Genomic DNA, 55,642 nt, shown 5'->3' with positions numbered 1-55,642 from the left:
ATACCGCGATATAGAGCCTTTTCAGGCGCTTGATCAACGAGACGAAATGGCTCATTCGAGAAGGATGGCCGATCCGCGCGACGATTTCTCGAATCTTGAAGGACCCGCGCGGGCCGTTGCTGAGGCGTCGCGCCGGCCACGAAGCCTGGTCTACCTGACGTTGGGACTGAGTGTCGTCCTGTCATGGCTGGTCCTGCTGTCGATGTCGCGACGCGCAGCGGAGATTCAGGGCGGAGGTCCGGGAAGCAACCTGCTTGAAGCACTTCCGGCGCTCGAGCTGCCTGGCTTTCTGGAGACATTCTTCGTTCTGTGCTTGTCTCCGAGCGCGCCCGGAGGCGCCGCCGGCGAATTCTTCGCCTTGCTGGCGATGTGGGTTCTGATGTCGGTGGCGATGATGCTTCCATCGGCGGCGCCGATGATCCGCACCTACTGCGAGATCGGGGATACCGCTGCCGCCAAGGGGGAGGCAGCCGTCTCGCCGCTCGTTCTTGTTGCCGGCTACCTCGCCGTCTGGTCGGGCGTCGCGCTCATCTTTGCCACCGTGACCGCGATCCTGCGAGCACTTGGCCACGACCTTGGAGCGCCCCTGGGCTCCGTCGCTGCGGCAGTGATTCTGGGCCTCGCAGGGCTTTACCAGTTCAGCGGCCTGAAGGACGCCTGCCTCGAAAAATGCCGCAACCCGTTCACGATCCTGTTCGCCCGCTGGAGCGTCAGGCCGATTCGCATCTTCGTGCTCGGCATGGAGCAGGGCGTCTGGTGCGTGGGCTGTTGCTGGGCGCTGATGCTGGTGATGTTCGCCGTCGGCACCATGAACCTGTTCTGGATGGTGCTGATCGGCATCTTCTCGCTTGTTGAAAAGCAGGAGGCCGGAAGGGTATTCACAAGGCTCGCTGGCGGAATATTGCTTGTATGGGCGGCGGCGCTCCTTGTAGCGTCTCTTTCATAGGGAGGTTGCGATGGCCGTTAAGAGCTGGGCGCTGAAAGGCGAACTTGTATTGTCGTGCAATTGCACGGTCTTTTGCCCCTGCGTGCTGTCGCTCGGCCAGCATCCGCCGACCGAGGGGTACTGCCAGACCTGGGCGGGTTTTCGCATCGATGCGGGCCATTTCGACGATGTGGATCTCTCCGGCCTCAACCTCGGTCTCGTGATGGAAATTCCGGGCTACATGAGTCGCGGCAACTGGACTGCCGGGCTGTTCCTCGACGACCGCGCCTCGATCTATGCCCAGAAGGGGATCGAGAAGATCTTTTCGGGCAAGGCCGGCGGCACCACGGGCCTTCTTTCGATCCTCGTCGGCAAGTTCCTCGGCGTGCAGCGCGCCAAGATCAGCTACGAGGTCCGTGACAAAACCCGCATTTTCCAGATACCGGGCATCATCGACGGCGCCGTGACGCCGATTCCGGGCAAGAGCCCGGATGGCGACACCGTCATCACCAATTCGCAATACTGGATCGCGCCCGAAATCATCGTGGCAAAGTCCGACAAGAGCAGGATGCGCGCCTTCGGCCGCAACTGGAACTTCGCCGGCCGATCGGCCGAAATCTGCAAGCTGGATTGGCGCGGACCGTGACAGAAGACGATATCCCATTGAAAAAGAAAATCGCCGACCGCATTCCGCGCCCGAAGAAGAAGGTGACGTGGCCGCAGGCCCGCGCCTTTTCGGTTCATCTGCTGACGGCGTCGGGATCGTTCCTCGCCTTTCTGTCGCTGGTTTCGGCGGCGGAGAAGCAGTGGACGGCGATGTTTCTGTGGCTGGGCCTCGCGCTGTTCGTCGATGGCATCGACGGCCCGATTGCGCGCAAGCTCGACGTCAAGGAAGTGCTGCCGAACTGGTCGGGCGAGGTGCTCGACAACATCATCGATTATGTCACCTACGTGCTGATCCCGGCCTTCGCGCTCTACCAGAGCGGGTTCATGGGCGAAAAGCTGTCGTTCCTGTCGGCGGCGATCATCGTGGTATCGAGCGCGATCTATTACGCTGACACCGGCATGAAGACGAAGGAGAACTTCTTCAAGGGGTTCCCGGTGGTCTGGAACATGATCGTGTTCACGCTCTTCGTCATCGCGCCGGGCGAGTGGGTGTCGTTCGCCGTGGTCGTCATTGCCGCAATGCTCTCGTTCGTGCCGATGAACTTCCTGCACCCGGTGCGCGTGAAGCGGCTGCGCTCGCTCAATCTCGGCATTTTCCTCGCATGGTGCCTGTTCGGCATCGTCGCGCTGGTGCAGGACATGGACGCATCGCGCCCGATCCAGATCGGTATTGGCCTCACCGGCATCTATCTGTTCTGCATCGGCGGGGTGATGCAGCTGTTGCCGAAGCTTGGACTTAAAAAGGGGGACTAAAATGGTCGCTGCAATCCGCATTCATGAAAACGGCGGTCCGGAGGTCCTGCGCTACGAGCAGATCGACGTTCGCGCGCCCGGCGCCAGCGAGGTTCTGATCCGTCATACAGCCATCGGCCTGAATTTCATCGATACCTATTACCGCTCGGGCCTTTATCCGTCGCCGACCGGCTTCCCGCTAATCCTCGGCGGCGAGGCTGCAGGTGTGGTCCTTGCGGTAGGCGAGGGCGTCGAGGGGCTGAAGGAGGGCGATCGCGTCGCCTACGTCACGCCGCTGGGTGCCTATTGCGAGCAGCGGGTCATCGAAGCGCGGCATCTGGTCAAAATCCCCGAAGGAATCGCCGACGAAACCACGGCGGCAATGATGCTGAAGGGCATGACGGCCGAATATCTCCTGCGCCGAACGTACGCGGTGAAGCCGGGTGATGCCGTGCTGGTGCATGCGGCAGCAGGCGGTGTCGGCCTGATCCTCGGCCAGTGGCTGAGCTCGCTCGGCGTCACGCTGATCGGCACGGCGGGTTCCGACGAGAAGGTCGCGCTCGCCAAGGCCAACGGCTATCAGCACGTTATCAATTACCGCAAGGATGACTTCGTCGCGGCGGTGAAGGACATTACCGGCGGCAAGAAGTGCGACGTCGTCTACGACTCCGTTGGCAAGGACACCTTTGAAGGCTCGCTCGACTGCCTCAAGGTGCGGGGCATGTTTGTCAGCTTCGGCCAGTCGTCAGGACCGATCCCGCCCATCAGCATCAATCTGCTGGCGCAGAAAGGCTCGCTCTACGCAACGCGGCCGTCGTTGTTCGCCTACATCGCAACCCGTCCGGAACTGGAGGAGTCCGCCAACGCGCTGTTCGACGTGGTGAAAGAAGGGACCGTGAAGGTCGCGGTCAACCAGCGCTACGCGCTCAAGGATGCCGCGCAGGCGCATATCGATCTTGAGAGCCGGAAGACGACCGGTACCACCGTCCTGATTCCCTGACGGAAAGCCCAAACCTCAGGCGAGACGCAATTATGCCCCGATCTCGCCTGATTTGCTTAAGGTACTGCTAAGACTTTTGCCGCAGTTTGTGCGGGACCGCGTCCGGCACCGGACGAGATCGCGTTGTCTGTTTGTATTGCGTCTTTCGCGCGAGAGGTTTGGGGAAGTTGGGCATGGCGGTTTACCCCTCACGGGCAGCCTGCAGGCGGCTGGGCGCGCTTCTTGGTGTCGTATCGGCAATTACCCTTGCCTCATGTGCTGCCAAAGTCGCGGAAGCTCCCAAGAAGCCCAAGCGCAGCAAGGAGTACTTCGCCGAGTCAGTCTACGGCGTGAAGGCCAGCCCGCGTGTTACCAACCTTGCCAGCAACCTGCCTCGCGGCGGGGGCAGGGACCAAGTTGGCAAACCCTACCAGGTCAAGGGCAAGTGGTATCACCCGAAGGAAGATCCGAACTACAAGAAGTCGGGCCTCGCTTCCTGGTACGGCGACGCCTTCCATGGCCGCCTCACCGCCAACGGCGAAATCTACGACATGACGCATCTCACGGCTGCGCATCCCACCATGCCGCTGCCTAGCTATGCGCGGGTTACCAATAAGGAAAACGGGAACTCCGTCATTGTCCGCGTTAATGATCGTGGGCCTTATGAACACAACCGGCTGATCGATGTCTCTCGCCGGGCTGCCGAGATGCTTGGCTACGCCCACCGTGGCGTCGCCAGGGTTGAGGTTGAGTATCTTGGCCGTGCGCCGCTGCACGGCAAGGACGACGAGTTCCTGATGGCGTCTTTCCGGCCAGGCAACGGCAAGAAGCCGATGGATCCGTCCGATGGCCTGCCGACTGGCGTGATGATCGCCATGAACGGCCCCACGCCGACGCAGCGCCCGGTGATGGCTTCAGCGAGCCCGTTTGGCAGCTTTGGCGGGCATTCGCCGGCTCCCGCACCGATTGCTGCGCAGGCGGCCCAAGTCGCGAGCGTCGATGTTGTCCTGCCTGAATTCGGCCCGATCGTGCCGTGGCGCCCGGATGTCCGCGTGGCCGCTGCTCCCGCAAAGCCGCTCGCTTATGCCGGCCATCACAGCGAGCAGCAGCCAGCTGACGATGCCCTGGCACGGCTTGCAGGCGACCCTGCGGCAATGGCCAAGGTCGTTGAGGCGCTGAACCAGCGATATTCCACCGCTCTCCGGTAAGGAATATTAGCCCGGCTTGATTGCGGTCATGCCGGGCTGCTAGCTTCAGTCCGTCGCGTAGGGAGCGGACTGGGCATGCGATCCATCTTTCATTTCTGGCTTCTTCGCTACGTTGTTGCGGCGCTGCTGGTGCTCGCCACGGGGCTGAGCGCAAGCGCCCAGGACATGTTCGAGACGAAGGCCAAGCAGGCCTTCATGATCGACGCGGAGACGGGCACCGTCCTCTATTCCAAGGACCCGGATACGCCGTTTCCGCCAGCGTCTCTTGCGAAGCTGATGACCATGGAGGTGGTGTTCAACGCCATCCGCAAGGGCCAGCTGTCGCTGGACGAGGAGTTTTATGTTTCGGAGAACGCCTGGAGGACGGGCGGCGCGCCGTCGCGAACCTCGACCATGTTCGCCGCCCTCGGCTCATCGATCCGGCTCGAGGACCTGATCCAGGGCGTGATCGTGCAGTCGGCCAATGACGGCTGCATCATCATCGCCGAGGGCATGGCAGGATCGGAGGAGAACTTTGCGCAGCTGATGAACGATCGCGCAAAGGAGATCGGCCTCACCAAGTCGGTGTTCAAAAACTCCACCGGGCTTCCAGCTGAGGGACAGGTCGTCACCGCGCGGGACCTCGTGAAGCTCGCGCACCATCTGTGGAAGGAATATCCGGAGTTCTATAAGTACTACTCGCAGCCTGAGTTCACCTGGAACAAGATCACCCAGCGCAACCGCAACCCGCTACTCGGCATGAACATCGGCGCCGACGGGCTCAAGACCGGCTTCACCGAAGAATCCGGCTACGCGATCGTCGGTTCGGTAAACCGCGATGACCGCCGCACCTTCGTTGCACTGAGCGGTATGGAAAGCGACAAGCAGCGCGCCGAGGAGGCGCGGCGCATCCTCGACTGGGGCATGCGCGCGTTCCAGAAGATCACGCTGTTCCAGCCCGACGAGCACGTCGGCGAAGCCAAGGTTTATGGCGGCGACAAGTCGGGCGTTGCGCTGAAGGGCGAGGGGCCCTTGTCGATCTTCGTGCCGACCTTCAATCGCGACCGGCTGATCGCCCGCATCGTCTATGAAGGTCCGGTCATTGCGCCGGTGGAGGAGGGGACCCGCATCGGATCGCTGAAAGTCTGGATCGGCGATACGCTTAGTCAGGAAACGCCACTCTACGCGGCCGAGAGCGTTGGCGTCGGCAAGCTGCACCAGCGCTTCTTCGATGCGATCGAGGAACTGGCGATCGGGTGGCTGCGCTGAACCGCGAGTGGATAAACGCGCGCCGCTGGCCTATGTGGAAGGCGTCATCGGAATCGGGCGCACTGAAAGGCTGACGTGGCGCGTGGGATCTTCATAACCTTCGAAGGCGGCGAGGGCGCCGGCAAGTCGACGCAGATCGGCATGCTGGCCGATGCTTTGCGCGAGGCCGGTCGCGAGGTGCTGGTCACACGCGAACCCGGTGGCTCGCCCGGTGCGGAGGCTGTCCGGCACGTGTTGCTGTCAGGTGCCGCGGAGCCGTTCGGGCCGGCGATGGAGGCGGTGTTGTTTGCCGCGGCGCGGTTGGACCACGTCGAGCAGGTCATTCGCCCCGCCGTCGAGGCGGGAAAGGTTGTCCTGTGCGACCGCTTCATGGATTCGAGTCGCGTCTACCAGGGCGTGACGGGTAACCTCAGCCCGGACTTCATGCGCTCTCTGGAGGAAGCGGCGATCAACGGCATGGTGCCGGATCTGACGCTGATCCTCGATCTTCCGGCAGAGGAGGGGATGCGCCGCGCCAATGCCCGCCGTGGCGACGGTGGCGCTGATCGTTTCGAGAAGGAGACGATGGATGTCCATCGCCGCCGACGCGACGCCTTCCTCGAAATCGCGCGCGCGGAGCCCGAGCGCTGCCGGGTGATCGACGCCAGCCAGGAGATGAACCTCGTCTCGGCCGACATCATCAATGAGGTTGCGCGGCTGTTTGAAACTCAGGCCACTGCGGGTGAGGGGGCTACGGCATGAGCTTCGTTCGCCTCGCCCCTGAACAGTTCGACACCATCGACGGCATTGCTGAGCCGGCGGAAAATCCCCTGCTCGTCGGGCACGAGGATGCGATTGCGCATGTCGCGGCCGCCTATCAGTCCGGGAAGATGCACCACGCCCTGCTACTTTCCGGCCCGCCCGGCGTCGGCAAGGCGACCTTCGCGTTTCATCTCGCGCAGCATCTCCTCGCGAATCCGGTTCCGGAGCTGGCACCGGCGACCTTTTCGGGCCGTGATCCGCAGTCCGCGCTGTTCAGGCAGATTGCCCAGGGCTCGCACCCGTCGGTGCTGCACCTGACGCGGCCGGTGAACGAGCGCACCAAGGGTTTCAAGTCAGTCGTTACGGTCGATGAGATCCGCAAGATCGGCCGTTTCCTGTCGATGACCTCACACGACGGCGGCTGGCGCGTGGTGATCGTCGATCCGGCCGACGACATGAACACCAACGCGGCCAATGCGCTCCTCAAAAATCTGGAGGAGCCACCGGCGCGCACGTTGTTCGTGCTGATCGCCCACTCGGCCGGGGGCCTGCTGCCGACGATCCGGTCGCGCTGCCAGCTCATCAAGTTCAAGCCGCTCAATGAGGCGCAGCTGTTCCAGGTGCTGCAGTCGCTCGGTGCACCGCTGCCGGACGATCCGCAGTCGCGCGCGGCGCTGGCACAAAGGGCAGGGGGCAGCGTGCGCGAGGCGCTGCTGCTGACCCAGTATGGCGGCCTCGATATCGCCGACGCGGTGGTCGAGGTCATGCAGGAACGCACCTACCCCGTCGCAAAGGCGTGGCGGATCGCCGAAGTCGTCGCCGGCAAGGACAACAGCGTCCAGTTCGCAATCTTCAACCAGAATGCGCTCGACATGATCGCCAGCTGGGCGAGGAACGCTGCCGCTCAGGGGCAGGCGGGTGCAGCGGCATTTTTCGCTGATCTCTGGCGTCAGGCGGGCCAGCAGGTTATTGAGACCGAGACCTACAATCTCGACAAGAAGCAGCACGTCAACGGGCTGCTTTCGCGTATGTGGCAAGCGCTCCACGCATAAGATCGCGCATAGCAATCGCAGCGACGATGCGCTATCCACGCCCCATAAAACGGATCCGGACCATTTCATGTCGACCGAACGCTATTACATCACCACGGCCATCTCGTACCCGAACGGCAAGCCGCATATCGGCCACGCCTACGAACTGATCGCGACCGATGCGCTGGCGCGCTTTCAACGTCTCGATGGCAAGGATGTGTACTTCCTGACCGGCACCGACGAGCACGGCATCAAGATGTTCCAGACCGCTCGCAAGGAAGGCATCACGCCGCGCGAGCTGGCTGACCGGAACTCGGCTGAATTTCAGCGGATGGCAAAGGCGCTGAATGCGTCGAACGACGACTTCATCCGCACCTCCGAAGAGCGCCACTACCGCGCCTCGCAGGCGATCTGGAAGGCGATGGCCGCCAATGGCGACATCTACAAGGACAGCTACGCCGGCTGGTACTCTGTCCGCGATGAGGCGTACTACGCCGAGGAAGAGACGGAAGTCCGCGAGGACGGCGTGCGCTATGGCCCGCAGGGAACGCCGGTCGAGTGGGTCGAGGAGGAGAGCTATTTCTTCCGCCTGTCGAACTACCAGGACCGCCTGCTCAAGTACTACGACGAGAACCCGCACTTCATCGGCCCGAACGAGCGCCGTAACGAGATCGTCAGCTTCGTGAAGTCGGGCTTAAAGGACCTTTCGGTTTCGCGCACGACCTTCGACTGGGGCATTCCGGTTCCGGGCGACGAGAAGCACGTGATGTATGTGTGGGTCGATGCCCTCACCAACTATCTCACCGGCATCGGCTATCCGGACGAGTCGTCGCCGCTCTACGGCTACTGGCCGGCTGACGTCCATGTCATCGGCAAGGACATCACCCGTTTCCATGCCGTCTACTGGCCGGCGTTCCTGATGTCCGCCGGCATCCCGCTGCCGAAGCGCGTGTTCGGCCACGGCTTCGTGTTCAACCGCGGCGAGAAGATGTCGAAGTCGGTCGGCAACGTGATCGACCCGTTCGCGCTGATCGAGCACTACGGTCTCGATCAGGTCCGCTACTTCCTGCTGCGCGAGGTTCCGTTCGGTCAGGACGGCAACTACAGCCACGAGGCGATCGTCAACCGCACCAATGCGGACCTTGCTAACGATCTTGGCAACCTGGCGCAGCGATCGCTGTCGATGATCGCCAAGAACTGCGGCGGCAAAGTTCCGGCCAAGGGTGAACTTCAAGACGCCGACAAGGCGATCCTGCAGATGGCGCTCGACGCGCTGGAGACCGGCCGCAAGGCGATGAAGGATCAGGCGATCCACCACGCGCTGGCTGCCGTGTTCGCGGTCGTCGCCGAGGCCAACCGCTATTTTGCGGGGCAGGAGCCCTGGGCGCTGCGCAAGACCGACCCTGCCCGCATGGAGACGGTGCTCTGGACGACGGCCGAAACCGTCCGTCGCGTCGCGATCCTCTGCCAGCCCTACATGCCCGAGTCAGCCTCCAAGCTGCTCGACCTGCTGGCCATCGCGCCTGACGCACGCAAGTTCGCCAATGTCAGCGAGGCTTCCGAGCTGCAGCCGGGCCAGGAACTTCCGGCGCCGCAGGGTGTTTTCCCGCGCTATGTGGAGCCGACCGCCGCGGCGCAGGAATAATCATGCTCGTAGACAGTCACTGCCACCTGGACTTCCCGGATTTTGCAGAGGAGCGCGACGACATCATCGCGCGCGCCAAGGCGGCCGGTGTCGAGCGTATGGTCACGATTTCAACGCGCGTGCGCCGCTTCCCGGAGATCCTCGCCATCGCTGAGGCCTATCCGGAAGTCTATTGCTCGGTCGGCACGCATCCGCATCAGGCCGCCGAGGAGCTGGACGTAACCGTTGACGAGCTGGTCGCGCACGCGAAGCACCCTAAGGTGGTCGCAATCGGCGAGGCGGGTCTCGACTATTTCTATGACTACGGGCCGCGCGAAGCGCAGGCTCAAGGGCTGCGGACGCATATCGCTGCTGCCCGCATCACGCAGCTGCCGCTGGTCATCCATGCGCGCGATGCCGACGAGGACATGGCGGCGATCCTGACCGAAGAGATGGGGAAGGGCGCCTTCCCATTCGTCCTGCACTGCTTCTCGTCGGGTCGTCGGCTTGCCGAAGTCGGCCTCGAGCTCGGCGGCTACATCTCGTTCTCGGGTATTCTTACCTTCAAGAAGTCGGAGGAAATCCGCGCGATCGCTGGTGATGTGCCACGCGACCGGATGCTGGTCGAGACCGACGCGCCTTACCTTGCGCCGCCGCCGCATCGCGGCAAGCGCAACGAGCCGGCCTTTGTTAAGCACACCGCCAAAGTGCTGGCCGAGACGGTCGGTGTGAGCGAAGACGAGATCGCGGCGATCACGACCGAGAATTTCTTCCGACTTTTTAATAAGATGCCGAGACCGGCCTGACATGGGCGACATACTGCGTTTCACCATCGTGGGATGCGGCTCGTCGCCTGGCGTTCCGCGCCCCAACGGCGATTGGGGCAACTGCGACCCGACCGACCCGAAGAACCGCCGCCGCCGGCCGGCGGCGCTGGTCGAGCGCATCAAGCCCGACGGACGCATCACCCGCATTGCGATCGACACTGGCCCGGATTTTCGCGAACAGATGATCTCGGCGCGGGCGACGCATCTCGACGCCGTCGTCTACACGCACGGCCATGCCGATCACATCCACGGGATCGACGATGTGCGCAGCTATTTCCTCGAAAGCCGCAAGCGCGTCGACGTCTATGCCGATAAAGCGACGCTTGAACGGCTGCGTGAAGGCTTCAGATATTGCTTCGAAACTCCGGCGGGCAGCAGCTATCCGCCGATTGTCGAGCCGCATCTGATCGAGCACGACGAGCCGTTCGAGATTGACGGGCCGGGCGGTCCCATTCCGTTTCTGCCGCTGCCGCAGATCCACGGTGATATCATGTCGCTCGGCTTCCGGATCCACGATCTGGCGTATTGCTCAGACGTCAGCGACTATCCGCACGATACAGTCGCGAGGCTCGAAAATCTCGATCTGCTGGTGATCGACGCGCTGCAGTACCGGCCGCATCCAAGCCATTTCTCGCTTGGCGAGGCACTGGAGTGGATCGAGCGGCTGAAACCGCGCCAGGCCGTGCTGACGCACATGCATGTGCCGCTGGACTACGCGACTGTCCGCGCCGAGACGCCGGAGAACGTCGAACCAGCGTTCGACGGCATGGTGTTCGAGTTTCCGATCGACTGAGCAGGCTGCCGAAGAGACGGGGATCCTGGAAACGCATCGAACCCGTGAATTCCAGCATTGCGACGCATCAGGACATACTGGTGGTTCCATAATCATGCTTATGCGACTTTCGGGTTGGGGTCTCCCACGCTGCTGATGGACATTCAGTCGCGCCTCTTCTACGACAAAAATCCTCCCGACCAGCGATCAGCCCGAGCAGAACGATGCAGCCTTCCAAAGACATTTCCCGCCTGATCGAAATCATGGCCGCGCTGCGCGATCCCGTCAGCGGCTGCCCGTGGGACATCGAGCAGAATTTTCCGAGCATCGCGCCTTACACCATCGAGGAAGCCTACGAAGTCGCCGACGCGATCGAGCGCGGTGACATGGACGAGCTGCGTGACGAGCTCGGCGATCTGCTGCTGCAGGTCGTCTACCATTCACGGATGGCCGAAGAGATCGGCGAGTTCGCGTTTGGTGACGTCGTCGAGGCGGTGACGCGAAAGATGATCCGCCGCCATCCGCACGTCTTCGGCGACGAGGACGCGCGCCGCAAGGGCCTGCCCAAGGGCATGTGGGAGCAGATCAAGGCCGAGGAGAAGTCCGAGAAGCAGGCAGCACGAGCCGCACGCGGCCTTCCGCCGAAGGAAGAGCAGGCGGGTTATCTTGACAGCGTTCCGCTGACCCAGCCTGCCCTCACCCGCGCCCTCAAGCTGCAGCAGAAGGCTTCGCGCGTCGGGTTCGACTGGGGTGCTGCGGAGCCGATCCTCGATAAGATCGAGGAAGAAATTGCCGAGCTGCGCGCCGCGATGGCCGAAGGCCGGCCAGACCTCGTCGCTGGCGAGCTGGGCGACGTGCTGTTCGCGGTCGTCAATCTCGGCCGCCATCTGGAGGTTGATGCGGAAGATTCGCTGCGCAAGACCAACGATAAGTTCCGCGACCGCTTCCACTATATCGAGCGCGCGCTCAAGGCGCAGGGCCGTAGCCTCGATGAAGCGTCACTGGATGAGATGGAAGAGCTTTGGCAGCAGGCAAAGGCTGCCGAGTAACCGTCAGTCGAGTGCTGGCCCGTACTTCGTCGCCAGCTCCTCGCGGATCGAGGCAGTGGCTCGTAGCGTCAATTCGATGCTGCCGTCTTCGAGGTTATCGCGGTTGAGCACCGTGCTGTTGCGGTAGATCCAATCCACATCGCCGGCCCGATGCGGTGCGAGTGTCAGACGCACCGTCTGCAGGGAACCCGCAATCCGCTCCTCGATGAGGGTGGCGAGGTGGTTCAGCCCCTCGCCCGTGATTGCGGAAATCGCAACCGGCGGCCGTTCTTTCTTCTCGAGCATTGCCGCACGCACAGACTCGTCCACAAGGTCAACCTTGTTCCAGACCTCCAGCACGCGCTTTTCGTCCTTGGCGTCGACGCCGAGGCTGCGCAGGATGTTTTCGACGTCCTCGGCTTGCGCCTTAGTGTCGGGATCAGAAATGTCGCGCAGATGGATGACGAGATCGGCTTCCACGACTTCTTCAAGGGTCGCGCGGAAGGCAGCGACGAGGTGTGTCGGGAGGTCGGAAATGAAGCCGACCGTGTCGGACAGGATGACGATGGTACCGTGGGGCAGGCGCAGGCGACGCAGCGTCGGGTCGAGCGTCGCGAACAGCATGTCCTCGGCAAGCACCCCTGCCCCGGTCAGCCGGTTGAACAGCGTCGACTTGCCGGCGTTCGTGTAGCCGACGATCGCCACGATTGGATAAGGCACCTTGCGGCGCTTGGCGCGGTGCAGGTCGCGCGTGCGCCTCACCGTTTCGAGCTCGCGCTTCAGCTTGACGATCTTTTCCTGAAGAATACGCCGGTCGGCCTCGATCTGGGTTTCACCCGGACCGCCGAGGAAGCCGGCACCGCCGCGCTGTCGCTCAAGGTGGGTCCAGCTGCGAACCAGTCGGCCGCGCTGGTATTCGAGGTGTGCGAGATCGACCTGCAGCCTACCTTCACGGGTGCGGGCGCGCCGACCGAAGATCTCGAGGATGATGCCGGTCCGGTCGAGGACCTTGGCGTTCAGCTCTTTCTCGAGGTTGCGCTGCTGTACAGGCGTTAGCGGATGGTCGACGAAAACGAGTTCGACCTCCTGCTCCTTCACCATCCCCGCAAGCTCTTCGATCTTGCCGCTGCCCAGCAAGGTCGCTGGGCGGGGATCATTGACGGTGACGATCTCGGAATGGATCGTGTCGAGGTCGATGGCTCCGGCAAGGCCAACGGCTTCCTCCAGCCGCGCCTGCGGCGAGCGCTGGGTGCGTGGGCGTGCGCCATCCTCGGCGGCAGCGCGCGGCTGTCGCGTGAGGACGGGAACAACAATCAGTGCACGTGCGGTAGTGTGACCAGGGGGCATCATCTCACTCGCCGCACCGCTGCGGCGTTTCGAGCCCCCTGCCCGATTACCGGTCGAGCCGGTGTGCGCCAATCAGGCTTCCTTGTCGTCGTTCTCGAACATCTGGACCGGCTGGCTCGGCATGATGGTCGAAATCGCATGCTTGTAGACAAGCTGCGAATGCCCGTCACGGCGGAGCAGAACGCAGAAGTTGTCAAAGGAAGTCACGACGCCAGTCAGCTTGACGCCATTGACCAAGAAGATCGTGAGTGGATTCTTGCTCTTACGAACAGAATTCAGGAATACATCCTGCAGATTTTGCGTCCGTTCCGCCATTTTTCTTATCTTTCGCAGATCCCCAAAAGTGCCGGATAGTAGCGCCTATCTGAGCGCGGACTGTCAAGCACACAAACAAAAAGCTAACAAGTGCGGAAGGTTGCCAGTACGCCCGACAACCGTCCCATAGGCGGTTATCAGGCCTGCGTCTTCTCTGCAACGTCGAAAAACGCTGCGCGCAGGGAAAGCGCCGTTTCGCCCGGATGACCGTTGGCAACAGGCTTGTCGTCGATCGCGACCACTGGCATCACGAGGGTCGTGGCAGCGGTGATGAAGGCTTCCTTCGCCTTCAGCGCCTCCTCGACGTTAAACGCCCTCTCCTCGACCTTTAAGCCCAACTTGGCGGCAACATCCATGACGGTCGTGCGGGTAACGCCGCGCAGGATGCCGTGCTCGGCCGGACGGGTGACCAGCGTGCCATCGGAGGTTACGATCCAGGCGTTGGTCGAGGCGCCTTCCGTCACCTTGCCGTCGGCATCGATAAGCCAGGCCTCGGTTGCGCCAGCCTCGCGCGCCTTCTGCTTGGCAAGCACGTTCGGCAGCAGCCCGACGGACTTGATATCGACACGCTCCCAGCGGTTGTCGGGCAGCGTAATGACCTTGACGCCGGCCTGGGCCTTCTCTGCCGAAGCGTGCGGGTCGATGCGCTTGGCGGTCACGACTATGGCGGGCGCGGTGTTTGCGGCGGGGAAGTAATGGTCGCGCGGGGCGACTCCGCGGGTCACCTGCAAGTAGACCATGCCGTTCTCGACGTGGTTGCGGCGGATCACCTCGGCCATCACTATCTCAAGCGCCTTGCGGGTCATCGGCCAGGAAATCCGCAGTTCGCGTAACGAGCGGTCGAGCCGGTCCAGATGCCGCGTCATGTCCACGATGAAGCCGCGGGCGACTTCACAGACTTCGTAGACACCGTCGGCGAACTGATAGCCTCGATCCTCGATGTGAACATTGGCGTCGGCGTGGGGGAGGTAGCGTCCGTTGACATAGGCGATGCGAGGCATGGCTCTCTCGGTTGCGGTTGGGGGGACTAAAATGACTCAGTTGGCGGATGTCTATCAGACGCCCAGCGACCGAAGCTTGCGGTGCAAGGCAGACCGTTCCATCCCGATGAACTCGGCCGTACGCGAAATGTTGCCGCCGAAGCGGTTGATCTGCGCCAGCAGATACTCCTTCTCGAACAGCTCACGCGCCTCGCGCAGCGGCAGCGCCATGATGTGCTGATCGGACTGGTTGGGCGCCCTCGGCATCACGTCGCCGATCTCCTGCGGGAGCAGGTCAGCGGTGATGGGGGAGTCGACATCGTCGCCTCGCGCCAGGATCATCAGGCGCTCGATGTTATTCTTGAGCTGGCGTACGTTGCCCGGCCAGTTGTGAGCCTGCAGGACGGCGAGCGCATCGTCGCCAATGCGTCGAATCCGGATGCCCGCCTGCGCCGCAACCTGACGCATGAAATGGTCGACAAGGAACGGAATGTCCTCGCGCCGCTCGGAAAGCGCCGGCACACGGACCGGCACCACCGCCAGGCGGTGATAGAGGTCCTCGCGGAAACGACCTTGTGCGATCAGTTGCTCGATGTTCTGCGCCGTTGATGAGATGATGCGGACGTCCACCTTCACGCGGGTATTTCCACCGACGCGCTCAAACTGCTGGTCGACCAGCACCCGCAGGATCTTGGCCTGCGTCTCACGCGGCATATCGGCGACCTCGTCGAGGTAGAGAATGCCCTTGTGGGCCTCTTCCAGTGCGCCGACCTTGCGTGGTTCGCCGTTCTTCGGCTCGGTGCCGAACAGCTCGACCTCCATGCGCTCCGGCGTGATCGATGCGGCGCTGACCACGACGAACGGGCCGTTCTTGCGGTTGGAAAGGGCATGGATGGCGCGCGCGGCCATTTCCTTGCCGGAACCTGACGGGCCGATCATCATCACGCGGCTGTTGGTCGGCGCGACGCGTTCGATGGTCTGGCGCAGTTGCGTCATGGCAGCTGACATGCCGATCAGATCGAAGGTCTCTCCACTCCTCTTCTTGAGGTCGGACAGTTCGCGCCGCAGCTTCGAGGTTTCGAGCGCGCGTTCGGCAACGAGGATCAGCCGGTCGGTCTTGAACGGCTTCTCGATGAAGTCGTAGGCGCCGCGACGAATAGCCGAAACGGCGGTTTCGATGGTACCGTGACCCGAGATCATCACCACCGGCAGCTGGGGATGCTGCTTCTTGATCTCGTCCAGCAGGGCAAGTCCGTCGAGACGCGAGCCCTGCAGCCAGATGTCCAGAAACACCAGACGAGGAACACGATTCGCGATCGCTGCCAGCGCGCTGTCGGCGTCATGCGCCGTGCGCGTCTCATGGCCTTCGTCGCTCAGGATGCCGGCAACCAGCTCACGAATGTCTTCTTCGTCGTCGACGATGAGGATGTCAGACGCCATTTTCAACCTTCCCAGTCTTGGTTCCGCCCGTATCGCCCTGTCCTGCCGATGGCAGGACAACGCGGATCATGGCCCCCCGGCCGCCATGGAAGTCAGCCGGCGCGTCGTGGAGTTCGAGCCGGCCCCCGTGGTCTTCGATAATCTTGCGCACGATCGCGAGCCCGAGACCGGTGCCCTTTTCGCGCGTGGTCATGTAGGGCTCGAGCAGGCGCTGCCTGTTCTCGCGCGGCAGCCCCTTGCCGTTGTCGATGACGTCGATGACGGTCTCCTGGCCATGGCGCTCGGCGCGCACGAGGATCGTGCCCCTCTCGTTGGTATCCCGCTCCGCCGCCTCGATCGCCTCGGCCGCGTTCTTGATGAGGTTTCCAAAGGCCTGGCTCAGCAGGCGCGGATCGCAAGTGACCGGCAATGGCTCATCGCCAAAGGCGCGGTCGAACTCGATGTCAGCCTTGCTGACCTCGACAAGGAACGACGCCTCGCGCAGCGGCACGCGCAGGTCCATCAGCTGCATTTCGGGCTTCGGCATGCGCGCAAACGACGAGAACTCGTCGACCATGCGGCCGATGTCGCCGACCTGGCGGATGATGGTCTCAGTGCACTGGTCGAAAACTTCCTTGTCCTCAACGATCACCTTGCCGAAGCGCCTGCGGATGCGCTCCGCCGACAGCTGGATCGGTGTCAGCGGATTCTTGATCTCGTGGGCGATGCGGCGGGCGACGTCCGCCCAGGCGGACGAACGCTGCGCGGAGACGAGGTCCGTAATGTCGTCGACGGTGACGACATAGGAATTGTGACCGCCGCTCGCGGTGACCTCCTCGGTCGTAACCTGAATGTCGAAGGTGCGCTCGGCCCCTCCCCGGTAGAACGTTGCCTGGTCGCGATAAACGGAGCGTCCTGAGTCGCGACCTGCTTCGAAGACGGCGCCGACATGTGGCAGCATTTCGGAGAGCTTGCGGCCAACCGCATTTTCCGGGCGCAGCGTCAGAATCTTGGCAGCTGAGCGGTTGACGATCGTGATGATGCCCTCATGGTCGACGCCGATGACACCGGCCGACACACCGGAAAGCACGGCTTCTGAAAAGCGGCGGCGTTCGTCGATCAGGTCTTTCGCGGCGATGAGCTCGTTTCGCTGCGACTTGAGCTCGAGGATCATGTTGTTGAACGTTTCGGCAAGCGAAGCGACGTCACCGTCAGTCTGGCGTACCGGCACCGTGACGTCCAGATTGCCGGTCGCAACGTTGTCCGCCGCGCTGATGAGCTGGCGGATCGGGCGGACAAGCCGGTCCGCAACGGCGATGCCAGTCCAGATCGCGGACAGGACGATGATGAGCGTGACACCGAGATAGATCAGCGCGAAGGCAACCTGGGTCGAAAACCGGTTGCTCTCAAGCTTCCGGTATTCGTCCGTGTTCGCGCGCACGATCTGGCGCGCCCGGATCACCTCCGGGTCAACCTCGCGGATCGTGTAGAGAAAGAGGTCGTCGAATTCCCTGAGCTTGATGATCGCGCCGACGATGTTGCGCTGCGCAGGCGGAATCAGGACTGGCAATCCGTCCGAAGCGGTCTGGACGGCCTCGATCGGCGGCTGCGGGATCGGGAACTCCGCGCTCGTCTCAGCCTGCATCACGAACGAGCCGTCGGCGCGGATGAGGGCGGCATGGGCAAGCGCCCTGCCCTGCGCCTGCCGGCTGAGAAACGTGCGGAAGCCGACGCGGTCGAGCGTGTAGAGCGTGCGGTTCGCGTCGAGGTCGCCTGCCATCGACAGGGTCGTGCCCTGAAGGTTGCGGGCGTTTTCGATGACGTATGCCTCGGCGATCGACAGTGACGAGCTGATGATCACTTTGGTTCGGATTTCGAACCAGCGGTCGAGGCCGATGTCGAGCGTGACCGACGCCACCACGGCAACCACCAGCGCCGGTATCGCCGCCACCAGCGAAAACATGGCAACGATGCGCACATGCAATCTGGAGGCTGCCTTGCCGCGGCGCCGGGCCATGAAGATGCGATGAATTTCACGAGAGATCAGCGCAACCAGCGCCAGCACGAAGGCAGCGTTGACGGCGATGAGGGTAAGTGTGGTCGTCTCGTCGGGTGTGATTGGCGTCAGGCCGGCCAGCACCACAAAGGATATGCCGGCGGTGATAAGCGCACCGACGATGGTGATGATACCAGGCAGCGCAAGCAGACGCCTGCCGTCCGCCGCCGTAGCGGTCGGCGTCATCGGCATCTCAATCGATGGCGTCTGCACCGTCATCCGGAAACCTGTCCTCACGCGTGACATCTATGCAACGCATTGTGGCGAATGTGCAACAAGCGCAAGCGTGAGGTCGCGATTTCCAGCGACTAAATGGCTATTTCGAGGCGCGGTAGACGTTCACACCGAGTTCGCGGATCTTCTTTCTCAGGGTGTTGCGGTTCAATCCGAGCAATTCCGCCGCCTTGATCTGATTCCCGCGCGTCGCGGTCATCGCCGCCAGAACCAGCGGATACTCGACCTCCGCAAGGACGCGGTCGTATAGGCCAGGTGGCGGCAACTCCCCACCAAAGCTCGCGAAATAACGCTGCAGATAGTGCTCGACCGCGTGCGAAATCGTGATGTCGTCCGGCAGCATCGTGCCAGTTGCGGCACTCTCGGTCTTCGGCTCGATCGTCTGCAGTTCCTGCTCGATGATCTCGGCGGTGATCTCGTCCTGCGGGTAAAGCGCTGCCAGGCGGCGGACGAGATTTTCGAGCTCGCGAACGTTACCCGGCCACGAATAGCGCTTCATCAGCTCGATGCCGGCAGGGGCGATTCGCTTCGCCTGCAGGCCCTCGCTCTCCACCTGCTTGAAGAAATGGCGAACGAGATCCGGCACGTCCTCGGTGCGCTCGCGCAGCGGCGGAAGGCGCAGCGGCACGACGTTCAGGCGATAGAAAAGGTCCTCGCGGAACAGGCCCTGGTTGATGAGGGTGCGCAGGTCCTTGTTGGTCGCGGCAACGATACGCACGTCGGTACGGATGGGCGTGCGGCCGCCGACGGTGGTGTACTCGCCCTGCTGCAGCACGCGCAGGAGGCGCGTCTGGGCTTCCATCGGCATGTCGCCGATCTCATCGAGGAACAGCGTGCCGCCCTCTGCCTGCTCGAATCGGCCGGCCGACCTGCTCTGCGCGCCGGTGAAAGCGCCTTTCTCATGGCCGAAGAGTTCCGACTCGATGAGGTCACGCGGGATCGCGGCCATGTTGATCGCCACGAACGGCCCGTTGCGGCGGCGGCCATATTCATGCAGTGCGCGCGCCACCAGCTCCTTGCCGGTGCCCGACTCGCCGGTGATCATGACCGTCAGGTCGGTCTGCATCATGCGGGCGAGCATGCGGTAGATGTCCTGCATTGCGCTCGACCGGCCGATCAGCGGCATCGATTCCAGCGCTTCGTCCGCGTTCTTGTCGACCTTATTGCGGCGCGGCTCGGAGAGCGCGCGCTGGACGATGTTGAGAAGCTCGGTCAGATCGAACGGCTTCGGCAAGTACTCGTAGGCGCCCGCCTCCGAGGCACGGATTGCGGTCATGAACGTGTTCTGCGCGCTCATGACGATCACCGGCAGTTCCGGACGCGCCTTCTTGATGCGCGGCAGCATGTCGAACGCGTTCTCGTCCGGCATGACGACGTCGGTGATGACGATGTCGCCATCTCCCGCGCCAACCCAGCGCCACAAGGTCGATGCATTTGATGTGACGCGCACCTCATGGCCGACACGCGAGAGTGCCTGGCTCAATACGGTGCGGATCGCAGCATCATCGTCTGCAACAAGGATTTGCCCGCGCACGCTCATTCTGCAGTCCCTTCACCCGTCTTTTCTTCTGGCTCCCTCGGCTCCCTCCAAGCCGGCATAAGGATGCGAAATGTCGTTCCCCTCGGCGACGAGTCGCATTCAATGACACCGCCGTGCTCGCCGACGATCTTCGCCACCAGCGCGAGCCCAAGGCCGGAGCCGTTCGGCTTGGTGGTGATGAAAGGATCGAACAGGATCGGCAGCAGGTCCTCGGGCACCCCTCGCCCGTTGTCGTGGACGCAAAATTCGAGCGGCAGCGACACCCTGTCGGCCGTTCCCGGCACCGAAAGCCGGATGCCCGGCCGGAAGGCCGTCGAGAGTGTGATCTCGCCGTTTGGCTCGTTGCCAATCGCTTCCGCCGCGTTCTTCACCAGGTTCAGGAACACCTGGATCAGCTGGTCGCGATTGCCGTAGACGGGCGGCAGCGACGGGTCATAGTCCTCGATGATGCGGATGCGGCTGGCAAAGCCATTCAGCGCCAGCGCCTTCACGTGGTCGAGTACGACGTGGATGTTGACCGGGAAGCGCTCGATCGGACGCTCGTCCGAGAAGACTTCCATGCGGTCGACCAGCGACACGATACGGTCGGTCTCGTCCTGAATCAGACGCGCCAGCGGGCGGTCCTCGTCGCCGACGACGCTTTCAAGCAGTTGTGCCGCGCCGCGAATGCCGGAAAGCGGGTTCTTGATCTCGTGTGCCAGCATGGCGGCGAGGCCGGTTACCGAGCGGGCGGCGCCGCGATGCGTCATCTGGCGGTCGATCTTGTCCGCCATCGAGCGTTCCTGGAACATGACGACGACATGCCCCTCGAGCTCCGGAACGGGAGCGACATAGAGGTCGACGACGCGGTCTGATCCAAGACGCGGAGATGAGATGTCGACGCGGTATTCGTTTACTGGTGCACGGCGCTGGCGGACCTGATCTACCAGTGCCAGCAGCGGGCTGCCGAACGGCACGTAGCGCTCCAGCCCATCGCGAGCCAGCAGCGTGGCGCTCGCACGGAAAAAGTCCTCGGCGTCGGCATTGGCAAACACGATGAACCCCTTCGGATCCACCATGATGACCGGCCTGCGGATCGTGTTGAGGACGATCGCGGCGGCATCGCCGCTCATGTCTGGTCGCTTGTTCACGCTGCACTCCTGAGCGGCTCGTCCGCAAACGCCTGTCTGAGGCCATCGATGACGATCGCTGGTTCCGTCGATGTCATGATCTGCTGCCGAAGTTCCGGCGACACGCCGGATGCATGCCGTTCGAGGTACCAGCCAAGATGCTTTCGGGCATGGCGCAGGCCCTGCCCCTCACCGTAAAACATCAGCATGTCGGCGTAATGATCGGAAATATAATCAAAAAGCTGACGCGGCGTGCGGGGTACGGAGAGGTTCTGCTCGTCATACGCTGCCGAGGCAACCTCGCCTGCGAGCCATGGCCGGCCGTAATGCTCTCTGCCGATCATCACCGCGTCGGCGCCGGAGCGTTCGAGCATGTCGAGAGCGTCGTCGTGACTGGAAATATCGCCATTGGCGACGACCGGTACGCTGACGTTCTCCTTGATCCGGCGGATGGCGTCACGGTCGGCCCTGCCCTTGTAGAACTGGCAGCGGGTGCGGCCGTGAACGGTAATCATGGCGACGCCGGCGCTTTCGGCCCGCGCAGCGATCGCCGGCGCATTAATTGAATCTTCGTCCCAGCCGAGGCGCATCTTCACCGTTACCGGCACATCGACTGCCTTCACCACGGCTTCGATCAGTGTCAGGGCATGATCAGGCTCGCGCATCAGCGCCGAGCCACAATAGCCGCCCGTCACCTTCTTGGCGGGACAGCCCATGTTGATATCGATGATGTCCGCGCCCTCGGCCGCTGCTATTCGAGCGCCCTCGGCCATCCACTCGGCATCACGGCCCGCAAGCTGCACCATGTGAATGGCGACGTCCGGACGCCTGATTCGCAGCTCGGAGTTCCGGCGGCCCTTGGCGAGCTCCGCACTGGCTACCATTTCGGATACGACAAGACCGGCCCCGTGCGCGATCGCCCGGCGGCGGAAGGGCTCGTCCGTCACGCCTGACATCGGGGCGAGTATGACCCTGTTGGGAATTTCCAGCCCGCCGATCTTCAATGGTTCAGCCAGAAGGCTTCTACAGCTCATGCACAAAAACCATGCAGTAAGAGTTGATGCACATTCCATAGACATGAACGCGTTGCGCTGCAATCCGGAAATTGAAGCCGCAATGATTTTCTGAAGGCTGGTCATTCACCGCCGCTCCAACTATGGGTTCGGTGGTCCACTGGGGGAATGCAGAAGACCATGAGCAACCGCAGAATCGGTGCAGTACTCGTGGCCGCAGGACGCGGCGAACGAGCGGGGCAGTCAGTCGAAGGACCCAAGCAATATCGCAAGGTTGGCGGCGAACCGGTCATTCGCCGGGCGCTGCGCGCCTTCAGGAAACATCCGCTGATCTCGGAAATTTCTGTCGCGATTCACGCGGAGGATTTCGAGCTGTTCCGGCAAGCGGTTGGCGATCTGGCTGAGGGTGTCACCGTGGTGCCCGGCGGGCCTACCCGGCAAGCCTCGACGCGGTTGGCGCTCCTCGCCTTGCAGGACAAGAACCTGAACGGTGTGCTCATTCATGATGCAGTACGCCCGTTCGTGGACGCCGCACTGATCGATCGCGTCTGCGCTGATCTTTCGGTCGGGGCCCTGCCCGCTGTTCCGGTATCCGACACTATCAAAAAGGCCGACAAGGACGGGATCGTCGTCACGACCGTTCCCCGCGCCGACCTTTATGCCGCCCAGACGCCGCAGGGATTTCCCTTCGGAAAGATTCTTGAAGCGCATGAGGAGGCCTTCCGGCAGGGCCGCGAAGATTTTACGGACGATGCGGCGATCGCCGAATGGGCCGGCATTCCGGTTCGGATCGTCGAAGGCTCCCCCGACAATGTTAAGCTGACCTGGGCAAAGGACATCGAAATGGCGAATGCGCGGCTCTCCCAATCCTTTCCGGACGTGCGGACCGGCAATGGCTACGACGTCCACTCGTTCGGCGAGGGAGATCATGTCACGCTGTGCGGCGTCGCTATCCCCTACCACAGGGCGCTCTCGGGCCATTCGGATGCGGACGTCGGCCTGCACGCCCTCACCGACGCGCTGCTCGCCACCTGCGGTGCCGGTGATATCGGCACCCACTTCCCGCCGTCCGACATGCGGTGGAAGGGTGCCGCATCACGCATCTTCGTCGAGGAGGCGGTACGGATCGTGCGCGAGCGTGGCGGGCGCATCGCCAATGCCGACATCACCCTGATCGCCGAAGCCCCGAAGGTCGGACCGCATCGCGAAGCGATGACGGCGACCCTTTCCCACATGCTCAAAATTTCGCCGGATCGAGTGTCGATCAAGGCAACCACCAATGAGCGGATGGGGTTTGTAGGCCGCGAAGAAGGAATCGCAGCCATCGCGACCGCCACGGTCGTCTATCCAGGGGAACTGCCGGAATGACAGAGATCGTTGAACGCACCCGCCTCCTGCTCGAAATCTGCAAGAAGCGCGGGATTCTCGTTGCCACAGCCGAATCCTGCACCGGCGGGATGATCGTGTCGCTGATGACCGACCTGCCTGGCTCGTCCTCTATGGTTGATCGCGGCTTCGTCACTTATTCGAACGAAGCCAAGATGGACATGCTGGGCGTCTCGTCGGCCACGCTGGAGAAGTATGGCGCGGTGTCGGAACAGACAGCGCTGGAAATGGCTGCGGGGGCGCTAGAGCGCTCGCGCGCGGGACTGACGCTGTCGGTGACCGGCATTGCCGGTCCGGATGGTGGCAGCGCGGAGAAGCCAGTCGGGCTTGTGTGGTTCGGCGTCGCGCTGAAGGGACAGGCTCCAAGGGCGGAGCATCGTATTTTTAAGAACCGCGGCCGCGACTATGTCCGGCATCAGGCGGCATATCACGCAATCGAGCTGGCGCTCGACGCGCTGAAGGAAGATGGGACCGCTTAGGCGCGGCCCCAGCTCATTTTAGTCGAGATCGACGTCGAGGATCGCCATCGAGAAATTGTAGGAGAGATCGCCGTCGTCATCGTCCTTGAACACGATGCCGAGAAACTCTTCGCCGATGTAAACCTCGCAGGAATCGTTCTTGCGCGGGCGTGCCTTCACCTGAAGCTGCGGGTTCTGGAACGTGCGCTTGAAATAGGCATCAAGCTTCTTGATCTCTTCGGGCTTCAAAACCTGTACTCCGATGACTTTGGCTTAGGCGGCGCTTCTGGCACGCTGAGCACAAGCATGTAAAGCCCGAGGGGCCTCTTTCAAGACAGGGTTGGGGATACGCCGCGTCAGCTTCTCGTGATGAGCTGGTCCATCGCCCGGGCCGGCTCGTCGCACCCCGTTTCGCCGACGATGCGGGCGGGAACGCCGGCTACCGTCTTGTTGTTCGGGATCGAGTTCAGCAGCACGGAACCGGCCGCAATCTTCGAGCAATGGCCCACTTCGATGTTGCCGAGAATCTTCGCTCCGGCTCCGATCAGCACGCCGTGGCGGATCTTCGGATGCCGGTCGCCAGCAGTCTTGCCGGTGCCGCCGAGCGTCACGCCGTGGAGGATCGACACATCATCCTCGATGACTGCCGTCTCGCCGACGACGATGCCGGTGGCATGGTCGATGAAGATGCCCTTGCCCATCCTGGCGGCTGGGTGGATGTCGGTCTGGAACACCGCCGAGGAGCGGCTCTGCAGGTAGAGCGCGAAATCCTTGCGGCCGCGGCTCCAGAGCCAGTGGGCGAGGCGATGCGTCTGGATCGCGTGGAAGCCCTTGAAGTACAGAACCGGCATCAGGAACCGGTCGCATGCGGGATCGCGGTCGTAATAGGCTTGGATGTCCACCCGCACGATGGAACCCCATTCGGGGTTCTCGGCGAACATCGCCTCATAGGTCTGGCGGATGAGGTCGGCCGGAAAATCGGAATGGTCGAGCCGTTCGGACACGCGATGAATGACCGCGGATTCGAGGCTGGTCTGGTTGAGTATTGTCGAGTAGAGAAAAGCCGCAAGTAACGGATCGCGGTCAACGGCTTCGCTCGCTTCGGCGCGTACCGCATCCCAGATCGGATCCATCGGCTTCACAGTCTCGGACCGGATTGCTCGGGTGCTGCTCATCGTGGCTTTCCTCGTCGATCGCCCTATTGCGGACGCAGGGCCAACCATAAACCCAACAGGCTGTCAACTAAACCTAATTCTTCTGAACGTCCGTTCAATGGAAACTGACATGCGCGTGATGGTGATATCGTGAAATCCGGGTTCTTGAATGTGGCGCGTGACAGCGCCGTCGTCACCATCACGATTAACCGGCCGGATCGCAAGAATGCGATGAACCAGGCGATGTGGCGGGAGATGGCGGATCTCTATACCCACCTCGCCCGCGACGAGGATGTTCGGGTGGTCGTATTGACCGGCAGTGGCAAAGATTTTTGCGCTGGCGCCGACATCAACGAGTTCGACACCGTGCGCAAGGATGCGGCGAGCGCGCGGGCCTATGAGGCAGAAAATTCCCGAACCTTTGCCGCCATTCGCAACTGCCCCCTGCCGACGATCGCCGCGATCCGCGGCATCTGCTTCGGCGGCGGTTTTGGTCTTGCGGCGTCCTGCGACATTCGCATTGCCGATACTTCGGCACTGTTCAGCGTTCCGGCCGCACGCCTTGGACTTGCCTACCCGGCGGATGCGATGGCCGATATCGTTAATTCGGTCGGGCCCCAGCTGGCAAAATACCTAGTCTACTCGGCGGCGCGCCTCGATGCGCAGAACGCGCTGTCAGCGGGGTTCCTGATGGAACTGGTACCAGAGGATCTCGATGCGCATGTGCAGCATCTCGCGGCCGAGATTGCGGCGAACGCACCGCTCACTATCCGCGCTACCAAGGCGTCGATCCGCGCCTGTCTGACGGGCAAAGAAGACGAGCTGGCGCAGGCGGTGGCGCTTGGTGACGCGACATTCGAGAGCGAAGACTATGCGGAAGGCCGCGCTGCGTTCCGCGAGAAGCGGCGGCCCGTATTTCGCGGCCGCTAAGCGGAGTGGAGTCCGCTCAGGCGGCCTCGTCCTCGCGCAGGAAATCGAGAACTGCGTTGCAGAACACGTCGTTCTTGTCGCCGGCGATCATGTGTCCTGCCCCGCTAATGTCGACATAGGTCGCAGCGGGTGCCAGCGAAACGAATTCTCGGGCATGCTCTTCCTGGACGAGCTCGGACTGCATTCCGCGCACGAGAAGCGTCGGCACGCGCAGCTCGGGCAGCCGCGCGGTCAGTTCTTCCATTGTCGCCGCAGCACCGGCATTGATGTTCGAAGGGCTGGTGATGAAGGCCGGATCCCAGTGCCAGCGATAACGGCCATCTTCGCAAAGGCGCAGGTTCTTGCGCAGGCCATCAAGCGAGCGCGGGCGCTTGCGATGCGGCATGTAGGCTGAAATCGCGTCCGCCGCTTCTTCGAGCGAGGCGAAGCCCTCGTCGAGACGTGCGCCCATGAAACCCTGCACTTTGCTCACGCCCTGCGGGTCCATGCGTGGCGTCACGTCCACCAGGATCAGCGAATGGATCAGCGGCCCTTGGCCGGTCTCCGCCAGAAGGGCGGACAGTCCGCCAAGCGAAGCGCCGACGGCTGATGGACGAGCATGAAATTTGTCGATGACCTGCTGGAAGATGGCGGCTGCGTCTGCGCCGTACGCTCTGAAGGTATAGTTACCGCTCGCCGCCCATTCGCTATCGCCGTGGCCACGGAGATCGACCGTAATCGCCCGCATGCCGGCTTCGGCGATGCGGCGCGCAGTGGCGTCCCAGGCGCGACGCGTCTGGCCGCCACCATGCAGGAGCACGACCGGATGGCCGCGTCCATCCCAGAGGTCCGCCTGCAGGCGGTTGCCTTCAGCGCCAGCAAATTCGAGCGAAACCGGCTTCATGTGATCGGATGTTCCTTGAGGAATTCGATCACCCGCGCCTTAAAGGTGCGGTCGCCGACTGCAAGCATGTGGTCCCTGCCCTCGATGTCGAATGCTTCACCGTTCGGCAGCAGTGCCGCGAGACGTTGGGCGGAACCGGCAATGTCGTCCTTGGTCCCGACGCCAACCAGCACCGGTGCGGTGATGGTCGTCATCTGCGCTTCCGAAACCAGTTCGCGCGAGGTAGCGATGCAGGCCGCAAGCGCCTGACGGTCGCTGCGGGTCTGATCGGCAAAGGTGCGGAACATTTTTCCGCGCGGATGGGAGATCGCCTCCGGATCGGGCGCAACCAGCGCATCAGCAATTGGATCCCAGTCGCCGACACCGTCGACCATACCGTAGCCGAGGCCACCAAGGATCAACGTCGCGATTTTTTCGGGATGCTCCAGCGCAAGGAATGCCGAAATGCGCGCGCCCATCGAGTAGCCGAAGACGTGAGCTTTCTCGATGCCGAGATGATCGAGGAGCGCGGCCGCGTCGGTCGCCATCTCGCTCGGCGTGTAGGCGGCGGGGTTGTAGCTCTTGGTCGAGCGGCCATGACCGCGGTTGTCGAGCGCGATGACGCGATAGCCGGCTTCGGTCAGGGTCTTCACCCAGCCAGGCGAGATCCAGTTGACGAGATAGCTGGACGCGAAGCCATGGATCAGGAGGACCGGTTCGCCTTCACCGCCATTCGCCGGCGACTGCTCAATGAACGCGATCTCGAAACCGTCGTTATGAAACGTCTGCATCAGAAACTGTCAGCCCCGTCTGGACCCGGTCAGAGCCAGACCGCCTAGTCCGCAACCACATCAATTCGCGGATGGCGCAAGCGCACGCCATCGACGATGCCCGCCTTCTGCGCTGTCCCGGCCTTCAGTTCAAGAACAAATCGGGTCGGAGCGTTCGGCGTGATGGATGCAGTCGAAAAGGGTTCGCCCGGAAGGACGGCGATCACCTTGCCGTCCTCACCGATGAAGACGAGATCAAGCGGCATCGGCGTGTTCTTCATCCAGAAGGCAACCCGACGGGTCTGTTGGAACTCGAACAGCATGCCGTGATCGTCCGGCATCTCGGTGCGGAACATCAGGCCGGCGGCGCGCTCGTGGTCCTCGTCGGCAACCTCGATAGTGAACGACTTTTCGCCGCTGGCGGTCTCAGCAACCAGAGGTGCCGGATCGATCTCCAGGATCATCGGATTGCCGGTCGCGGCAGGCGCCTGTGCGAGCACGGAAACAGGAGCCGCGGTCGCGACGAGGGAAATGGCCAGCAGGGCGGCGGTCCAAGATGGTCGATGCATATCAGGTTCCCCTGCCGACTGATGAATCAGTGAGCGATCGGCAAGGTACCTATGTCAGGGTGAATTTCGGCAGCCATAAGGCCTTTATCACCGTGGCCGTAGCGCACGAGCACCACCTGGCCGGGGCGCAGTTCGGTCAAGCCGTAGCGCCGGAGCGTCTCCATGTGGATGAAGATGTCTTCCGTGCCCTCGCCGCGCGTGAGGAAGCCAAAGCCCTTGGTGCGGTTGAACCACTTCACCAGCGCGCGCTCGAGCCCGCTTTCCGGTACCACGGTGACATGCGTGCGCTGCATCGGCTGCTCGGCCGGATGGACAGCGCAGGAGTTGTCCATCGATATGACCTTGAATGCCTGGAAGCCGCGTTCACCCTTGCGGATGAGACAGACGATACGGGCACCTTCCAGGGCGGTCTGGAAACCGTCCTTGCGGAGGCAAGTGACGTGCAGGAGAACGTCACCGATGGTTGCGTCATCGGGGACGATGAACCCGTAACCTTTGGCGACGTCGAACCACTTGATGTTACCAGAAACCTCGATGAGATCGACATCGCTGGTTTCGTCCGCAACATCGTTGCTGGTCGCGTATCGCCCCTCAAAAGAGGCCCTATCCCCCATACCGACGTACCTCTCGTTCGATCGGCCTACTGATTCTTAACGGAAGGATAACACTGGGGGTCGTCGCTATAGCAATAGCCGCTGCGTAATTTTCAACACATCGTGGCAGAAGTTCTGGCAGCAACCAGAGCGCGCGTACTATTGGCCGCCCTCGGGACGTTTAAAGCACAAGTTTCGCGCAAGTTTCGGCCTAACGCCGGGCGCGCTTCGCGTCGTCGATCAGCATGTTGGCGATCTGCATGCGCAGGGCCGCGCGCTCGCGGAATTCCTCTGGAACGCGGTCCGGATGGTAGCGCTTGGCGAACATGCGACGCGCGCGGTCGAGGTCTTCCGGCTTCTTCGCGGACGCAATGCCCAGTTCGCGGGCAATCGACTGCGGGTCGAGGAAGAACAAGTCCTCGAGTGCCGGCTGGAGATGCGGCGGCGTCTCCTCCTTGAGGGGTTCGCGAACCTTGCCAGCGTTGGAACCATATTCCTGCATCGCTCGCTCGGGGAACAGCGAGATGTTTTCCGCCTGCAGTCGCTCGATCTGCTCCAGCATGTCAATGCGGAGAGACGGCGCCGCAATCTTCTCACGTGGCTGCGGCTCCACGGCTTCGGATGCAGCGATCAGGTCATCCAGCAGCGATGCAAAATCGAGCTTCGCGTCCTCGGCCACAGGGGCCTCCCCAGTTTCGCGTTTTGATTTGACGCTAACGTCAAGTGGTTAAAAAGGTTCTGAATTATGCTCCATACTCACGGATCGTGCAGTTCCTTCAAGGCGTTCTCCCCAGTTATCGTAACCAGAATGTAAAAGGAGAAACGGATGCTTCGTTCCGCACTGGCCTGCCTTGCAGTCATGGGCTGCGCCACCTCCTCTCTGGCAGAGGAGGCTTATCTCGACGACCATTCCAATCCGGCTGCGCTGGTGCGCTCGCTCTACAACGCGATCAATCGCGGCGAGTATGCACGCGCGTTCAGCTATTTCGCCGAGCCGCCGGCAGCTGATCTTGAGAGCTATGCCGCCGGCTTCGCTGACACCCGCCACGTGCGGCTGAAGACCGGCGAGGTCTTCGAGGAAGGCGCGATGGGGAGCGCCTATTTCGAATTGCCGGTCGCCATCGAGGCGACGAAGGCCGACGGCACGCGCCAGACTTTCGCCGGCTGCTACTTTCTCAAGCGCGGTGGCGTCATTTCCGAGGAAACGTTCTCACCGCTCATCATCGAACGCGGCAAGCTACGGCCAAGCAAGCTGCCGCTGGATCGGGCGGTCCCTGCCGACTGCGAAGAGTGGACGTGACCTAGCGGCTCGCTGAAGCCATCCAGTTCAGCGTGTGGCGCCAGTCAACCATCCGGATTGGTGTGCCATGGCTTCCGGTCTCGAAGCGGACGAAGCGTGCGGGATAGTTCGGGTCCCTGGCGAGAATGCTGCGGAAGAAGGCTTCCTGCTTTTCCACCGGGAAGACCTTGTCCGCACCGCCATGCCCGAAATAGACCGGGACGCGGGCCTGGAACGCCGGGCTCCTGAGGAACGAATTGTCCCAATGGGAGCCAAGGAGGAGCAAGCCTCCGAGCTTCGGCACTACCCTCTTGTCGGCCGCCAACGCCCAGCAGATTCGGCCGCCCATCGAGCCGCACGCCACGAACACCTTTGCGCGCGGTGACGCCCCCGCATAGGTCGAGATGAGATGGCTGACCTGGCTCGCGCCCGCGGCTTCGAAGTTGGAGAAATCGACGGTGAGATAAAGCCCACCATTTCGGGCGGCGAGGTTCTTAATGCGGTTGAAGTTGCCGCCAAAGGTGAAGTCGTTCATCCCCTGCAGGCGGCTTCCACCCTGCCCGTGCACGTAGACGACGATGAATTTCGCACCTTCCCGTTCGCCGACGGCGACATGCGGGATACGGCCTACATCGGTCACGAGATTGAGATCCTGCTGGACCCGTCGTGGCGCGAGGTCGACGTAACGTGAATACACTCGCTTTTCTGGGATCTCGTCGCGCTGGTTGATGTCCCGCTCCGAGCGGTAGTCGACGGAGAGATAGGCGCCGCCGTCGCCCGTCTCCAACGCCTTCGGATAGGTGAAGAGGTCATCCTTGTAGGGTCCGAGCAGTTCCGCGCTGGCGGTTCTAACGGCGGCAGGCGCAAGCAGGATGGCGAGCAGCATGAGGATTGTGCTCGCCGCCGCTCTCATCCTTCGAGTACGCCTCCGGCGAGCGCCATCGCCTCCGGCGTATCGACATCGAGACTCGCGGCCTCGCCTATCTCAACCTCGATCACCGGCAAGTCGCTGCCTTCGACGAGGTGACGGGCGCCGGTGTCGCCTTCGAGCTTCGCGACAGCCGGGAACAGCGACCGCGGCAGGATGACCGGATTGCCGCGCTTGCCGGCGTGCGTTGCCGGGACAATCGACCTGCCACCGGCCTTCACGAATGCATCGACCAGCCGGTCGAGGTCTGTTGTCGAAACGCGCGGCATGTCGGCAAGGACGATCATCGCGCCGGCAATGTCAGGCGGCAGGGCGCCGATGCCCGCCTTGAGGGACGAAGCCAGGCCGGTGGTATAGTGGTCGTTGACGACAATGCGCACCGGTGCGTCTCCGAGCGCAACTGTTACGCGGTCCGCCTGATGCCCCGCAACCAGCACTAAGGTGCGAACCTTCGCCGCCGCAACGCAGTCCGCGATATGGCGGACGAGGGGAACGCCGTCGAACAGCGCAAGCAGCTTGTTGGGACCGCCCATGCGCTCGCCCTTGCCGGCTGCGAGGATTACGGCTGCAACCGACAGGCTGCGCGCCGGCTTCGGCTCGCGCGGCTGCGGCCGCGATTCGATCTCCATCAGGAGGCCCCCTACCCCCATTCCGGAGATCTCGCGATCACTGACGGGTAGGCCCGCCATCAGGCGGTCCAGGACCCAGTCGAAACCGTTCAACTTTGGGCTGCGGGCGCATCCCGGCGCCCCGATCACTGGCCTGCTCGCGATTTCGCCAAGGACGAGCAGATTGCCGGGATCGACCGGCATTCCCACGCGCTCGACGCGCCCTTCCCGGCGGATCGCTGCAGGAATGACGTCGTCGGCATCCGCCACCGCGGAGGCGCCGAAGATCAGCACCATGTCATGGCGGGCGGCCAGCGCCTTAGCTGCCTCCGCCACGGTAGGTGTCTCGTGGGAGACCCGGATTTCCTCCGCGAGGATGCTGCCTGAGCGCGCCAGACGATCGGCGGTACGCTCGGCAGTCCTGTCGAGGACGCTCTTCTTGATCGACGGCAGCACCGTCTGCACCAGCCCAACCCGTCTGGGCTGGAACGGATGCAGCTTTATCGGGAGATCGCGGGATGCAAGAGTGATTGCCTGGCGAACGAGCGGCTCTGCGACCGCAAACGGGATGATCTTGACCGTGGCCACCATCTGACCTGCCTCGACCGTCGAAAAGTCCGGCAAAGTCGCCAGCGTGATCGCCGGATCGATCCGGTTCAGTGCGTCGACGACGCCGCGATCCACCGTAAAGACGCCGCTGACAACGGCGTGAAGATTAACGCGTCCCGTCGAGGCGGGGCGCGCCTCGATGCCCTGGCTGACCAGTGCAGCCGCAATCAGCTCGGCGGCCTTGTTCTCATCGAGATCGTCTGGCGCCTTGGAGGCCACGACGACTTCGGTCATGCCTGCCGACTGCAGCTGCCGAACATCATCGGCCGAGAGGATGCGGCCCTTGCGCCAGGTCTGCGCCCCGACGGTGATCGAATGCGCCAGAATCGCGCCTTCTACTTCGCCGACCGGGACCGCTCCGAACTTCATTCGGCGAGCTCCATCTGAACGGGAGCGAGGCCACGCGTGCGCAGCGCCTTGATGATGTCGCCTAAGATGGCGACAGCGATCTCCGCTGGCGACGCTGCCGCAATGTCCAGACCGATGGGCGCATGGATGCGGCTAATCTGCGCGTCGTTGAGGCCAGCCTCACGCAAGCGTTCCACCCGCTTGGCGTGCGTCTTGCGGCTGCCGAGCGCGCCTACGTAGAAGCAGCCGGTTTCAAGCGCGGCCTGCAGCGGCAGGTCATCGACCTTCGGATCGTGCGTAACCGCCGCCACGGCGGCGAAGGTGTCGAGCGGCCGGCGCTTCAGGTAGTCCTCGGGCCACTCCGGATAAAGCGCGACATTCGGGAAGCGCTCTTCGCTCGCAAACGCAGTGCGCGGGTCAACGATCTCGACGTCGAAACCGGCGATCTTAGCCATCGGTGCCAGCGCCTGACTGATGTGGACCGCGCCAATCACGACGATGCGCGGCGGTGGCAGATGCGCGTTGAGGAACCACGATTGGTCGTTGACGTCGATGGTGCCGGATTTCCCGGTCCGGAACGCCGCTTCTACGGCATCGCGAAACTCGCTGGCGATTGGCTCGCCCTCGCGGATGAGCTGACTGCTGCCGTCAGCAAGATCGGTGAGCACGATCACGGCGCGACGACCACGGCGCTCCGCATTGATTGCCTTGAGAATGGATGCGTCCACGTCAGTTCAACCGCTCGACAAAAACACGGATACGTCCACCGCAGGACAGGCCAACCCGCCAGGCGGTTTCGTCGGCAACGCCGAATTCGAGCATGCGTGGCTGGCCACTGTCGATGACGTCGAGGGCCTCGGTGACCACAGCGCCTTCGACGCAGCCCCCTGAGACGGAGCCCAGAAAATTGCCTTCAGCGTCGATGACGAGCTGGCTGCCAACCGGCCGTGGTGCAGAGCCCCAGGTCTCGATCACAGTGGCGAGTGCGACAGAACGGCCTTCGCCCAGCCACTCCTCGGCAGCGTCCAACGGGTCCCGTGTCTCATCTTTCGCGGTATGCATGATGTTCCTCCCAGAACACTATGATCCGGCTCAGGCCGCCGTGCCAACCCCCATCCAGCGCCGTGGATGGACCGAGCGCGATTTCGTTGCTGACAGCGACGCCACCAGGCCGCCGAGCGACTTCAGCGAGTGGACCGGCCGGAACTCGTCGACATGCGGCAGCATGGCCCGAACGCCCTTCGCGCGCGGCTCAAAACCGTCGAAACGCAGCAGCGGGTTGAGCCAAATGAGGCGCCGGCACGACTTCGACAGCCGCTCGATTTCCGCGGAAAGCAGCTCGGTGTCGTCGCGCTCGAGTCCGTCGGTGATGAGGAGCACGACTGCCCCCTGCCCCAAGACGCGCCGCGACCAGCGCAGGTTGAACTCGCGCAGCGTCTCGCCGATCCGGGTGCCGCCGGACCAGTCCTTCACGGCCGCCGCGCAGTCGGTCAGCGCATCGTCCGGATCGCGATGGCGCATCTGGCGCGTCAGGTTGGTGAGCCGCGTGCCAAAGACGAAGGTATGGACGTGGCCGCGCTGCGCCTGCAGCGCGTGCAGGAAATGCAGGAATGTGCGGGTGTACTGGCTCATCGAGCCTGAAATGTCGGCAAGAACGACCAGCGGCGGATGCACCTTCCGCACCGACCTGAATTTCGGGAGGATCAGCTGGCCGCCGGTTCGCATCGAGGCGCGCATGGTAGCGCGCGGGTCGGTGCGGCTGCCGCGCGGATCAGCCCGCCATCGCCGCGTGCTGACAAAATCCTCGGGCAGCTGCAGCTTTGCGATAGCCTGCCGCGCCTCGGCGAGTTCGGCCGCGCTCATCTGCGCAAAATCCTTTTCGCGCAGCACCTCGCTGGTCGAGGTGGTGAAGCGGGCATCGACCTCGATCTCCGGGACTTCCTGAGCCGCCTGCTTCTGGCGATGGCCCTCGAACATGGCATCGCCCACGCGCGTCTCGGCAGCGCGGTTCTTGCGCGTCTCCTGACGCGGCGGCGCGACCGGCGAGAACATGGCGATCATCTTCTCGATCAGTTCGCGCGACTTCCAGAAGAGCTTGAATGCCTCGTCGAAGGTGGGGTGGTCCTCGCGCCGCTTCACAAGGACAGCGTGCAGCGTCCAGTAAAAGTCGTCTCGTGAGCCGATGCCAGCGGCGAGCACCGCGTCGAGCGCATCCTTGACCGAGGCAGGACCGACCCGCATGCCAGCCTTGCGAAGCGCGCGGGCAAAATAGACGATGTTGTCCGCGAGACGGCCGTGGGGATCCGCGCTCGCTGGAAGGGTTTCCTGCATGTCACTCGGCTGCAGCAAGCTCGGCCTTCACCTCGTCCAGAATCCGGCGCCCCTCGCCCTGGCTGATGCGGGCGATGTCGTCCTGGTACTTCAGCAGCACGCCGATCGTGTCTGAGACCGTCTCCGGATCGAGTGCCACCTTGTCGAGTTCGGTAAGCGCGCCGGCCCAGTCAATCGTTTCGGCGACGCCCGGCACCTTAAACAGGTCGATCTGGCGCAGCTTCTGGATGAAGCGCACGACCTCCGCGGAGAGCCGCGCATTGGCCTGCGGGACCTTGCGCTCGACGATCTGCAGCTCGCGCTCCGCATCCGGATAATCGACCCAGTGGTAGAGGCAACGGCGCTTGAGCGCGTCATGAATTTCGCGCGTGCGGTTGGTGGTTATGATGACCAGCGGCGGCTCTTCCGCCTTTATCGTCCCGAGTTCCGGGACCGTTACCTGCCAGTCGGACAGTATTTCGAGCAGGAACGCCTCAAAGGCCTCATCGGTTCGGTCGAGCTCGTCGATGAGAAGAACCGGTGCTTCTCCCGGCTTGCCGCTGAGAGCTTCCAGGATCGGCCGCCGGATCAGGTATTTTTCCGAGAAGACGTTGCGCTCCATGGCGGCGCGGTCAGTCTCGCCCGTCGCCTCGTCCATGCGGATCTCGATCATCTGCGCGGCGTAGTTCCACTCGTAGACCGCGGTCGAGACGTCGAGGCCTTCGTAACACTGCAGGCGGATCAGCCGGCGGTTGAGGGAGCTAGCGAGGACCTTCGCGATCTCGGTCTTTCCGACGCCGGCCTCGCCCTCGAGGAACAGCGGCCGCTGCATGCGCAGGCTGAGAAACAGCACGGTCGCAAGGGCACGATCGGCGACATAGTCGGCACCCGCCAGCAGCGCCATCGTTTCGTCAATTGAAGTCGGAAGCGACTGCGACTGGGAGCTGACCATCAAACCTTGATCCTTACAGCTTCTTGTATTCCCGATGATGGTAGATGAGCGGCTCGAGGCTATCGCCTATTCTGATGCCTGTCACCTTTCCGAACAGGATGCGATGGGTAGCAAAATCCTTGGTCTCGACAACGTGACAGTCAAAGCTCGCTTCTGTGCCAAGCAGAACCGGTGCTCCGGTCGAGATCGTTTCCCACTCGCCGAGCTTGAAGCGCTCTTCCTGTGGCAGACGGGTGAGGCCGGAGAAGGCATCGGCAATAGGCTGCTGGGCTGCGGAAAGGGTGTTCAGCGCAAAGACGCCATTGTTCGCGAAAAGGTCGTTGTCCGGCTTGGTGCGATTGAGGCAGACGAGGACAGTTGGGGGATCGTCGGACACTGAGCAGGCGGCAATTGCGGTGGTGCCGCGTCTTCCGAAGGGGCCGTCGGTCGTCACCACATGTACGGCCCCAGCAAAGCGGCTCATGGCCTCACGGTAAAGGCGCGGTTCAACAGCATTCTTCAAAAGCACGAGCGCGATCCGGATTGTTAGCTTTCGTCACGATATAGTGGCTGGTGCGATTGCCACCAAGCACGGATCGTCTAATCGGTTGCGAAGAATAGTGCCAGCCTTTACCACATCGCTCCAGGGGTGGAGTCCGCATCACGTGTCGCGTCCAGTCAGTCTTATCGCAGCGGCAGCTGCGCTGGTTTTCTCAGGTCAGGCAGCTCTTGCTGCCGATGCACCCATCGGCCTCATGGCGCCGCTGAGCGGCAACTTCGAAATTCTTGGCAAGCAGATGCAAGAGGGTGCGGCTGCGGCGGCGCAGGCCAAAGGCGTCGAACTCGCCATTGCCGATGACCGCTGCGATGCCGAGGGCGGCGCTTCTGCTGCGCGCGAACTGATTGCCAGGGATGTCGCTTTGGTCGTTGGTGGCCTTTGCTCCGAGGCGATGGATGCCGCACTTCCACTTCTCACCGAGGCAAGCATCCCCGTCATCAGCACCGGCGTGCGCGCTGACCGCTTCACAGACCTGCGCGAACGCGAAGGCTGGCTTTTCTGGCGCGTCGCACCGCGCGACGATGCGGAACGCTCTGCCGCAGCCGACATCCTAGTCCCACTCTGGCGCAATGACCTTTTTGCCATCGTCGACGACGGCACGATCTATGGCCGCGAGCTCGCCGAGACGTTGCGTCTTGCCGCCGAAGTCGCCGGCCTCAAGCCCGCCTTCGTCGATACCTTCCGGCCGCAATCGGAGAACCAGTTCGCGCTGATCGGAAGGCTGACGCGCGCTGGCGCCACAAACGTGTTCGTCGGCGGCGACCGCGACGACATTGGCATCATCGCCCGCGATGCGGCCGAAGCGAAGGCTGAGCTCACAATCGCCGGTGGCGAAATGCTCCGTGCTCCTTCAGGCATTCCGCTTCGGGCTGGCGTGCTGATGGTGGGCATGCCAGAAGGTTCCCCCGAGTTAGAAGGCTATGCATTTCCCGCCCATGCGGCCGTCGAAATCGCCGCCGCGGCGCTGACGCAAGCTGGCGACGACATGGCATCCATCCAGGAGCTTCTGTCCAGGAGCGAGTTCCAGACTGTGATGGGGCCCGTGAAGTTCGACGCGAAGGGAGACCTCAGCCGCAATCCCTACCGGCTGCACCGTTTCGACGGCGAAAAGTTCGTTATTGTCGAGGACCAGCGGTGACCCTTCGTCCCGGACCGCGCAATCTCATCACGGACGTGGCCGGCCTCCGCGTCGGCAACGCACAGGATCACCGGCTCAAGAGCGGCGTAACCGCGATCATCCCGGACAAGCCATCCGTGGCGGCGGTGCAGGTGCTTGGCGGCGCCCCCGGAACCCGCGAAACGGATGCGATGGAACCGCACAATTCCGTGCAGGAGTTCCATGGGCTGGTACTGTCGGGTGGCTCGGCATTTGGCCTCGATGCCGCATCTGGCGTGCAAGCAGCCCTTCGCGAGCAAGGCATCGGCTTCGACGTGTCAGGTCATCGCGTGCCGGTCGTGCCTGCGGCGATTCTGTTCGACCTCGCCAACGGCGGTGACAAGGCCTGGGGCCGGTTTCCGCCCTATCGGGAGCTCGGATACGAAGCGGCGAACGCCGCTAGCGTTGAGTTTGAACTGGGCACGGTCGGTGCAGGCACCGGCGCGTTGACCGCCGGCCTTAAGGGCGGCCTCGGTTCCGCGTCGACGGTGCTGCCGAATGGGATAACGGTTGGCGCACTCGTTGCCGCCAACCCTCTCGGGTCGGTCACCATGGGACGAAGCAGGCATTTCTGGGCGGCACCCTTTGAAGTTGGCGACGAGTTCGGCGGTCTTGGCCTGCCCTCGCCGCTGCCGGCCGACACTGCTGAAATCCGCTTCAAGTACCACGCGTTCAATGCCGCAACGACGATCGCGGTGATTGCGACTGATGCGGTGCTGACGAAGGCCGAGGCAAAACGGCTGGCGGTGGCGGCCCATGATGGCTTTACCCGTGCGATCTGGCCGGCGCACACGCCCGGGGACGGCGATCTTGTGTTCGGCATGGCAACCGGCACGAGCGGGATCGTGCCCGATCATCACGCATCGATGGACCTTGCCGCCGTCGCCGCCTCAACAATGGCGCGTGCGATCGCCCGCGCGGTCTATTTCGCCACTCCGGCCGAGGGCGACGTTTTCCCAAGCTGGACGGCGCAGTTCGGCTAGGACTTGCCCCGCACAGGCTCTGGCGGCATCCTGACGCTATGGAAAGGAGCCGACCATGAAGCTGCATCCCGGCCTGACCTCCCTCGCCCTCTCCTGCCTTTTCGCGATCCCGGCAATCGCCGGCGACGTCGCCGAGCTCAACATTCTTGGCTTCAGCGAGGACGGAAAACTCTTCGCCTTCGAGGAATTCGGGGTACAGGACGGCTCCGGATTTCCTTACGCCAACCGCTATTACATCGACGTCGAGACCGACAAGTTCGTGCCGGGTTCGCCCATCCGCGTGAGGCTTGATGATGAGGCGGCATCCGTCGAGCAGGCGCGTACTCAGGCACACGAGAAAGGTGAGACCATCATCGCCGAAGCTGAGCTTGCCGCGAACCGCGGCACCCTCGTCGGCTTCAATCCGCCGACTGAGCTTTCCGCCGATCCGCACCGGATCACCGTCAATCCTCGTCCTGTCTTCCCGCCAATAGGCGTTCCGCTGGAATTCCGCATCGAGGAAATCAACGTCCCGCAACCGGACCTTTGCCGGGAGCTTGCTGAAGCAAAAGGTTACCGCCTCACCCGCGTCAGCCTGACGCCCGGCCAGGAAACCGCGCTTCTGCACCAGGACGTGACCATCCCGACGAGCCGCGGTTGTGCGCTGGGCTATCAGTTTGGGGCGGTGCAGACCTTCTTCCCGGAATCCGGCCCGCCCGTCTACGCAGTTCTGATCGCAGTACGCTCGTTCGGTTTCGAAGGTCCCGACTTCAGGTGGATCGCGGTTCCGGGGCGATTCTAATCCACAAGCGGCAGGATCGCGTTGAGGATTTGGACCGCGTCTGCTAGGGAGCGCGCATTCTTCCCGGAACAATCAGGACGAGCCTCATGATCCCGCGCTATTCGCGACCCGAAATGGTTTCCATCTGGTCGCAGGAGACGAAATTCCGGATTTGGTTCGAGATCGAGGCGCATGCCTGCGATGCACTGGCCGAACTCGGAGTGATCCCGAAGGAAGCTGCGAAGACGATCTGGGAGCGCGGCGGCAGTGCCACGTTCGACGTCGCCCGCATCGACGAGATCGAACGCGAGACGAAGCACGACGTCATCGCCTTCCTGACCCACCTTGCCGAATTCGTCGGGCCGGACTCCCGCTTCATCCATCAGGGCATGACCTCGTCGGACGTTCTCGACACCTGCCTTTCGGTGCAGCTGACCCGCGCCTCCGACATCCTGCTTGCCGACCTCGACGCCCTGCTCGCCGCGCTCAAGAAGCGCGCCTTCGAGCACAAGGACACCGTCACCATCGGCCGCAGCCACGGGATCCACGCCGAGCCGACCACCTTCGGCGTCAAGCTGGCCCTCGCCTACGCAGAGTTCGAGCGCTGCCGCGAACGCCTCGTCCATGCACGTGAGGAAATCGCCACCTGCGCGATTTCTGGCGCCGTTGGCACCTTCGCCAACATCGACCCGCGCGTCGAAGAGCATGTCGCCGCCAAGCTCGGCCTGAAGCCGGAGCCGGTGTCGACGCAGGTCATCCCGCGCGACCGCCACGCCATGTTCTTCGCGACGCTTGGCGTCATCGCCTCCTCAGTTGAGCGCCTCGCCACGGAAATCCGCCACCTGCAGCGCACCGAAGTGCTCGAGGCGGAAGAGTATTTCTCGCCGGGCCAGAAGGGCTCGTCGGCAATGCCGCACAAGCGCAACCCGGTCCTGACCGAGAACCTGACCGGTCTTGCCCGCCTCGTTCGCGGCATGGTCACCCCGGCGCTTGAGAACGTGGCACTCTGGCACGAGCGCGACATTTCGCACTCGTCGGTCGAGCGCATGATCGGCCCGGATGCCACCGTCACGCTGGACTTCGCGCTTGCGCGTCTCACCGGCGTCATCGAGAAGCTGGTGGTCTACCCGCAGAACATGCTCGCCAACATGAACAAGTTCCGCGGTCTGATCCACTCGCAGCGCGTCCTGCTGGCGCTCACCCAGGCTGGTGTCTCACGCGAGGATGCGTACCGCCTCGTGCAGCGTAATGCGATGAAGGTCTGGGAGCAGGGCAAGGATTTCCTTGAGGAACTGCTTGCCGATGCCGACGTGCGTGCGGCCCTTTCGGAAGAGACAATCCGTGAGAAATTCGACCTTGGCTACCACACCAAGCACGTCGACACGATTTTCAAGCGGGTGTTCGGAGAGGCGTGATCTTCACGCTTTAACCGGAACAACTCGAATTTCGGTACCCCAGGGGTCGCTGGCGACATGTTCGTCCGCGGCCCCTTTTGACAGGAGTTCCACGAAGCTCAGGCCGGTCCGGTCCTTTTCGCGCGTGCCAGCCCCGCGGCCCTGCCACGTATTGGCGCCGATGTGGTGGTGATAGCCGCCCGAAGACAGGAACACCGCCTGCCCGCCATAGTGCAGCATCGTGTCGAAGCCCTGCGCCTGTCGCCACCATTCTTCGGCAGTCATCACATCGCCTACGCGCAGGTGGACGTGCCCCACAACGGTGCCCACGGGAGCGTCCGTCCAGTCCGAGTCGTTCGTTGACAGTGTGTCGAGCAGCGCCTGAATGTTGAGCGGATCGGTACCCATGTGGACGCTCGGGCCATTGAAGGTCCAGGCTTCCCGCGGGCGGTCCGTGTAGATCTCGATGCCGTTGCCTTCCGGGTCGGTCAGGTAGATCGCCTCGCTGACATCATGGTCGGCGGCGCCATCGACACGGATGCGCTGTTCGATCGCGAAGTTGATCCAGCGCGCAAGGTCGGTGCGGTGGGGCAGCAGAAATGCCGTGTGAAAGAGTCCGGCTGATCGTGGATCATCCTGCTTCAGTGAGGTCGAGCCTTCGATCTCCAGGAGGGGCCGCTCCTCCGTGCCAAGCAGCACCCTCCCGCGCTCGCGACTCAGGACCTTCAGGCCGAGAATGGAGACGTAGTAGTCGGCGAGGCGCTGCGCATTGCGTGCCTTGAGGCCGACGCGGCCAATGCTGACCGGCGTGGTTGCGGCGAAGGGGAGCTGTTCCATGCGAATCTCCGTCGGGGAGGCGAACTTTGTCGGCGAAAAATGGTCAGCATGTGTCCGCGCACAAGCCCGTTCCGAATGAAAGCTTGTTCACCGGAGCAAAGAGGTTGCATCGCCTGCCCCGCCTCGCTACATCGCGCCCCATGAAGGTCAAAGACGCAGACATCCTCATCATCCCCGGCTATACCAATTCCGGTCCGGACCATTGGCAGACACGCTGGGAAAATAAGCTCTCGACTGCCCGTCGTGTCGAGCAGGCCGAATGGTCTAAGCCAGTTCGCGAGGACTGGGTGGCGAATGTCGTGCAGGCGATCGAGGAAGCGGTAAGACCCGTGGTGCTGGTCGCCCACTCGCTTGGTATCCCGACGGCCATTCATGCCGCTCGGGTGGCAACGAAGCCGGTCGCAGGCGCGTTTTTCGTCGCTCCGCCTGACGTCTCGAATCCGGCGATTCGGCCAAAACACCTGATGACCTTCGGCCCCTACCCGCGCGATCCGCTGCCGTTTCCGTCGATGACGGTGGCAAGCCGCAACGACCCCTTCTGTGCCTTCGAGGTTGCCGAGGACATTGCCGGTGCGTGGGGATCGAAATTCATCGATGCGGGCGAATCCGGCCACATCAACGCGGAATCCGGACATGGCCCATGGCCGGAAGGTTCAATGACCTTCGCGGCCTTCCTGTCGAAGCTCTAAGCTCGAAAATTATTCAGGCGATCGTCTTGCGGGCTGCTTCCAGCAGGGAAGCGGCCCCGAGCGACATGTAGCGCTGCTCGTTGCCGAGCGCGAGGAAGCGGTAGCCGAAGGAAACGTAGCGCCCGGTCAGCGCCGGATCGACGATATAGATCGCTGCATGCTTGCCGGCTGCTCGGGTACGGCGGCCGATATCGGCAATCGCGTTCATCATGTCATCGAGGCCGGGATTGACCGTCCCGCCATTGGTCCAGGCGATCGAGAAATCCGAAGGGCCGACAAAGATGCCGTCGATGCCCGGGACCGCCAGGATGTCATCGAGGATCGCGAGTGCCTCGCGGGTCTCCACCATGGCGAAGGCGAGCGTGTCGTTGTTGGCGGAAGCCAGCCACTCGCCGCCATTGTTGCGGCCGCGGCGCGCCATGGCAAAGCTCGCGCCCCAGGAGCGCTGGCCCACCGGCGGGTACTTCATAGCGGCTGCGAAAGCGCGCGCGTCGTCGATAGAGTTGATCATCGGTGCGATGACCGCGTCGGCGCCGAAATCCAGCGCGCGGCTCGCCATCTCAAAGCGTCCGACCGGCACGCGCACGACCACCGGCTTTCCAGCCGCGATGACCGGCGCGATGCCGCGCAGGACGCTGTCCTCGTGGTGGCCGCCATGCTGCATGTCGAGCGTCACGGCGTCGACTGGCGTCGCCGCGAGCGCGTCGATCGTCAAGGCATCGGGAATACCCGACCAGGCCGTGAAAACGGTCTCGTCGGCATTCAGGCGGTCCGCGAGGCTCTTCACGTTATGCGTTCCGGACGGACTCGATGGCCTGGGCCATCAGCTCTTCCATCGTGCGACGGATCTGGTGATCCGACTGCTCGACGCCGGCCGCATCGAAGTCGGCGCGGATCTTGCGGAAGACGTCATCGTCACCAATTTCCTGGAAATCGGCCATGATCACTTCCTTGGCGTACGCCTCGGCCGCCTCGCCGGTCTTGCCCAGCTTCTCTGCCGCCCAGAGCCCGAGGAGCTTGTTGCGGCGAGCGACTGCCTTGAACTTCAGTTCCTCGTCATGGGCGAACTTCTTCTCGAAGGCGTCCTTGCGTTCATCCATGCTTGCCATGCCCGTATCCTCTTTCACCGGCAAACCGCGCCGGCAGCAAATCTGTAGAGCCGTCCACAAACCAAATGCCCGGCATCTGGTCAATATCCGGCTTGCATCGCTCCAGCCGTTGTCCCATGTGAAGACAGCAAGAGGAAGGCGACAATCTGCGCTCATGGTTATTGAATCTCCCTGCATCCTCGTCTGCGTGATCGACCAGAAGACAGGCTTATGCTTCGGATGCGGGCGCACGTCGGCCGAAATTGCCGATTGGATCACCATGACGCCAGAGCGGCGGGCTTCCGTCATGGCCGAACTGCCGGAACGGCTGAGCGGGATCGAGCGCAAACCGCGCCGTGAGACCCGGCGTGCCAGGATGGCACGCGAGCGCGGCGGAGCGTCGTAATGCCGCGCCTCCTCTGGATCGTCCTTGCTGTCATGGCGGTCGGGGTCGTGGTGCTGGTTGCCCGGCATGATGCCGGGACGATTCTCGGCATCGAGAACGAATCCTTCGGCCGCCTGCTGGCCCTTGGAGTGCTGGCAGCCGTCGTTGGCGCCAGCAACCTGCGCGCCGGCCTCGGGCTCGGCTATTTTGCCCGATCTCTGGTCCTGTGGCTGCTGATCATCGTCACGCTCGTCGGCGGCTACCAGTTCCGCTACGAGCTGCAGGATGCGGCAAGCCGCATCACAGCTGGCCTGATCCCCGGCAGCCCCTTGTCGATGACGGACGCAGACGGCCGTGTGTCGGTCATGCTCGAGCGCCTGCGCAACGGCCATTTCGAGGTGCGGGCGCAGATTGATGGGGCTCCGGTGACCGCCATGGTTGACACCGGTGCGACCTCGACGGTCCTCACCTTTCAGGATGCGGAGCGTGCGGGCTTCGAGCCCGGAACGCTCAGCTTCAACATTCCCGTCATGACCGCCAACGGCGCAGCGAGTGCCGCAAGGGCCGTCGCTGACGAGATCCGTGTCGGCAACATCGTGCGCCGCCGCGTGCCGATCCTTGTCGCGGAGGCCGGGCGCCTCGACCGCAGCCTCCTCGGTATGAACTTCATTGGCTCGCTGTCAGGTTTCGACATGCGCGGCGACAGGCTGATCCTGCGCGACTAGGCGGCCGGAACTTCGACCTCATCAAAGCGGACCTGTGCCAACGCTTCGCGAAGAAGCTCCGGCTTTGCATCAGCGCGGGTTGCGTCTGCCGACAGCATCTGCCGCCAGCGGCGCGCGCCTGGCAGGCCATGGAACAGACCAACCATGTGCCGCGTGATGTGAACCAGCCGTCCGCCGCGCTGGGTGTGCTCGGCAGCGTAGCGGATCATTTCGTCGATTATTTCGTTCCAGTTCGGGTCGCGCTGAGGCTGGCCGTAGAGCGCGCCGTCGACCTGCGCGAGCAGGCCCGGGTTCTGGTAAGCGGCGCGGCCGAACATCACGCCATTCACGCCTGCCGCAAAATGACCCCGCGCCTCTTCGAGTGTGACTATGCCGCCGTTGATCCCTACGAAAACATCTTCAAGCCGCGCTTTAAGTCGATAAACCCGCGCATAATCAAGCGGAGGTATCTCCCTGTTTTCTTTTGGCGAAAGACCCTGAAGCCATGCCTTGCGCGCATGCACCCACAGAGCATCTGCACCCGCTTGCAAAACCGCGTTCGCAAGCTCGTCCAGCGCCGGTTGCGGATCCTGTTCATCCACGCCGATACGGCACTTCACAGTGACAGGGATACGGGCCGCAGCCTTCATGGCCGCAATGCATTCGGCGACAAGCTGCGGCGTTTTCATCAGGCAGGCGCCGAACGTGCCCGACTGAACGCGATCAGAAGGGCAGCCTACGTTGAGGTTGATCTCGTCGTAGCCGAACTCCTCGCCGATCCGCGCGGCCTCAGCCAGCTTCTGCGGATTGGAGCCGCCCAGCTGCAGCGCGACCGGATGCTCGGCATCGTCGAAACCCAGCAGCCGATCGCGGCCGCCATGGATGATCGCATCTGCCACGATCATTTCCGTGTAGAGCAGTGCCCGGCGCGTGAGCTGCCGGTGGAAGAACCGGCAGTGCCGATCGGTCCAGTCGATCATCGGCGCCACGGCAAATCTGTGGTTCGGATAGCTTCTCATCTCGGCAAATGTAGCCAGGCGGAACGGGTTGCGCGAGCCATACAGGCGAATTCGGGCAAAGTCACGCCGCGCGCCACCACGCGCTGCCGCCGTCGAGCTTGACGATGCCTGCCTGATCCGTCTTCGTCAGAAGTTGGGACACCGGCTCGCCTTTCACCTTCAGCTTGGCAGCGATTTCATCAAGAGGCGCCAGGACAAAGGCCCGTTGCGTCATGCGTGGATGCGGGACGTGCAGGCCGTCTTCATCAATCTCGTCATCGCCGAACAGAAGGATGTCGATGTCGATCGAGCGCGGTCCCCAGCGTTCCTTGCGCACGCGCTTGAGGGCGAGTTCACTGCTGAGGCAGAGATCCAGAAGCTCGCGTGCCGACAGATAGGTATCTACCGCGGCCACGGCATTGATGAAATCCGGCTGATCGGTCACGCCCCATGGCGGTGTTCGGTAGAGCGACGAAACGGCAGCCACGCGAACGGCAGGATGCGTGTCGAGCGCCTGCAAAGCTGCCGCCATCGATGCAACGGGATCGCCAATGTTGCCGCCAAGGCCAAGATAGGCGAGCGTGCTACTGTGGCCAGGCAACCGTGACCTCCACGTGGTCGAGTACGCCCGGCACCGGCGCGTTGGGCTTGCGGACTGTGATTTCAGCACGCACGATCTGCGGGAACTTGCGGCAAAGCGCCTGCGCGATATCCAGCGCCAGAGACTCGATCAGGAAGCGGCGGCGACCCGTCACGATCTTCTCGATCTCGATGAAAGCTACGCCGTAATCGACTGTAGAATTTATGGAATCTGATTCAAGCGGGGTGTCCGGCTTCACCTGCAGCTCTGCGTCGACATAGAAGCGTTGGCCGAGGCGCTCCTCCTCGTCAAGCACACCGTGCCTGGCGAAAAAGGCGCAGTTTTTCATCCGTATCACATACATTGGCTATTCCTTCTGCGCCTTCATTTGCGCGGTCAATCCACGCCGGATCATTTCGTCCGCGAACAGCAAGGCATCCCTGCTCATGGCGACGTTGTGCACCCGGAAGATGGCACCACCTTGCAGACGGGTGATAACGCTCGTTGCAGCGGTGCCTGCGTCCCGGTCAGCCGGCTCCCTCCCCGTCACGGTTCCGATGAAGCGCTTACGCGATGTTCCGATCAGCAGCGGGCATCCGAGCGCAGAAATCTCGCCCAGACGCGACATCAGGTCGAGATTTTCCTCGGCCGTTTCCTTGGCGAAGCCGAAGCCGGGATCGAGGATGATGCGTTGCGGATCGACGCCGGCTTGCGCTGCGACCTCAAGCGAACGCCGCAGGAAAGCAATCTGGTCATCGATGACATCAGCCAGCTTCTCGCGCTCGCGCCCCGTATGCATCACGACGAGACCGGCACCGGCATCGGCCGCGACCCTCGCAATGCCTGGCTCCCGTTGCAGCCCCCAGACGTCATTGACGATATGCGCCCCGGCCTCGATCGCCTTGCGGGCGGTATCCTCCCGGTAGGTGTCAACGGAGATGAGAACATCGTCCCTGCCCGCCAGCGCCTCGATGAGCGGCAGTACGCGGCGCTGCTCCTCGGCCGCATCGACTGGAGCCGCCCCCGGACGCGTCGACTCGCCACCGATGTCGATGATGTCGGCGCCCTCGGCGATCATCGCCTCGGCCTGTGCGATCGCCGCCTCCACCTCGACATAGCTGCCGCCGTCCGAAAAACTGTCGGGCGTGACGTTGAGGACGCCCATGATCCGCGCAACCGGGCCAAGTTCGAGGCTTCGGCCATGCGCTAGGGGCCATTGATAGGGTGCAAACATGCGTTGCTCCGGCTGTATACAGTTTGTCTTACCCATGCTGCCGGTCCGTGACAACGAATTTCCAGACGGTCGAGCCGAGAGGTAGTGCTACGGCAAATATCCGATTGCCAGAGCAGTGCAACTGACCCAGATTGGCCAAAGCGCTTTGTACCCGGGATTGAGGTGTTGTCTTAATGCGTTGGGCGGCTACCCTTGGCTTTTTCATGGCTGCAGCGACGTCCTGGGCGCCAGCCGCGAACGCCGCCACCGTATCAAAGGCCTACCACTATTTTTCCGTCGGCGGTGCGACACTGGCAGAGATCGAGCGGGACCTTGCCCGCCGCGGGCCAAAGCTGAACAAATCCGGAGCGACGCATCCGGGCGCCACCAGCCTCGAGTTCAAGTCCCGCGTCACCTACGGCGAAAGGAACGGCCGCTGCGGCGTCATCGACGCTTCGGTGACGGTAAAGGCCGAGATTATGCTGCCGCGCTGGACCCGCAACCGTCGTGCCGATGCGGATACTCGCCTGATCTGGGACACGCTCGCGGCCGACATCAAGCGGCACGAGGAGTTCCACGTGGTCATTGCCAAGAACCACGCACGTGAGCTGGAACAGGCCCTGAAGGGCATCGTGGGTCTGCGCGGTTGCCAACTCGCGCAGGAAGAGGTTCAGCGGCGCACCGCCGAACTTCTCGCACGGCATGATCGTGAACAGGAGCGTTTCGACCGGGTCGAAAGCATCAACTTTTCCGACCGGTTGGCGCGGCTCATCCAGTACCGCGCCGAACGCATGAAGAGCGGATCCGGGGGTTAGCCCTGACGCTCCGGAATGCGAACGACCAGGCCGTCGAGCTCGTCGCGAACCTTAATCTGGCACGACAAGCGCGAGGTCGGGCCAACTTCCCAGGCAAAGTCGAGCATGTCCTCTTCCATCGCCTCAGGCGCACCGACGACATCGGCCCACGCCTCATCCACATAGACGTGGCAGGTCGCGCATGCGCAGGCGCCGCCGCACTCGGCCTCAATGCCGGGAACGGAGTTGCGGATGGCATTTTCCATGACGGTCGAACCGTTTGCGGCTTCGACCTCGAAGCGCGTGCCGTCATGGGTGATGTAGGTGATCTTGGTCATCGACAGATTTGCCTTGGGGAATGGATAGTTGCACCGCAGTTCGCGCTGTATACAGACGGCGAATGAAGTGAGTCAACGACCGGTCAGCGATCAGAAACCGCGATCTCGGCCTGCGTGAAAGCTCGGACCTCATCTATCAGGGAGATCAGCCGCTCGACAAGCGCGGGGTCGTCAGGGCTGCGTTCAACATTTGCGGCGCATTCGGAAACCGCAAAGGCGCCGATGCCTGCGGCCGCACCACGCAGGGTATGGGCTATACGCCCCCTGCTCTCGCCATGCTCAACGGCCAGCGCCGCACGTGTCGAGGTGAGTTGGTCCAGGAACATGCCCAGCACTTCGCGACGCAGATCGGGATCGCCCATCGTCTGCCGCGCGAGATGCTCAAGGTCGATGGGCGGAAGGGCGTTTTCCGACGCTTCCGGCTTTAGCTGTGGATTTACCGCGTTTGTAAACTCGATTGCCATTCGAAGGGCCGATACTGCTCGTTGGATGGTGCAGTGATGCACCTTGATTGGAAGGCCCAACCGGCCTCCTACCCACCCGTTAACGAACTTAGAAAATTTTTCAAAGGTTTCCGCCCGTTAACCTTATGTTTAAAGTTTTACACATGGGCGCAAATCCGAGTTCCCTTCGTCCGGTTGTGCCAGTACGATACGCATTGGCCCGGAAAGGGTCAGGCGTGCGGGCACGAGGCGCCGAAAGGCGGCCCGCCCTTTAGAGTACAGGGTATCAGCGGCATGGCGCGTAAAGCAGTTAACACCAGCGGCCTCGACAATGAGGTCGCTAAGGAACTGGAAGACGCACTCGACATCGATCTGTTCGTCGATGACGAGCCGGGGTTGGATATGGCCAGCTCGATAGCGGATTTCGAGGCGCAGATCGCCAGGGCCGCGGCAGACCTTGCGCGCGACTCGCGCGCAGCGACAGTGTCCGAGGCAAAGGCGGAAAAGCCGGTTGCTGAAAAGCCAGCTGCAAAGGCAGCGGCTCCGGCAGCCAAGGCGCCCGTTGCTGAAAAACCGCAGCCGAAGCCCGGCGAAAAGCGCGATCTGAATGACCTGAAGCCGGTCGACGTGGCTCCGAGCCAGCCGGCGCCGGCACAGATGTCGCCCGCCAACGACGACCGCCAGAAGGATTATCGCGCGCTGCAGCAGATGGTTCGCCGCTCCGGCTCGCGCGCCATCTACTGGGGGGTCACCCTGCTCTCACTTGCCTGGATCGCCGGCGCGATGATCATGGGCAGCATGCTCTTCCAGCCGCCGTTGTGGGAAGTGCGCTCGGTTTCACAGCTGATCGCCTCGCCAGGTCTAATCGGCCTGATCGTCGCCATCGTCGTGCCTGTCATCCTGTTCTGGGGCTTCGGCGTGATGATGCGCCGCGCGCAGGAAATGCGCGCCGCGGCGCAGTCCATGACTGAAGTTGCCATCCGCCTCGCCGAGCCGGAACAGCTTGCAACAGACCGCGTCATGATGGTCGGTCAGGCTGTGCGCCGCGAGGTGCAGGCAATGGGCGAAGGTATCGAACGGACCCTTGCCCGTGCCGTTGAACTCGAGACGCTGGTGCACACCGAGGTCAATGAACTCGAGCGCGCCTATTCTGACAATGAGAGCCGCATCCGTGCGTTGATCGACGGCCTTGGCAGCGAGCGTGAAGCCGTTGTCATGCACGCTGAGCGCGTCCGTGCCTCGATTTCGGGCGCACATGAAGCGTTGAAGGAAGAACTCGCTTCCGCCAGCGATGTCATCGCCCAGAACATTCATGGTGTTTCCAGCCGCCTGTCCTCGACGATTACGGAGTCAGGCGCGCAGCTCGTTGACCGCATCAATGAAAGCGGCATGAGCCTCTACAGTTCGCTCGATGAGCGTCTCGACGCCATTGCCGACCGTATCACCACGTCAGGCGAAGGCTTTGCGAGCCTGCTCGACACGCGCATCGCCCGTCTGACGCAGAGCGCCGACGAAGCCACCCGCACTCTGTCGCAGATGCTCGACGAGCGCACCTCGGGCATGGTGTCCCTCCTTGGCGGAGCCACAACCACGCTGAACACCGAGCTAACCGCCCGCCTCGAAGGCATCGAGGCGACGCTGCGCGAGCGCGGCCAGGCCCTCATCCACGAGTTCCAAACCCGTGCCGAAGCCCTCGACGTTGGTGCCCAGAAGCTCAACGCGGCTCTTGAGGCCCGAGCACGCCAGATCAATGAGACGCTGGTCGATCGTTCCCGGGAGATCGCCCAGACCTTCACCGACGGCAAGCAGGCCATCACCAGCGTCATTGAGGAAAGCAAGGCGCGCATCGGCTCCGAGATGGCGGAGCTGGTCATGTCCACCTCGACCATGCTCGAGGCGCGCGCAGCTGACTTCGCGCAGCAGCTTGGCCAGGGCCGCGACCTGATCGCACAGGCGCTCGAAGCCGACCTCGCCAAGGTGGCAGAGGCACGCAAGAGTGTCGACACCGCTATGTCCAGTCATGTCGAGCGCCTCGCGCAGGGCCGCCAGCTCCTTGCCAACATCCTCGAAGAAGACCTGCAAAAGGTCGCCTCTACCCACGAGCGCATCGAGGCTGCCGTCCGTGAGAACGTCGAAAAATTCGCGCAGAGCCGCGAGGTCATGACCCGCGCGCTGGAGGAAGATCTCCAGAAGCTCGCCGAGGCCCGCGCCCAGGTCGATGCGGCCGTGACCGGTCACGTCGAGCGCTTTGCCGAGGGCCGCGAGCAGATCGCAGCGGTTCTCGAGAACGACCTGCAGCGTGTCCGTCAGGCTCGCGACGAGCTCGACGGTGCCGTCGCGCAGCATCTTGCGACCCTCGTCGAGCGCCAGAAGGACCTCACGACCGCCCTCTCCGTCGACATCGCTCGCGTTGAGGAAGCGTTCGATCGCCAGACCAGCGTCCTCGGCAACCGCACGTCGGAACTGCAGGACGTGCTGTCCAGCAGCGTCGAGCAGATCAAGGACGCGCTCGGCAGTGAGGTCGCAGGCATCGACAATGTCCTCAAGGGCAATGCCGAGATCATCGAGCAGCGCGCGCTGGCAATCCAGGCCAAACTTGCCAGCGGCGCGGAGTCCCTGCGCAGCACGATCGACGAGGACCTCGCCAAGATCGAAGAGGCGCTTGCCAACCAGCATCAGGTCATCGAGTCGCGTACCCGCACCATCGAGAGCGCGCTGCATGCCGGTGCCGACACCATCCGCAATACCCTTGGCGAAGACCTCGCCAAGATCGAAGACGTTTTTGCCCGCCAGAGCGGCGTGATCGAGCAGCGCACCCGCGCGCTGCACGAGACGCTTGCCTCCGACGTCGGCCGCATCGAGCATGTGTTCGACCGTCAGTCAGAAGTCATCGAGGCGCGCACCAGTGCCCTCGCCGACAGGCTGCGTGAAGGTGCTGAGACTGTGCAGGCGGTTCTCGCAAACGACGTCAACCGTCTGGAGAACGCCTTCATCCAGCACTCCAGCCTCATTGAGGAGCGTTCCGGCGAACTGGCACACAGCATCGCTTCCGGCGCTGCGGTCGTCCGCAACGCCATCGGCGAGGACATCCAGCAGATCGAGCGCGTGTTTGCCGAACAGGCCGGCGTTATCGAGGCACGCACNGTCCGTGACGCGCTGGGCCAGGACGTCGAGAAGATTGAGAGCCTGTTCGACCGTCAGGCCGGCGTTATCGAGGCACGCACCAGTGCGCTCGCTGACACGCTCGTCTCCGGCGCTGCGGAGGTCCGCAATGCGCTGGGCCAGGACGTCGAGAAAATCGAAAGCCTGTTCGACCGTCAGGCCGGCGTCATCGAGGAGCGCACCGCAGCGCTCGCCGATGCCCTGCACTCAGGCGTCAGCCAGGTCCGCAACGCGGTCGGCGAGGACATCCAGCAGATCGAAGGCGTGTTCGCACAGCAGACCGGCATCATCGAAGAGCGCACCCGCACGATGGAAACGGCGCTGCGCATCGGTGTCGACAATGTGAAGAACGCGCTCGAGAACAGCGCGGTCGTCGTTGCCGGCTCGCTGCGTGACAAGGTGCTCGAAGCCACCGCCGAGATCGGCGAACAGGCGAACCGCGCGCTGGCCGATGCGGATGCACGCATCGCGGCTCGTACCGCCGAGACTGCAGAAGCCTTCAGCGCCCGCGTCGGCGAGTTCGAGCAGGTCTTCTCCGCTGCGGAGCGCCGCATGGCCGAGAAGACCCTCGAAGCTGCCGAGCAGATGAAGACCCAGGCCGACCAGGCCGCCGGAATCTTCGCGATCCGCGCCGCCGAAATCCGCGCCGCCTACGATGATGCTGATAAGCGTCTCGCCGAGCGGATCTCCCTCTCCGGTGCTGAGATCGGCGGCCAGGTCGATGAGATCGCCCGGGCCTTTGCTGCCCGCGCCGGCGAAATCAAGCTGGTATTCGACCAGGCCGACCGCCAGATCGGCGAACGCGTCATCCAGAGCGCAGAGGCGTTCGCGGAGCGTGCCACGCAGATCAAGACCATCTTCGACGCCACCGACAGCCAGCTCGGCACCCGCGTCGAGCAGACGGCACAGGCTCTTGCCGCTCGCGCGGCGGAGATCAAGGCCGTGTTCGATGACGCTGACCGTTACCTCGGCGAGAGCGTCCAGCGCACGGCGCAGGCTTTCACGGCCCGCGCGGAAGAGATCCGCAACGCCTTCAACGAGGCCGACCAGCATCTCGGCGAGCGCGTGCGCAGCAGCGCGGAGGAATTCACCGCCCGCGCCGAGCAGATCAAGAACGTCTTCGACGAGGCCGGCCGTCACCTTGGCGACCGCGTCGAGCAGACCGCTTCGTCGCTCGTTGCTCGCGTCTCGAACATCACCTCGTCGTTCGACGATGTGGATGAGCGCCTGGCGACCCGCACGAACGAGCTCGGCGAGGTGTTCAGCAAGGCCGACAATGCGATCCTCGCCCGCACCCAGCAGACGGCAGAGGTTCTCAACAGCCGCGTGAATGCACTGTCGAGCGCCCTCGCTGCTGCCGAGCAGCGTCTCGCGGTCAGCGCTGTCGAGGCCGGCCAGACCCTGCAGGAGCACGTCGCCAAGGTCGAAGCCGACATTGCCGCGCGCGCGGAGGGCCTCACCGAGGCACTCACGAGCGTCGGCGAAAAGATCGAGCAGTCGACGAGCTCGGCTACTGGCGCGATCGACATGAAGACCCGCCAGCTCAATGCCTTGCTTGCTGCCCGCTCCAACGAGCTGTCGCGCATCCTCGATGAGCGCGCCCAGCCGCTGGTCGAACAGTTCGCACAGAGGGGCGAGGAACTGCAGAAGAGCCTCGAAGAAGCCACCGACAAAGCCTCCGAGCGCCTGCGCCAGCAGAACGCCGCTCTGGTCAACGCCCTCGCCTCCCGCACGGCCGAGACACTTTCTGCGGTCGATGCCGCGACCAGCAATCTCGCGGAGCGCGTGTCGCAGCTGATCGACCGGCTTGGCTCTTCGAACGAGCAGCTGCACGAGCTGGTCGACAATGCGGCGTCCAACCTGCACCAGATCGACGAAAAGATCGTCGGCTCGACCGAGCGGTTCGCAGCCTCGACCGAGAAGGCCGCTCAGTCCTTCGCTTCCTCGGCTCGTCTGATCGACGCGAATGCCGGCCGCCTGAGCGAGCTGTCGTCGGTAACTCTCAAGGACATCGCGCAGATCGCGAACCGGTTCGACGACCACGCCGGCATGCTGCGCTCTGCATCCGACCTGCTGGGTGCCGCACAGAACGAGTTCGTCTCGACCATCGACAGCCGCAAGGAGGCGCTTGAAGCGCTTGCGACCGGCCTCGTCAACAAGTCGGCCGACATCGAGCGCGTGATGCGGTCGTTCGAAGACCTCATCAACCGGTCGTTGCAGGCCGCCGAGGGCCGCACCCGTGCCTCCACCGAGCAGATCCGCGCGGCTATTGCCGAGACGGTCGAGAGTGCAGCCAAGCGCTTTACCGATGCGACGGAGGAAATCCGCCGCACCGCGAAGACGATCCGCCAGGAGCTCGACCTGACCCGCGCCGAGGTGAAGAAGGGCGTGATGGAACTGCCCGAGGAGACCAAGCAGTCGACCTCCGCGATGCGCCGCGCCGTCAGCGAGCAGATCAACGCGCTCAAGGAACTGGCCGACATCGTCGCCAAGTCCGGCCGCGCATTCGACGCTACCGAGCGCAAGCCCGCGCCCCGCGCCCCGCTTCCCCAGGCTCCGGTGCAGACGCTGACGCCGCCTCCGCCGGCACCGGCTCCCGCTCCTGTCGCTGCGCCCGTGCGTCCGGCTCCGGCCGTTGCCGCACCGGCGGACAATGGCGGCCAGGCTTCCGGCGGCTGGGTGAAAGACCTGCTGCGCGGCGCCTCGCGTGAGGATGCTGCTCCCGCACCGGCACCGAAGCCGCGCGACGTCAGCCGCTCGCCGCTCCACCTCGTCGAGTCGCTGAACTCGCTCTCGGTCGACATCGCTCGCGCGATCGACCACGACGCCTCGATCGAGCTGTGGGAGCGCTATCGCCGCGGCGAGCGCAACGTCTTCACCCGCCGGCTCTACACGCTGAAGGGCCAGCAGACGTTCGAGGAGATCCGTCGCAAGTACCAGAACGACTCGGAGTTCCGTGCCGCCGTAGACCGCTACTGCCGCGACTTCGAGAAGCTCTTGCAGGATGTCGGCCGCAACGACCGCGACAACATCATGACCCAGACCTACCTGTCTTCCGACACCGGCAAGGTCTACACGATGCTCGCGCACGCCAGCGGCCGCCTGAAGTAAGGCAAGGCTAGGCAGAAACGACAAAGGCGGCTTTCGGGCCGCCTTTTTCTTTTGCCCGTATTAAGGCGAGTCACCCGTCGGGAGGATTGCCAAGTGCTGGCAGCGCGGACGCCGCTGAAGGTCTTCCGGAGGACAGAGGGCGCGCTCGAGAGGTCAAAAGCAAAGGCGCCGCAGGTTTCCCTGCGACGCCCTTGCAATCGTATCGTTGGGCCGCCTGTGCGGCTGCCTCGCATCAGACCAGACGGCTCTGCTCGACCGCCGCGGCGATGAAGCTCGAGAACAGCGGATGCGGCTCGAGCGGGCGAGACTTCAGCTCCGGATGGTACTGGACGCCGATGAACCACGGATGGTCGGCATACTCGACCGTCTCCGGCAGCACGCCGTCCGGCGACATGCCGGAAAAGACCAGGCCGCACTCCTCAAGGCGTGCGCGGTAGTCGACGTTCACCTCATAGCGGTGGCGGTGACGCTCGGAAATCTCTGTGGCGCCATAGATCTGCGCGATCTTGGAGCCTTCCTTGAGGACCGACGGATAAGCGCCAAGACGCATGGTGCCGCCAAGGTCACCGCTGGCGCGGCGCTTCTCAAGCATGTTGCCACGCAGCCATTCGGTCATCAGGCCAACGACCGGCTCCGACGTCTCGCCAAACTCGGTCGACGAGGCGTTCTTGATGCCGGCCAGCGAACGGGCGGCTTCGATGCACGCCATCTGCATGCCGAAGCAGATACCGAAATACGGCACCTTGCGCTCACGTGCGAATTTCGCGGCAAGGATCTTGCCCTCGGAGCCGCGCTCGCCAAAGCCGCCGGGAACGAGGATGCCGTGGACTTTTTCGAGGTACGGCGCCGGATCTTCCTTTTCGAAGATCTCGGACTCGATCCACTCCAGCTTGACGCGGACGCGGTTGGCAAGGCCACC

General features: G+C 63.2%; 58 protein-coding genes (2 of these 58 running past the window's edge). 25 read left to right on the top strand and 33 right to left on the bottom strand.

Annotated elements, in window-relative coordinates:
- Positions 1–2: a 2-nt sliver of a UbiH/UbiF family hydroxylase gene (locus L630_RS0103420; protein ID WP_024846886.1), read on the bottom strand. 1,213 nt of this gene lie to the left of the window's left edge; a 2-nt sliver of its 1,215-nt coding sequence is all that appears in the window; its start codon straddles the left edge of the window (only 2 of its three bases are visible, at positions 1–2); its stop codon lies off the left edge, out of view.
- A gap of 44 nt (positions 3–46) precedes the next feature.
- On the opposite strand from L630_RS0103420, the gene L630_RS0103415 reads away from it, so the two are divergent.
- The 12 genes from L630_RS0103415 (at position 47) to mazG (ending at position 11,802) form a co-directional block, all read left to right on the top strand.
- Positions 47–946 carry a DUF2182 domain-containing protein gene (locus L630_RS0103415; protein ID WP_245263647.1) on the top strand — a complete coding sequence of 300 codons (900 nt, stop codon included), beginning with the start codon at positions 47–49 and terminating at the stop codon, positions 944–946.
- Positions 947–956: 10 nt separating this feature from the next.
- Entirely contained in the window at positions 957–1,571 is a 615-nt protein-coding gene (locus L630_RS0103410; protein ID WP_024846884.1) for a DUF1326 domain-containing protein, read from the top strand.
- A 17-nt stretch (positions 1,572–1,588) separates the two neighbouring features.
- Positions 1,589–2,344: a phosphatidylcholine synthase gene (pcsA, locus tag L630_RS0103405; protein ID WP_245263646.1), complete on the top strand. Its 756-nt coding sequence runs from the start codon at positions 1,589–1,591 to the stop codon at positions 2,342–2,344.
- 1 nt (position 2,345) lies between these two features.
- On the top strand, positions 2,346–3,323 hold the full coding sequence (locus tag L630_RS0103400) for a quinone oxidoreductase (RefSeq protein WP_024846882.1): 978 nt from the start codon (positions 2,346–2,348) through the stop codon (positions 3,321–3,323).
- 173 nt (positions 3,324–3,496) lie between these two features.
- Positions 3,497–4,510, top strand: coding sequence for a septal ring lytic transglycosylase RlpA family protein (locus tag L630_RS0103395; RefSeq protein WP_051473088.1), 1,014 nt, complete (start codon positions 3,497–3,499; stop codon positions 4,508–4,510).
- Between the two features lie 165 nt (positions 4,511–4,675).
- Positions 4,676–5,758, top strand: a complete 1,083-nt coding sequence (locus tag L630_RS0103390) for a D-alanyl-D-alanine carboxypeptidase family protein (protein ID WP_245263650.1) — start codon at positions 4,676–4,678, stop codon at positions 5,756–5,758.
- Positions 5,759–5,833: 75 nt separating this feature from the next.
- The gene (gene tmk, locus L630_RS0103385) at positions 5,834–6,499 is read left to right on the top strand and encodes a dTMP kinase (protein ID WP_024846879.1); all 666 of its coding nucleotides are present in this window, start codon (positions 5,834–5,836) and stop codon (positions 6,497–6,499) included.
- Complete coding sequence (locus L630_RS0103380; RefSeq protein ID WP_024846878.1) at positions 6,496–7,551, top strand: DNA polymerase III subunit delta'; 1,056 nt, start codon at positions 6,496–6,498, stop codon at positions 7,549–7,551. The genes tmk and L630_RS0103380 overlap by 4 nt, the downstream gene beginning before the upstream one ends.
- Positions 7,552–7,618: 67 nt before the next feature.
- The gene (gene metG / locus L630_RS0103375; protein ID WP_024846877.1) at positions 7,619–9,175 is read left to right on the top strand and encodes a methionine--tRNA ligase; all 1,557 of its coding nucleotides are present in this window, start codon (positions 7,619–7,621) and stop codon (positions 9,173–9,175) included.
- 2 nt (positions 9,176–9,177) lie between these two features.
- A complete protein-coding gene (locus L630_RS0103370) occupies positions 9,178–9,960 on the top strand; it encodes a TatD family hydrolase (protein ID WP_024846876.1) in 783 nt (260 codons plus the stop codon).
- Position 9,961: 1 nt separating this feature from the next.
- Positions 9,962–10,774 (top strand): MBL fold metallo-hydrolase, encoded by an 813-nt coding sequence (locus L630_RS0103365; RefSeq protein ID WP_024846875.1) that lies wholly within the window; start codon positions 9,962–9,964, stop codon positions 10,772–10,774.
- A gap of 203 nt (positions 10,775–10,977) precedes the next feature.
- Positions 10,978–11,802 carry a nucleoside triphosphate pyrophosphohydrolase gene (gene mazG / locus L630_RS0103360; protein ID WP_024846874.1) on the top strand — a complete coding sequence of 275 codons (825 nt, stop codon included), beginning with the start codon at positions 10,978–10,980 and terminating at the stop codon, positions 11,800–11,802.
- Positions 11,803–11,805: 3 nt separating this feature from the next.
- Here mazG and hflX read toward each other — a convergent pair whose 3' ends face one another.
- From hflX to dusB, 8 genes are all read right to left on the bottom strand, one after another.
- Positions 11,806–13,131, bottom strand: coding sequence for a GTPase HflX (gene hflX / locus L630_RS0103355; protein ID WP_024846873.1), 1,326 nt, complete (start codon positions 13,129–13,131; stop codon positions 11,806–11,808).
- Positions 13,132–13,200: 69 nt separating this feature from the next.
- Positions 13,201–13,443 (bottom strand): RNA chaperone Hfq, encoded by a 243-nt coding sequence (gene hfq, locus L630_RS0103350; RefSeq protein WP_024846872.1) that lies wholly within the window; start codon positions 13,441–13,443, stop codon positions 13,201–13,203.
- 137 nt (positions 13,444–13,580) lie between these two features.
- Entirely contained in the window at positions 13,581–14,444 is an 864-nt protein-coding gene (locus L630_RS0103345; protein WP_024846871.1) for a D-amino-acid transaminase, read from the bottom strand.
- 54 nt (positions 14,445–14,498) lie between these two features.
- On the bottom strand, positions 14,499–15,863 hold the full coding sequence (locus L630_RS0103340) for a sigma-54 dependent transcriptional regulator (protein WP_024846870.1): 1,365 nt from the start codon (positions 15,861–15,863) through the stop codon (positions 14,499–14,501).
- Positions 15,853–18,117, bottom strand: coding sequence for a HAMP domain-containing histidine kinase (locus tag L630_RS0103335; RefSeq protein WP_024846869.1), 2,265 nt, complete (start codon positions 18,115–18,117; stop codon positions 15,853–15,855). Before L630_RS0103335 ends, L630_RS0103340 begins: the two co-directional genes overlap by 11 nt.
- A 97-nt stretch (positions 18,118–18,214) precedes the next feature.
- Positions 18,215–19,672, bottom strand: a complete 1,458-nt coding sequence (gene ntrC, locus L630_RS0103330; protein ID WP_024846868.1) for a nitrogen regulation protein NR(I) — start codon at positions 19,670–19,672, stop codon at positions 18,215–18,217.
- Positions 19,669–20,784, bottom strand: a complete 1,116-nt coding sequence (locus L630_RS0103325; RefSeq protein ID WP_024846867.1) for a nitrogen regulation protein NR(II) — start codon at positions 20,782–20,784, stop codon at positions 19,669–19,671. The genes ntrC and L630_RS0103325 overlap by 4 nt, the downstream gene beginning before the upstream one ends.
- A gap of 14 nt (positions 20,785–20,798) precedes the next feature.
- Positions 20,799–21,815, bottom strand: coding sequence for a tRNA dihydrouridine synthase DusB (gene dusB / locus L630_RS0103320; protein ID WP_024846866.1), 1,017 nt, complete (start codon positions 21,813–21,815; stop codon positions 20,799–20,801).
- Between the two features lie 159 nt (positions 21,816–21,974).
- Here dusB and L630_RS0103315 point away from each other — a divergent pair, with 159 nt between their 5' ends.
- A complete protein-coding gene (locus L630_RS0103315) occupies positions 21,975–23,162 on the top strand; it encodes a bifunctional 2-C-methyl-D-erythritol 4-phosphate cytidylyltransferase/2-C-methyl-D-erythritol 2,4-cyclodiphosphate synthase (RefSeq protein ID WP_024846865.1) in 1,188 nt (395 codons plus the stop codon).
- Positions 23,159–23,659 (top strand): CinA family protein, encoded by a 501-nt coding sequence (locus L630_RS0103310; protein ID WP_024846864.1) that lies wholly within the window; start codon positions 23,159–23,161, stop codon positions 23,657–23,659. The genes L630_RS0103315 and L630_RS0103310 overlap by 4 nt, the downstream gene beginning before the upstream one ends.
- An 18-nt stretch (positions 23,660–23,677) precedes the next feature.
- Here L630_RS0103310 and L630_RS0103305 read toward each other — a convergent pair whose 3' ends face one another.
- Positions 23,678–23,887, bottom strand: coding sequence for a DUF3126 family protein (locus L630_RS0103305; RefSeq protein WP_024846863.1), 210 nt, complete (start codon positions 23,885–23,887; stop codon positions 23,678–23,680).
- 107 nt (positions 23,888–23,994) lie between these two features.
- Positions 23,995–24,813: a serine O-acetyltransferase gene (cysE, locus tag L630_RS0103300; RefSeq protein ID WP_024846862.1), complete on the bottom strand. Its 819-nt coding sequence runs from the start codon at positions 24,811–24,813 to the stop codon at positions 23,995–23,997.
- Between the two features lie 129 nt (positions 24,814–24,942).
- Between cysE and L630_RS0103295 the strand changes: the two genes are divergently transcribed.
- The gene (locus L630_RS0103295; RefSeq protein WP_034329260.1) at positions 24,943–25,722 is read left to right on the top strand and encodes an enoyl-CoA hydratase-related protein; all 780 of its coding nucleotides are present in this window, start codon (positions 24,943–24,945) and stop codon (positions 25,720–25,722) included.
- Positions 25,723–25,738: 16 nt separating this feature from the next.
- Here L630_RS0103295 and L630_RS0103290 read toward each other — a convergent pair whose 3' ends face one another.
- The 5 genes from L630_RS0103290 to L630_RS0103270 form a co-directional block, all read right to left on the bottom strand.
- Entirely contained in the window at positions 25,739–26,605 is an 867-nt protein-coding gene (locus L630_RS0103290; protein WP_024846860.1) for an alpha/beta hydrolase, read from the bottom strand.
- On the bottom strand, positions 26,602–27,375 hold the full coding sequence (locus tag L630_RS0103285; protein WP_024846859.1) for an alpha/beta hydrolase: 774 nt from the start codon (positions 27,373–27,375) through the stop codon (positions 26,602–26,604). Before L630_RS0103285 ends, L630_RS0103290 begins: the two co-directional genes overlap by 4 nt.
- Before the next feature lie 44 nt (positions 27,376–27,419).
- A complete protein-coding gene (locus tag L630_RS0103280) occupies positions 27,420–27,923 on the bottom strand; it encodes a DUF192 domain-containing protein (protein WP_024846858.1) in 504 nt (167 codons plus the stop codon).
- 26 nt (positions 27,924–27,949) lie between these two features.
- On the bottom strand, positions 27,950–28,537 hold the full coding sequence (locus L630_RS0103275; RefSeq protein ID WP_024846857.1) for a cold-shock protein: 588 nt from the start codon (positions 28,535–28,537) through the stop codon (positions 27,950–27,952).
- A 190-nt stretch (positions 28,538–28,727) separates the two neighbouring features.
- Complete coding sequence (locus tag L630_RS0103270) at positions 28,728–29,195, bottom strand: hypothetical protein (protein ID WP_024846856.1); 468 nt, start codon at positions 29,193–29,195, stop codon at positions 28,728–28,730.
- Between the two features lie 147 nt (positions 29,196–29,342).
- On the opposite strand from L630_RS0103270, the gene L630_RS0103265 reads away from it, so the two are divergent.
- A complete protein-coding gene (locus L630_RS0103265) occupies positions 29,343–29,816 on the top strand; it encodes a hypothetical protein (RefSeq protein ID WP_024846855.1) in 474 nt (157 codons plus the stop codon).
- A gap of 1 nt (position 29,817) precedes the next feature.
- On the opposite strand, the gene L630_RS0103260 is transcribed toward L630_RS0103265, so the two are convergent.
- The 7 genes from L630_RS0103260 to L630_RS0103230 are packed head-to-tail and all read right to left on the bottom strand — an operon-like array spanning position 29,818 to position 36,058.
- A complete protein-coding gene (locus L630_RS0103260) occupies positions 29,818–30,681 on the bottom strand; it encodes an alpha/beta hydrolase (RefSeq protein WP_144708669.1) in 864 nt (287 codons plus the stop codon).
- A 23-nt stretch (positions 30,682–30,704) separates the two neighbouring features.
- A complete protein-coding gene (locus tag L630_RS0103255) occupies positions 30,705–32,309 on the bottom strand; it encodes a molybdopterin-binding/glycosyltransferase family 2 protein (RefSeq protein ID WP_024846853.1) in 1,605 nt (534 codons plus the stop codon).
- Complete coding sequence (locus tag L630_RS0103250; RefSeq protein ID WP_024846852.1) at positions 32,306–33,016, bottom strand: XdhC family protein; 711 nt, start codon at positions 33,014–33,016, stop codon at positions 32,306–32,308. Before L630_RS0103250 ends, L630_RS0103255 begins: the two co-directional genes overlap by 4 nt.
- Before the next feature lies 1 nt (position 33,017).
- Positions 33,018–33,350 carry an XdhC family protein gene (locus tag L630_RS0103245; protein ID WP_024846851.1) on the bottom strand — a complete coding sequence of 111 codons (333 nt, stop codon included), beginning with the start codon at positions 33,348–33,350 and terminating at the stop codon, positions 33,018–33,020.
- 30 nt (positions 33,351–33,380) lie between these two features.
- On the bottom strand, positions 33,381–34,619 hold the full coding sequence (locus tag L630_RS0103240; RefSeq protein WP_024846850.1) for a VWA domain-containing protein: 1,239 nt from the start codon (positions 34,617–34,619) through the stop codon (positions 33,381–33,383).
- 1 nt (position 34,620) lies between these two features.
- Entirely contained in the window at positions 34,621–35,550 is a 930-nt protein-coding gene (locus tag L630_RS0103235) for a MoxR family ATPase (RefSeq protein ID WP_024846849.1), read from the bottom strand.
- Between the two features lie 13 nt (positions 35,551–35,563).
- Positions 35,564–36,058 carry a flavin reductase gene (locus L630_RS0103230; RefSeq protein WP_024846848.1) on the bottom strand — a complete coding sequence of 165 codons (495 nt, stop codon included), beginning with the start codon at positions 36,056–36,058 and terminating at the stop codon, positions 35,564–35,566.
- A gap of 136 nt (positions 36,059–36,194) precedes the next feature.
- Here L630_RS0103230 and L630_RS0103225 point away from each other — a divergent pair, with 136 nt between their 5' ends.
- The 4 genes from L630_RS0103225 (at position 36,195) to purB (ending at position 40,402) form a co-directional block, all read left to right on the top strand.
- On the top strand, positions 36,195–37,226 hold the full coding sequence (locus L630_RS0103225; protein ID WP_024846847.1) for a branched-chain amino acid ABC transporter substrate-binding protein: 1,032 nt from the start codon (positions 36,195–36,197) through the stop codon (positions 37,224–37,226).
- Complete coding sequence (locus L630_RS0103220; RefSeq protein ID WP_024846846.1) at positions 37,223–38,227, top strand: P1 family peptidase; 1,005 nt, start codon at positions 37,223–37,225, stop codon at positions 38,225–38,227. The genes L630_RS0103225 and L630_RS0103220 overlap by 4 nt, the downstream gene beginning before the upstream one ends.
- Positions 38,228–38,282: 55 nt before the next feature.
- Positions 38,283–39,008, top strand: coding sequence for a DUF2259 domain-containing protein (locus L630_RS0103215; RefSeq protein WP_024846845.1), 726 nt, complete (start codon positions 38,283–38,285; stop codon positions 39,006–39,008).
- An 86-nt stretch (positions 39,009–39,094) separates the two neighbouring features.
- Positions 39,095–40,402 (top strand): adenylosuccinate lyase, encoded by a 1,308-nt coding sequence (gene purB, locus L630_RS0103210; RefSeq protein WP_024846844.1) that lies wholly within the window; start codon positions 39,095–39,097, stop codon positions 40,400–40,402.
- 3 nt (positions 40,403–40,405) lie between these two features.
- Here purB and L630_RS0103205 read toward each other — a convergent pair whose 3' ends face one another.
- On the bottom strand, positions 40,406–41,218 hold the full coding sequence (locus tag L630_RS0103205; RefSeq protein ID WP_024846843.1) for a VOC family protein: 813 nt from the start codon (positions 41,216–41,218) through the stop codon (positions 40,406–40,408).
- A gap of 140 nt (positions 41,219–41,358) precedes the next feature.
- Between L630_RS0103205 and L630_RS0103200 the strand changes: the two genes are divergently transcribed.
- The gene (locus tag L630_RS0103200; RefSeq protein WP_024846842.1) at positions 41,359–41,907 is read left to right on the top strand and encodes an alpha/beta hydrolase; all 549 of its coding nucleotides are present in this window, start codon (positions 41,359–41,361) and stop codon (positions 41,905–41,907) included.
- A 13-nt stretch (positions 41,908–41,920) separates the two neighbouring features.
- Here L630_RS0103200 and L630_RS0103195 read toward each other — a convergent pair whose 3' ends face one another.
- Both L630_RS0103195 and L630_RS0103190 read right to left on the bottom strand, forming a co-directional pair.
- Positions 41,921–42,694, bottom strand: coding sequence for an aldolase/citrate lyase family protein (locus L630_RS0103195; RefSeq protein ID WP_024846841.1), 774 nt, complete (start codon positions 42,692–42,694; stop codon positions 41,921–41,923).
- A 1-nt stretch (position 42,695) separates the two neighbouring features.
- The gene (locus L630_RS0103190) at positions 42,696–43,016 is read right to left on the bottom strand and encodes a DUF1476 domain-containing protein (RefSeq protein WP_024846840.1); all 321 of its coding nucleotides are present in this window, start codon (positions 43,014–43,016) and stop codon (positions 42,696–42,698) included.
- Between the two features lie 154 nt (positions 43,017–43,170).
- Between L630_RS0103190 and L630_RS0103185 the strand changes: the two genes are divergently transcribed.
- Together L630_RS0103185 and L630_RS0103180 are read left to right on the top strand one after the other, a co-directional pair.
- On the top strand, positions 43,171–43,401 hold the full coding sequence (locus tag L630_RS0103185; RefSeq protein ID WP_034329254.1) for a DUF1289 domain-containing protein: 231 nt from the start codon (positions 43,171–43,173) through the stop codon (positions 43,399–43,401).
- Positions 43,401–44,105: a TIGR02281 family clan AA aspartic protease gene (locus L630_RS0103180; RefSeq protein ID WP_024846838.1), complete on the top strand. Its 705-nt coding sequence runs from the start codon at positions 43,401–43,403 to the stop codon at positions 44,103–44,105. The genes L630_RS0103185 and L630_RS0103180 overlap by 1 nt, the downstream gene beginning before the upstream one ends.
- On the opposite strand, the gene dusA is transcribed toward L630_RS0103180, so the two are convergent.
- The 4 genes from dusA to folP form a co-directional block, all read right to left on the bottom strand.
- Positions 44,102–45,103 carry a tRNA dihydrouridine(20/20a) synthase DusA gene (gene dusA, locus L630_RS0103175; RefSeq protein ID WP_024846837.1) on the bottom strand — a complete coding sequence of 334 codons (1,002 nt, stop codon included), beginning with the start codon at positions 45,101–45,103 and terminating at the stop codon, positions 44,102–44,104. The two genes, L630_RS0103180 and dusA, sit on opposite strands and share 4 nt — an antisense overlap.
- 61 nt (positions 45,104–45,164) lie before the next feature.
- A complete protein-coding gene (gene folK, locus L630_RS0103170; RefSeq protein WP_024846836.1) occupies positions 45,165–45,683 on the bottom strand; it encodes a 2-amino-4-hydroxy-6-hydroxymethyldihydropteridine diphosphokinase in 519 nt (172 codons plus the stop codon).
- Positions 45,667–46,026 carry a dihydroneopterin aldolase gene (folB, locus tag L630_RS0103165; protein ID WP_024846835.1) on the bottom strand — a complete coding sequence of 120 codons (360 nt, stop codon included), beginning with the start codon at positions 46,024–46,026 and terminating at the stop codon, positions 45,667–45,669. Before folB ends, folK begins: the two co-directional genes overlap by 17 nt.
- A 3-nt stretch (positions 46,027–46,029) precedes the next feature.
- Positions 46,030–46,896: a dihydropteroate synthase gene (folP, locus tag L630_RS0103160; protein WP_024846834.1), complete on the bottom strand. Its 867-nt coding sequence runs from the start codon at positions 46,894–46,896 to the stop codon at positions 46,030–46,032.
- A 203-nt stretch (positions 46,897–47,099) separates the two neighbouring features.
- Here folP and L630_RS0103155 point away from each other — a divergent pair, with 203 nt between their 5' ends.
- Positions 47,100–47,690 carry a DUF922 domain-containing protein gene (locus tag L630_RS0103155; protein WP_034329302.1) on the top strand — a complete coding sequence of 197 codons (591 nt, stop codon included), beginning with the start codon at positions 47,100–47,102 and terminating at the stop codon, positions 47,688–47,690.
- On the opposite strand, the gene L630_RS0103150 is transcribed toward L630_RS0103155, so the two are convergent.
- Complete coding sequence (locus L630_RS0103150; protein ID WP_024846832.1) at positions 47,687–48,007, bottom strand: 2Fe-2S iron-sulfur cluster-binding protein; 321 nt, start codon at positions 48,005–48,007, stop codon at positions 47,687–47,689. The genes L630_RS0103155 and L630_RS0103150 overlap by 4 nt on opposite strands.
- 83 nt (positions 48,008–48,090) lie before the next feature.
- On the bottom strand, positions 48,091–48,471 hold the full coding sequence (locus L630_RS0103145; protein ID WP_024846831.1) for an Hpt domain-containing protein: 381 nt from the start codon (positions 48,469–48,471) through the stop codon (positions 48,091–48,093).
- A gap of 273 nt (positions 48,472–48,744) precedes the next feature.
- On the opposite strand from L630_RS0103145, the gene L630_RS0103140 reads away from it, so the two are divergent.
- A complete protein-coding gene (locus L630_RS0103140) occupies positions 48,745–54,723 on the top strand; it encodes a hypothetical protein (protein WP_024846830.1) in 5,979 nt (1,992 codons plus the stop codon).
- Positions 54,724–54,955: 232 nt separating this feature from the next.
- Here L630_RS0103140 and L630_RS0103135 read toward each other — a convergent pair whose 3' ends face one another.
- On the bottom strand, positions 54,956–55,642 hold the final stretch of the coding sequence (locus L630_RS0103135) for a CTP synthase (protein WP_024846829.1). The gene runs 942 nt beyond the window's last position; only the last 687 of its 1,629 coding nucleotides appear in the window; its start codon lies beyond the right edge, outside the window; its stop codon occupies positions 54,956–54,958.

Source organism: Aminobacter sp. J41, from assembly GCF_000526635.1.
Taxonomy (GTDB): Bacteria; Pseudomonadota; Alphaproteobacteria; order Rhizobiales; family Rhizobiaceae; genus Aerobium.
The sequence above is the reverse complement of the archived record's forward strand: the minus strand, read 5'-3'. Positions and strand labels throughout refer to the sequence as shown.

Excerpts from the sequence above, each read along its gene's own strand:
- L630_RS0103340 (WP_024846870.1), bottom strand. The coding sequence starts at position 15,863 with ATGGCGTCTGACATCCTCATCGTCGACGACGAAGAAGACATTCGTGAG.
- L630_RS0103380 (WP_024846878.1), top strand. The coding sequence starts at position 6,496 with ATGAGCTTCGTTCGCCTCGCCCCTGAACAGTTCGACACCATCGACGGC.
- L630_RS0103265 (WP_024846855.1), top strand. The coding sequence starts at position 29,343 with ATGCTTCGTTCCGCACTGGCCTGCCTTGCAGTCATGGGCTGCGCCACC.
- L630_RS0103310 (WP_024846864.1), top strand. The coding sequence starts at position 23,159 with ATGACAGAGATCGTTGAACGCACCCGCCTCCTGCTCGAAATCTGCAAG.
- ntrC (WP_024846868.1), bottom strand. The coding sequence starts at position 19,672 with ATGAGCGTGCGCGGGCAAATCCTTGTTGCAGACGATGATGCTGCGATC.
- hflX (WP_024846873.1), bottom strand. The coding sequence starts at position 13,131 with ATGATGCCCCCTGGTCACACTACCGCACGTGCACTGATTGTTGTTCCC.
- L630_RS0103400 (WP_024846882.1), top strand. The coding sequence starts at position 2,346 with ATGGTCGCTGCAATCCGCATTCATGAAAACGGCGGTCCGGAGGTCCTG.
- L630_RS0103235 (WP_024846849.1), bottom strand. The coding sequence starts at position 35,550 with ATGGTCAGCTCCCAGTCGCAGTCGCTTCCGACTTCAATTGACGAAACG.
- L630_RS0103245 (WP_024846851.1), bottom strand. The coding sequence starts at position 33,350 with ATGCATACCGCGAAAGATGAGACACGGGACCCGTTGGACGCTGCCGAG.
- L630_RS0103255 (WP_024846853.1), bottom strand. The coding sequence starts at position 32,309 with ATGAAGTTCGGAGCGGTCCCGGTCGGCGAAGTAGAAGGCGCGATTCTG.
- L630_RS0103365 (WP_024846875.1), top strand. The coding sequence starts at position 9,962 with ATGGGCGACATACTGCGTTTCACCATCGTGGGATGCGGCTCGTCGCCT.
- L630_RS0103275 (WP_024846857.1), bottom strand. The coding sequence starts at position 28,537 with ATGGGGGATAGGGCCTCTTTTGAGGGGCGATACGCGACCAGCAACGAT.
- L630_RS0103205 (WP_024846843.1), bottom strand. The coding sequence starts at position 41,218 with ATGGAACAGCTCCCCTTCGCCGCAACCACGCCGGTCAGCATTGGCCGC.
- L630_RS0103260 (WP_144708669.1), bottom strand. The coding sequence starts at position 30,681 with ATGCTGCTCGCCATCCTGCTTGCGCCTGCCGCCGTTAGAACCGCCAGC.
- L630_RS0103315 (WP_024846865.1), top strand. The coding sequence starts at position 21,975 with ATGAGCAACCGCAGAATCGGTGCAGTACTCGTGGCCGCAGGACGCGGC.
- L630_RS0103410 (WP_024846884.1), top strand. The coding sequence starts at position 957 with ATGGCCGTTAAGAGCTGGGCGCTGAAAGGCGAACTTGTATTGTCGTGC.
- L630_RS0103415 (WP_245263647.1), top strand. The coding sequence starts at position 47 with ATGGCTCATTCGAGAAGGATGGCCGATCCGCGCGACGATTTCTCGAAT.
- L630_RS0103280 (WP_024846858.1), bottom strand. The coding sequence starts at position 27,923 with ATGCATCGACCATCTTGGACCGCCGCCCTGCTGGCCATTTCCCTCGTC.
- L630_RS0103145 (WP_024846831.1), bottom strand. The coding sequence starts at position 48,471 with ATGGCAATCGAGTTTACAAACGCGGTAAATCCACAGCTAAAGCCGGAA.
- metG (WP_024846877.1), top strand. The coding sequence starts at position 7,619 with ATGTCGACCGAACGCTATTACATCACCACGGCCATCTCGTACCCGAAC.
- folB (WP_024846835.1), bottom strand. The coding sequence starts at position 46,026 with ATGTATGTGATACGGATGAAAAACTGCGCCTTTTTCGCCAGGCACGGT.
- L630_RS0103200 (WP_024846842.1), top strand. The coding sequence starts at position 41,359 with ATGAAGGTCAAAGACGCAGACATCCTCATCATCCCCGGCTATACCAAT.
- L630_RS0103395 (WP_051473088.1), top strand. The coding sequence starts at position 3,497 with ATGGCGGTTTACCCCTCACGGGCAGCCTGCAGGCGGCTGGGCGCGCTT.
- purB (WP_024846844.1), top strand. The coding sequence starts at position 39,095 with ATGATCCCGCGCTATTCGCGACCCGAAATGGTTTCCATCTGGTCGCAG.
- mazG (WP_024846874.1), top strand. The coding sequence starts at position 10,978 with ATGCAGCCTTCCAAAGACATTTCCCGCCTGATCGAAATCATGGCCGCG.
- L630_RS0103240 (WP_024846850.1), bottom strand. The coding sequence starts at position 34,619 with ATGCAGGAAACCCTTCCAGCGAGCGCGGATCCCCACGGCCGTCTCGCG.
- dusA (WP_024846837.1), bottom strand. The coding sequence starts at position 45,103 with ATGAGAAGCTATCCGAACCACAGATTTGCCGTGGCGCCGATGATCGAC.
- L630_RS0103285 (WP_024846859.1), bottom strand. The coding sequence starts at position 27,375 with ATGCAGACGTTTCATAACGACGGTTTCGAGATCGCGTTCATTGAGCAG.
- L630_RS0103370 (WP_024846876.1), top strand. The coding sequence starts at position 9,178 with ATGCTCGTAGACAGTCACTGCCACCTGGACTTCCCGGATTTTGCAGAG.
- L630_RS0103390 (WP_245263650.1), top strand. The coding sequence starts at position 4,676 with ATGTTCGAGACGAAGGCCAAGCAGGCCTTCATGATCGACGCGGAGACG.
- L630_RS0103185 (WP_034329254.1), top strand. The coding sequence starts at position 43,171 with ATGGTTATTGAATCTCCCTGCATCCTCGTCTGCGTGATCGACCAGAAG.
- L630_RS0103290 (WP_024846860.1), bottom strand. The coding sequence starts at position 26,605 with ATGAAGCCGGTTTCGCTCGAATTTGCTGGCGCTGAAGGCAACCGCCTG.
- L630_RS0103190 (WP_024846840.1), bottom strand. The coding sequence starts at position 43,016 with ATGGCAAGCATGGATGAACGCAAGGACGCCTTCGAGAAGAAGTTCGCC.
- hfq (WP_024846872.1), bottom strand. The coding sequence starts at position 13,443 with ATGGCGGAACGGACGCAAAATCTGCAGGATGTATTCCTGAATTCTGTT.
- folP (WP_024846834.1), bottom strand. The coding sequence starts at position 46,896 with ATGTTTGCACCCTATCAATGGCCCCTAGCGCATGGCCGAAGCCTCGAA.
- L630_RS0103335 (WP_024846869.1), bottom strand. The coding sequence starts at position 18,117 with ATGACGGTGCAGACGCCATCGATTGAGATGCCGATGACGCCGACCGCT.
- L630_RS0103180 (WP_024846838.1), top strand. The coding sequence starts at position 43,401 with ATGCCGCGCCTCCTCTGGATCGTCCTTGCTGTCATGGCGGTCGGGGTC.
- cysE (WP_024846862.1), bottom strand. The coding sequence starts at position 24,813 with ATGAGCAGCACCCGAGCAATCCGGTCCGAGACTGTGAAGCCGATGGAT.
- L630_RS0103325 (WP_024846867.1), bottom strand. The coding sequence starts at position 20,784 with ATGAGCGGCGATGCCGCCGCGATCGTCCTCAACACGATCCGCAGGCCG.
- L630_RS0103155 (WP_034329302.1), top strand. The coding sequence starts at position 47,100 with ATGGCTGCAGCGACGTCCTGGGCGCCAGCCGCGAACGCCGCCACCGTA.
- L630_RS0103215 (WP_024846845.1), top strand. The coding sequence starts at position 38,283 with ATGAAGCTGCATCCCGGCCTGACCTCCCTCGCCCTCTCCTGCCTTTTC.
- L630_RS0103345 (WP_024846871.1), bottom strand. The coding sequence starts at position 14,444 with ATGCCTCGCATCGCCTATGTCAACGGACGCTACCTCCCCCACGCCGAC.
- dusB (WP_024846866.1), bottom strand. The coding sequence starts at position 21,815 with ATGAGCTGTAGAAGCCTTCTGGCTGAACCATTGAAGATCGGCGGGCTG.
- L630_RS0103150 (WP_024846832.1), bottom strand. The coding sequence starts at position 48,007 with ATGACCAAGATCACCTACATCACCCATGACGGCACGCGCTTCGAGGTC.